At 71.2% G+C, this 56,146-nt stretch carries 54 protein-coding genes and 5 pseudogenes (2 of these 59 only partly in view); 24 read left to right on the top strand and 35 right to left on the bottom strand.

The features are described 5' to 3' along the window. A protein-coding gene (locus IE273_RS11835) for a beta-L-arabinofuranosidase domain-containing protein (protein ID WP_189815094.1) crosses the window boundary here: on the bottom strand, window positions 1–392 show its beginning. 1,918 nt of this gene lie to the left of the window's left edge; the window shows 392 of its 2,310 coding nt (coding positions 1–392); it begins with the start codon at window positions 390–392; its stop codon lies off the left edge, out of view. Between the two features lie 404 nt (window positions 393–796). On the opposite strand from IE273_RS11835, the gene IE273_RS11830 reads away from it, so the two are divergent. Then, complete coding sequence (locus IE273_RS11830; protein WP_189815093.1) at window positions 797–991, top strand: hypothetical protein; 195 nt, start codon at window positions 797–799, stop codon at window positions 989–991. A gap of 161 nt (window positions 992–1,152) precedes the next feature. Further along, on the top strand, window positions 1,153–2,682 hold the full coding sequence (locus tag IE273_RS11825; RefSeq protein ID WP_229887175.1) for a serine/threonine-protein kinase: 1,530 nt from the start codon (window positions 1,153–1,155) through the stop codon (window positions 2,680–2,682). On the opposite strand, the gene IE273_RS11820 is transcribed toward IE273_RS11825, so the two are convergent. Together IE273_RS11820 and IE273_RS11815 are read right to left on the bottom strand one after the other, a co-directional pair. Further along, entirely contained in the window at window positions 2,657–3,460 is an 804-nt protein-coding gene (locus IE273_RS11820) for an SMI1/KNR4 family protein (RefSeq protein WP_189815092.1), read from the bottom strand. The genes IE273_RS11825 and IE273_RS11820 overlap by 26 nt on opposite strands. 54 nt (window positions 3,461–3,514) lie before the next feature. Then, a complete protein-coding gene (locus IE273_RS11815) occupies window positions 3,515–3,964 on the bottom strand; it encodes an acyl-CoA-like ligand-binding transcription factor (protein WP_229887174.1) in 450 nt (149 codons plus the stop codon). Window positions 3,965–4,017: 53 nt separating this feature from the next. Between IE273_RS11815 and IE273_RS11810 the strand changes: the two genes are divergently transcribed. Next, on the top strand, window positions 4,018–4,818 hold the full coding sequence (locus IE273_RS11810) for a zinc-binding dehydrogenase (protein ID WP_229887173.1): 801 nt from the start codon (window positions 4,018–4,020) through the stop codon (window positions 4,816–4,818). Window positions 4,819–4,947: 129 nt separating this feature from the next. Here the strand turns inward: IE273_RS11810 and IE273_RS11805 are convergent, their stop codons facing one another. Beyond that, complete coding sequence (locus IE273_RS11805) at window positions 4,948–5,691, bottom strand: SDR family oxidoreductase (protein WP_189815091.1); 744 nt, start codon at window positions 5,689–5,691, stop codon at window positions 4,948–4,950. A 155-nt stretch (window positions 5,692–5,846) separates the two neighbouring features. On the opposite strand from IE273_RS11805, the gene IE273_RS11800 reads away from it, so the two are divergent. Beyond that, a complete protein-coding gene (locus IE273_RS11800) occupies window positions 5,847–6,773 on the top strand; it encodes a LysR family transcriptional regulator (RefSeq protein ID WP_189815090.1) in 927 nt (308 codons plus the stop codon). A gap of 120 nt (window positions 6,774–6,893) precedes the next feature. Here the strand turns inward: IE273_RS11800 and IE273_RS11795 are convergent, their stop codons facing one another. Further along, window positions 6,894–7,499 carry an NADPH-dependent FMN reductase gene (locus IE273_RS11795; RefSeq protein ID WP_189815089.1) on the bottom strand — a complete coding sequence of 202 codons (606 nt, stop codon included), beginning with the start codon at window positions 7,497–7,499 and terminating at the stop codon, window positions 6,894–6,896. Here IE273_RS11795 and IE273_RS11790 point away from each other — a divergent pair. Next, window positions 7,498–8,497: pseudogene (locus tag IE273_RS11790) on the top strand (helix-turn-helix domain-containing protein). The gene IE273_RS11795 and the pseudogene IE273_RS11790 sit on opposite strands and share 2 nt — an antisense overlap. Before the next feature lie 354 nt (window positions 8,498–8,851). Here the strand turns inward: IE273_RS11790 and IE273_RS11785 are convergent. Next, window positions 8,852–9,520, bottom strand: a complete 669-nt coding sequence (locus tag IE273_RS11785) for a DedA family protein (protein WP_189815088.1) — start codon at window positions 9,518–9,520, stop codon at window positions 8,852–8,854. Between the two features lie 298 nt (window positions 9,521–9,818). Here IE273_RS11785 and IE273_RS11780 point away from each other — a divergent pair, with 298 nt between their 5' ends. Further along, window positions 9,819–10,115, top strand: coding sequence for an MmyB family transcriptional regulator (locus IE273_RS11780; protein WP_373309327.1), 297 nt, complete (start codon window positions 9,819–9,821; stop codon window positions 10,113–10,115). A gap of 43 nt (window positions 10,116–10,158) precedes the next feature. Here the strand turns inward: IE273_RS11780 and IE273_RS11775 are convergent, their stop codons facing one another. Together IE273_RS11775 and IE273_RS11770 are read right to left on the bottom strand one after the other, a co-directional pair. Beyond that, window positions 10,159–10,824: a TetR/AcrR family transcriptional regulator gene (locus tag IE273_RS11775; RefSeq protein WP_189815087.1), complete on the bottom strand. Its 666-nt coding sequence runs from the start codon at window positions 10,822–10,824 to the stop codon at window positions 10,159–10,161. A gap of 16 nt (window positions 10,825–10,840) precedes the next feature. After that, on the bottom strand, window positions 10,841–11,596 hold the full coding sequence (locus IE273_RS11770; protein WP_189815086.1) for an SDR family oxidoreductase: 756 nt from the start codon (window positions 11,594–11,596) through the stop codon (window positions 10,841–10,843). Window positions 11,597–11,771: 175 nt separating this feature from the next. Between IE273_RS11770 and IE273_RS11765 the strand changes: the two genes are divergently transcribed. Beyond that, entirely contained in the window at window positions 11,772–12,704 is a 933-nt protein-coding gene (locus IE273_RS11765; RefSeq protein WP_229887214.1) for a quinone oxidoreductase family protein, read from the top strand. A gap of 22 nt (window positions 12,705–12,726) precedes the next feature. On the opposite strand, the gene IE273_RS44680 is transcribed toward IE273_RS11765, so the two are convergent. Both IE273_RS44680 and IE273_RS11760 read right to left on the bottom strand, forming a co-directional pair. Continuing rightward, entirely contained in the window at window positions 12,727–12,861 is a 135-nt protein-coding gene (locus IE273_RS44680; protein WP_268257501.1) for a hypothetical protein, read from the bottom strand. Window positions 12,862–12,925: 64 nt separating this feature from the next. Continuing rightward, entirely contained in the window at window positions 12,926–13,384 is a 459-nt protein-coding gene (locus IE273_RS11760; RefSeq protein ID WP_189815085.1) for an Lrp/AsnC family transcriptional regulator, read from the bottom strand. A 63-nt stretch (window positions 13,385–13,447) separates the two neighbouring features. On the opposite strand from IE273_RS11760, the gene IE273_RS11755 reads away from it, so the two are divergent. Both IE273_RS11755 and IE273_RS11750 read left to right on the top strand, forming a co-directional pair. Next, a complete protein-coding gene (locus tag IE273_RS11755) occupies window positions 13,448–14,173 on the top strand; it encodes an AzlC family ABC transporter permease (protein WP_189815084.1) in 726 nt (241 codons plus the stop codon). Next, the gene (locus tag IE273_RS11750) at window positions 14,166–14,495 is read left to right on the top strand and encodes a branched-chain amino acid transporter permease (RefSeq protein WP_189815083.1); all 330 of its coding nucleotides are present in this window, start codon (window positions 14,166–14,168) and stop codon (window positions 14,493–14,495) included. Before IE273_RS11755 ends, IE273_RS11750 begins: the two co-directional genes overlap by 8 nt. A 52-nt stretch (window positions 14,496–14,547) precedes the next feature. Here IE273_RS11750 and IE273_RS11745 read toward each other — a convergent pair whose 3' ends face one another. Beyond that, window positions 14,548–15,105 (bottom strand): aldo/keto reductase, encoded by a 558-nt coding sequence (locus tag IE273_RS11745; RefSeq protein ID WP_189815082.1) that lies wholly within the window; start codon window positions 15,103–15,105, stop codon window positions 14,548–14,550. Window positions 15,106–15,189: 84 nt separating this feature from the next. Then, on the bottom strand, window positions 15,190–16,086 hold the full coding sequence (locus IE273_RS11740) for a helix-turn-helix domain-containing protein (protein ID WP_189815081.1): 897 nt from the start codon (window positions 16,084–16,086) through the stop codon (window positions 15,190–15,192). 297 nt (window positions 16,087–16,383) lie between these two features. On the opposite strand from IE273_RS11740, the gene IE273_RS11735 reads away from it, so the two are divergent. Then, complete coding sequence (locus tag IE273_RS11735) at window positions 16,384–17,418, top strand: zinc-binding dehydrogenase (protein ID WP_189815080.1); 1,035 nt, start codon at window positions 16,384–16,386, stop codon at window positions 17,416–17,418. Between the two features lie 75 nt (window positions 17,419–17,493). Here IE273_RS11735 and IE273_RS11730 read toward each other — a convergent pair whose 3' ends face one another. Beyond that, a complete protein-coding gene (locus tag IE273_RS11730) occupies window positions 17,494–18,060 on the bottom strand; it encodes a TetR/AcrR family transcriptional regulator (RefSeq protein ID WP_189815079.1) in 567 nt (188 codons plus the stop codon). 110 nt (window positions 18,061–18,170) lie between these two features. On the opposite strand from IE273_RS11730, the gene IE273_RS11725 reads away from it, so the two are divergent. The 6 genes and pseudogenes from IE273_RS11725 (at window position 18,171) to IE273_RS11700 (ending at window position 23,900) form a co-directional block, all read left to right on the top strand. Further along, window positions 18,171–19,184 carry an NADP-dependent oxidoreductase gene (locus IE273_RS11725; RefSeq protein ID WP_189815078.1) on the top strand — a complete coding sequence of 338 codons (1,014 nt, stop codon included), beginning with the start codon at window positions 18,171–18,173 and terminating at the stop codon, window positions 19,182–19,184. A gap of 246 nt (window positions 19,185–19,430) precedes the next feature. After that, window positions 19,431–20,189, top strand: coding sequence for a GntR family transcriptional regulator (locus IE273_RS11720; protein ID WP_189815077.1), 759 nt, complete (start codon window positions 19,431–19,433; stop codon window positions 20,187–20,189). A gap of 50 nt (window positions 20,190–20,239) precedes the next feature. Then, a complete protein-coding gene (locus tag IE273_RS11715; protein WP_189815076.1) occupies window positions 20,240–21,508 on the top strand; it encodes an MFS transporter in 1,269 nt (422 codons plus the stop codon). Between the two features lie 70 nt (window positions 21,509–21,578). Continuing rightward, window positions 21,579–22,390: pseudogene (locus IE273_RS11710) on the top strand (alpha/beta fold hydrolase). Then, window positions 22,390–23,538 (top strand): annotated as a pseudogene (locus IE273_RS11705) (PP2C family protein-serine/threonine phosphatase); the annotation flags it as partial. The pseudogenes IE273_RS11710 and IE273_RS11705, both read left to right, overlap by 1 nt. 33 nt (window positions 23,539–23,571) lie before the next feature. Then, a pseudogene (locus IE273_RS11700) lies at window positions 23,572–23,900 on the top strand (STAS domain-containing protein). Between the two features lie 14 nt (window positions 23,901–23,914). Here IE273_RS11700 and IE273_RS11695 read toward each other — a convergent pair. The 3 genes from IE273_RS11695 to IE273_RS11685 are packed head-to-tail and all read right to left on the bottom strand — an operon-like array spanning window position 23,915 to window position 26,492. Then, on the bottom strand, window positions 23,915–24,607 hold the full coding sequence (locus tag IE273_RS11695; protein WP_308437033.1) for a 3-oxoacid CoA-transferase subunit B: 693 nt from the start codon (window positions 24,605–24,607) through the stop codon (window positions 23,915–23,917). Next, complete coding sequence (locus IE273_RS11690; protein ID WP_189815075.1) at window positions 24,604–25,299, bottom strand: 3-oxoacid CoA-transferase subunit A; 696 nt, start codon at window positions 25,297–25,299, stop codon at window positions 24,604–24,606. The genes IE273_RS11695 and IE273_RS11690 overlap by 4 nt, the downstream gene beginning before the upstream one ends. Continuing rightward, on the bottom strand, window positions 25,296–26,492 hold the full coding sequence (locus tag IE273_RS11685) for a thiolase family protein (RefSeq protein ID WP_189815074.1): 1,197 nt from the start codon (window positions 26,490–26,492) through the stop codon (window positions 25,296–25,298). Before IE273_RS11685 ends, IE273_RS11690 begins: the two co-directional genes overlap by 4 nt. A 71-nt stretch (window positions 26,493–26,563) precedes the next feature. Here IE273_RS11685 and IE273_RS11680 point away from each other — a divergent pair, with 71 nt between their 5' ends. Both IE273_RS11680 and IE273_RS11675 read left to right on the top strand, forming a co-directional pair. Continuing rightward, entirely contained in the window at window positions 26,564–27,445 is an 882-nt protein-coding gene (locus IE273_RS11680) for a LysR substrate-binding domain-containing protein (protein ID WP_189815073.1), read from the top strand. 184 nt (window positions 27,446–27,629) lie between these two features. Continuing rightward, entirely contained in the window at window positions 27,630–28,796 is a 1,167-nt protein-coding gene (locus tag IE273_RS11675; protein ID WP_189815072.1) for an FAD binding domain-containing protein, read from the top strand. Window positions 28,797–28,884: 88 nt separating this feature from the next. On the opposite strand, the gene IE273_RS11670 is transcribed toward IE273_RS11675, so the two are convergent. The 14 genes from IE273_RS11670 to IE273_RS11605 form a co-directional block, all read right to left on the bottom strand. Further along, window positions 28,885–29,553, bottom strand: a complete 669-nt coding sequence (locus IE273_RS11670) for a VOC family protein (RefSeq protein ID WP_189815071.1) — start codon at window positions 29,551–29,553, stop codon at window positions 28,885–28,887. Window positions 29,554–29,596: 43 nt separating this feature from the next. Continuing rightward, window positions 29,597–30,955: an MFS transporter gene (locus IE273_RS11665; protein ID WP_189815070.1), complete on the bottom strand. Its 1,359-nt coding sequence runs from the start codon at window positions 30,953–30,955 to the stop codon at window positions 29,597–29,599. Between the two features lie 33 nt (window positions 30,956–30,988). After that, window positions 30,989–31,963: an amidohydrolase family protein gene (locus IE273_RS11660; RefSeq protein ID WP_189815069.1), complete on the bottom strand. Its 975-nt coding sequence runs from the start codon at window positions 31,961–31,963 to the stop codon at window positions 30,989–30,991. Further along, the gene (locus IE273_RS11655; protein ID WP_189815068.1) at window positions 31,960–32,427 is read right to left on the bottom strand and encodes a cupin domain-containing protein; all 468 of its coding nucleotides are present in this window, start codon (window positions 32,425–32,427) and stop codon (window positions 31,960–31,962) included. Before IE273_RS11655 ends, IE273_RS11660 begins: the two co-directional genes overlap by 4 nt. A 56-nt stretch (window positions 32,428–32,483) precedes the next feature. Further along, window positions 32,484–33,674, bottom strand: a complete 1,191-nt coding sequence (locus tag IE273_RS11650; protein ID WP_189815067.1) for an FAD binding domain-containing protein — start codon at window positions 33,672–33,674, stop codon at window positions 32,484–32,486. Next, window positions 33,671–35,074, bottom strand: a complete 1,404-nt coding sequence (locus IE273_RS11645) for an MFS transporter (protein ID WP_189815066.1) — start codon at window positions 35,072–35,074, stop codon at window positions 33,671–33,673. The genes IE273_RS11650 and IE273_RS11645 overlap by 4 nt, the downstream gene beginning before the upstream one ends. Window positions 35,075–35,152: 78 nt before the next feature. After that, window positions 35,153–36,628 (bottom strand): aldehyde dehydrogenase, encoded by a 1,476-nt coding sequence (locus tag IE273_RS11640; RefSeq protein WP_189815331.1) that lies wholly within the window; start codon window positions 36,626–36,628, stop codon window positions 35,153–35,155. A gap of 335 nt (window positions 36,629–36,963) precedes the next feature. Then, entirely contained in the window at window positions 36,964–38,862 is a 1,899-nt protein-coding gene (locus tag IE273_RS11635; RefSeq protein WP_189815065.1) for a helix-turn-helix domain-containing protein, read from the bottom strand. A 163-nt stretch (window positions 38,863–39,025) separates the two neighbouring features. Further along, window positions 39,026–39,949, bottom strand: coding sequence for a PfkB family carbohydrate kinase (locus IE273_RS11630; protein ID WP_189815064.1), 924 nt, complete (start codon window positions 39,947–39,949; stop codon window positions 39,026–39,028). Window positions 39,950–40,063: 114 nt separating this feature from the next. Further along, window positions 40,064–41,065 carry an SIS domain-containing protein gene (locus tag IE273_RS11625; RefSeq protein ID WP_189815063.1) on the bottom strand — a complete coding sequence of 334 codons (1,002 nt, stop codon included), beginning with the start codon at window positions 41,063–41,065 and terminating at the stop codon, window positions 40,064–40,066. A 75-nt stretch (window positions 41,066–41,140) separates the two neighbouring features. Next, window positions 41,141–41,986, bottom strand: coding sequence for an ABC transporter permease (locus IE273_RS11620; RefSeq protein WP_189815062.1), 846 nt, complete (start codon window positions 41,984–41,986; stop codon window positions 41,141–41,143). Further along, window positions 41,983–42,828, bottom strand: a complete 846-nt coding sequence (locus IE273_RS11615) for an ABC transporter permease (RefSeq protein ID WP_014670359.1) — start codon at window positions 42,826–42,828, stop codon at window positions 41,983–41,985. Before IE273_RS11615 ends, IE273_RS11620 begins: the two co-directional genes overlap by 4 nt. Before the next feature lie 26 nt (window positions 42,829–42,854). After that, entirely contained in the window at window positions 42,855–44,126 is a 1,272-nt protein-coding gene (locus tag IE273_RS11610) for a polyamine ABC transporter substrate-binding protein (RefSeq protein WP_189815061.1), read from the bottom strand. A gap of 16 nt (window positions 44,127–44,142) precedes the next feature. Next, window positions 44,143–45,342 (bottom strand): ABC transporter ATP-binding protein, encoded by a 1,200-nt coding sequence (locus IE273_RS11605; protein ID WP_229887170.1) that lies wholly within the window; start codon window positions 45,340–45,342, stop codon window positions 44,143–44,145. A 263-nt stretch (window positions 45,343–45,605) separates the two neighbouring features. Between IE273_RS11605 and IE273_RS11600 the strand changes: the two genes are divergently transcribed. Beyond that, window positions 45,606–46,679, top strand: a complete 1,074-nt coding sequence (locus IE273_RS11600) for a LacI family DNA-binding transcriptional regulator (RefSeq protein ID WP_189815060.1) — start codon at window positions 45,606–45,608, stop codon at window positions 46,677–46,679. Window positions 46,680–47,053: 374 nt separating this feature from the next. Here IE273_RS11600 and budA read toward each other — a convergent pair whose 3' ends face one another. Then, on the bottom strand, window positions 47,054–47,860 hold the full coding sequence (gene budA, locus IE273_RS11595; RefSeq protein WP_189815059.1) for an acetolactate decarboxylase: 807 nt from the start codon (window positions 47,858–47,860) through the stop codon (window positions 47,054–47,056). Window positions 47,861–47,891: 31 nt separating this feature from the next. Beyond that, the gene (alsS, locus tag IE273_RS11590; protein WP_189815058.1) at window positions 47,892–49,580 is read right to left on the bottom strand and encodes an acetolactate synthase AlsS; all 1,689 of its coding nucleotides are present in this window, start codon (window positions 49,578–49,580) and stop codon (window positions 47,892–47,894) included. A 917-nt stretch (window positions 49,581–50,497) separates the two neighbouring features. Here alsS and IE273_RS11585 point away from each other — a divergent pair. Then, window positions 50,498–51,535 carry a S53 family peptidase gene (locus tag IE273_RS11585; protein ID WP_229887169.1) on the top strand — a complete coding sequence of 346 codons (1,038 nt, stop codon included), beginning with the start codon at window positions 50,498–50,500 and terminating at the stop codon, window positions 51,533–51,535. A gap of 47 nt (window positions 51,536–51,582) precedes the next feature. After that, a pseudogene (locus IE273_RS43420) lies at window positions 51,583–51,780 on the top strand (IS5/IS1182 family transposase); the annotation flags it as partial. Window positions 51,781–51,884: 104 nt separating this feature from the next. Here the strand turns inward: IE273_RS43420 and IE273_RS11580 are convergent. Continuing rightward, window positions 51,885–52,286, bottom strand: coding sequence for a hypothetical protein (locus tag IE273_RS11580; RefSeq protein WP_189815056.1), 402 nt, complete (start codon window positions 52,284–52,286; stop codon window positions 51,885–51,887). A 128-nt stretch (window positions 52,287–52,414) separates the two neighbouring features. Then, window positions 52,415–52,774 carry an SH3 domain-containing protein gene (locus tag IE273_RS11575; protein ID WP_189815055.1) on the bottom strand — a complete coding sequence of 120 codons (360 nt, stop codon included), beginning with the start codon at window positions 52,772–52,774 and terminating at the stop codon, window positions 52,415–52,417. Window positions 52,775–53,590: 816 nt separating this feature from the next. Between IE273_RS11575 and IE273_RS11570 the strand changes: the two genes are divergently transcribed. Then, complete coding sequence (locus tag IE273_RS11570; protein WP_229887168.1) at window positions 53,591–54,580, top strand: XRE family transcriptional regulator; 990 nt, start codon at window positions 53,591–53,593, stop codon at window positions 54,578–54,580. A gap of 120 nt (window positions 54,581–54,700) precedes the next feature. Here IE273_RS11570 and IE273_RS11565 read toward each other — a convergent pair whose 3' ends face one another. Beyond that, window positions 54,701–55,225 (bottom strand): hypothetical protein, encoded by a 525-nt coding sequence (locus IE273_RS11565; RefSeq protein ID WP_229887167.1) that lies wholly within the window; start codon window positions 55,223–55,225, stop codon window positions 54,701–54,703. A gap of 270 nt (window positions 55,226–55,495) precedes the next feature. Here IE273_RS11565 and IE273_RS11560 point away from each other — a divergent pair, with 270 nt between their 5' ends. Then, window positions 55,496–55,822, top strand: coding sequence for a trypco2 family protein (locus IE273_RS11560; RefSeq protein ID WP_229887166.1), 327 nt, complete (start codon window positions 55,496–55,498; stop codon window positions 55,820–55,822). Next, a protein-coding gene (locus IE273_RS11555) for a S1 family peptidase (RefSeq protein ID WP_189815053.1) crosses the window boundary here: on the top strand, window positions 55,819–56,146 show its beginning. The gene runs 3,767 nt beyond the window's last position; the window shows 328 of its 4,095 coding nt (coding positions 1–328); the start codon lies at window positions 55,819–55,821; the stop codon falls past the right edge of the window. Before IE273_RS11560 ends, IE273_RS11555 begins: the two co-directional genes overlap by 4 nt.

Raw genomic sequence — 56,146 nt, 5'->3', positions numbered from 1 at the left:
GTGTCACCCGTCACCGCGTACAACTGCGCCCAGGCGGTGAGGAAGTGGCCCTGGACGTGGGTGCGGAACGGGAAGGTGGGGGCGTCCCAGCCGCCCGTCGCGCTCGCGCCGCCCGTGGACAGGCGGTGGTTGGCGCGGAAGTTGTACAGCAGCCGGTCGACGTCGACGAACCGGAGGTAGGCGGCGGCGCGGTCCTGGTTGTCCAGCCACCGGCTCGCGGTCAGCCTGACCTGGCCGAAGTCGAAGGGCAGCGCCTGGATCCCGATATCGGTGCGGACCGGCGGGAGCGTCGCCGCCCTCGACGTGGTGCTGCCGAGCAGGGGGCCGGCGGTGGTGCCGGCGAGCGCGGTGCCGGCGAGCTGGATGAGCCGCCTTCTGCTGAACTCGGGCATTCTCGAACGTCTCCTTGCGTGGGGGAGTCGAGCGCATGGGGCCGTGGCTGACGCCGCCGGGCCGAGGTTCACGTCGGGGGCCTGCTGCGAAGGGCCACGGGTTCGGTGAGCGACTGCATATGTTCGTGATTTCGAACGTTGTTCGCTGGATCGTCGAGACCATAGTGCGGCGATTGACGGGCCGTCAACGGCGCCGACATCTTCCATCCCGGTCTGCTCGCCGCCGGCGTCGCCCGCGCGGAACACGGCCCGCCGGTCGCGGTGATCGTAGGGAGATCCACCGAAGCCCGCGCGGGACTCCTTGGCACGGAGTGACGCGCATGGCGAGACTGGCAGCCAGCCCGGACAGCGCCTCCTGTAGGGGCGCCGACAGCCGAATCTCACCCAGCCATAAGGGAGTTCACATGCGTCCGTGCAAGCGCGCACCGGCCTTCACCTTCGTGGCCACCGTGGCCTTCTCTGCCCTCGGCCCGCAGGCCATGGCCGCACCCATGCCCTGGGAGACCGGCAAGACCCCCACGGCCGTCCACCACGGCGTCTCCCCGGCCCGCGAGAGTGCCACGGTCACCGTGCGGTGCGCGCCTCCCTGTTACCAGTAGGGGCCGCGCCCGGAGCGTCTGTGCCGGAGCCGAAGGGCGGGTGCTCGCGAGGCCCTGCCGTACGTGAGCAGGGGTATTCCGGCCTCTCATGGGTACGCGTGTGCGGCGCCCCCTCGCAGGCGCACCTGTGGGCAGCACCTGGAGAAGCAGTGGGAGATGGCATGAGGCTCCGCCAGTCGGCATTGACGCCGTTCCAGTGTTCCGCACCAGTGCTGGGCGGGCGCTACCGCCTGGACGGCGCCATCGGCTCGGGCGGCGCCGGCGACGTCCACCGTGGCTTCGACCTGCGTCTGAAACGACCGGTGGCCGTCAAGGTCTTCCGCGACGGCAACGGTGGCGACAGGGAGGACGGCTTCCACAACGAGGCGGTGATCCTTGCCCGGCTGCGGCACCCCGGCCTGGTCACCGTCTACGACGCCGGCCGGCATGACGGACGTGCCTACCTGGTGATGGAACTCATCGAAGGCCCGACGCTGAAGGCGCGCATCACCGCGGGCCGCCTGACGCCCGGGGAGACCGCCGCTCTCGGAGCCGACCTCGCGCGGGCCTTGGCTCACGCGCACGACGCGGGGATCGTCCACCGTGACGTGAAACCGTCGAACATCATCCTGGACGCGTCCGGCCGCCCCCACCTGACCGACTTCGGGATCTCCCGGCTGCTCGACGCCACCACCCGCACCAGCACCGGCACACTCGTCGGCACGGCCGCCTACCTGTCTCCCGAGCAGGTGCTCGGCCAGTCCGTCGGCCCGCCCGCCGATGTCTACGCCCTCGGGCTGGTGCTCCTCGAATGCGTCACGAGCCGACTCGAATACGACGGTGCCCCCTTGGAAGCCGCGATCGCGCGGCTCCACCGGCGTCCCGAACTGCCCGACTCCCTCCCGGAGGAGTTCGCGGCCCTGCTGGGGGACATGACCGCCCTGGAAGCACAGGCCCGCCCATCGGCCGACGACTGCGTCCGGACGCTGGCCGCCCTGGCCGAGTCGAACGGTCCCAGGGCCGTCCCGCCCCCGGCTGACGTCACGAGCCTGGTCCCCGAGCAGGTGCCGGTGTGGGCCGACCTCACGCACCCGCATGCGTCGCACGCCGCCGGGACGGCCGTACCGAAGGCCGCGCCCACGCGCGGACGCCATCTGGTCGTCGGTACGGCCGCGGCGCTGGCGGCTGCCGTGGCCGCCACTGTCGGCGTGTCCGACGGGTCCGCGCACCACGAAGTGCCCCGGGCGGTGAGCAGCCCCTCCGCGAAAGCCGACGCACCAGGCGCGTCCGGCTCCAGCCACGAGGCGGCCTCCAGCCATGAGGCGGCCCCCGGTCAAGAGGCGGCCCCCGGTCAAGAGGCGGGATCCGTCCCTGCCAGGTCCTCTGCCCGGGAGGTCCCCGCAGCGCGGCTTCATGACCCCACCCCCGGCCAGGCTTCCGGCTCCGCCCCGGCTGTCCCGAGCCGGGAGCCGGCCACCGGCACGGGCGCCCATGGCACCACGGCCCCACCTTCACACACCACCGCACAGGGCACGCCAGGCAGTGGGGCCGCGTCACCGTCCGGTACGGCATCGCACGGCAAGAGCGGAGCGGACCCCTCCGGCGAGCGATCCGACAAGCCCCGGAACGCTGAGAAGGGCCACGGGAAGAAGGACCGGGAGGTGCCCTCCGGCGCCGCGGGTTCGGTCAGTCCCTCTGCTGGTAGTTCATGAACCAGTGAGTGTCGAAGTAGCGGGCCATCGTGAAGGGGTGGTCCGGGTCGACGAGGATGCGGCAGACGAACTCCGCGGTCTGACAGTCGAAGGGGACGTCCTTGTTGTCGAAGGACCGGACCACGACGGGCCAACGGTCGGGGTCGTCGCCGTCGGCCCTCCAGCAGTACAGGTCCTCGTGCTCCGTGCCCGCCCAGACGAGCAGCCCGTCCTCCCTGAGATTCGTCCACGGCTCCTGGTTCAGGTCCAGGTAGCCGTCGAAGGCGCCTACGCCGAACGTCTCGACCATGCGCTTGTAGTCGCTCGGCAGCGCGGTGCCCAGACGCGACTCCACCTCCGTCCAGTCCACGTCCGGCCGCTGGGCGGGCTGCGTCCAGCCGGTGATCCGTAGGAGCCGTTCCATCCAGTCGACGTCCTCGTCCACGTCGGGAGCGACCGTCGCGGGCTCTGGCACCTCCCTGTGCGCGACCACGAGGACCGGCCGCTCCACCCCTTCGGCGTCCCGCGCCGTACCCGTGCCGACCCACTGGTCCCCGTACGCCCACGCCCGCATCTTGACGGCCCGGTCCTCGAAGGGCACGAGGAGAGCCGCGCCCTTGGCATCGTCGACCGTCGGATCGGTGAAACCGTCGAGGACGAGGGTGCGCGGGGCGCCGTACCTGCCGGCGAGCAGGTCGGTCAGGGCCTGCGGCTCCAGGTCGCCGGGCAGGTACATGTAGGCGTCCCCCGCGCCGAGCTGGGCCAGCAGGTCGTTGACGGTCGCTTGCGTGAGTTCCATGGCGGACAGTGAAACGCACCGCACTGACAATGGACGCGCCGGCGTTCTGTCCGCTCAGCTCTCCTGTGCCGCCAGTGCCGCGACCGAGGGGATCACCGCGAAGGCTTCGCGCGTGTGCCGGATGAGCGCCGCACGGTCCTGCCGTACGGCGTCCGACGAGGTCCATGTCTCCAGTGCGCGGTGCCAGGCGGCCAGCATGAGGCCGAGCAGAAGGCGCAGCTCGGTGTGGCCGGGGGACTGCCCGGGCAACCGGTCCGCCACGATCCGGACGACGCTCGCGGAGACCTCTGAGCAGTGGCGCAGGCTGTGTGCGGTCAGCGCGGGGGTGCGGTCGGTCAGGCTGCGGCTGGCCAGGAAGCGCCGTTCCCATCCGTCCGCCATCCGCTCCAGTGCCGCGAACAGCGCGTCTTCGTAGGCGCCGAGCAGGTGCCCGCCGGTCAGGGGCCGACTCTCGATATCCGTGAGGTAGGCGGCCCACAGTTCCTTCTCCGAAGCCAGGGCCACGTCCTCCTTCGAGGTGAAACCCCTTCTCCCTCAACGCCGGTGAGGTCCACCACGTGGTCCCCGAGGGCGAAGCCGGCACGGTGCCCGGCTGGGACGCCGCGGGCGTCGTGCTCCGCGCAGCCGCCGACGGCTCCGGTCCCACGGCCGGTACCCCCGACGTCACCGTGGGGGCGGACGGCGCCTGGGCCGAACTGCGCGCCGTGGACACCGATCTGATCGGCACCGTGCCCGAGGGAACCGACCTCGGCCCGATCAGCACCCTGCCGGTCGCCGCCGGCACGGCCCTGCGCGCCCTGCACCGCATCGGCCCGATCCTGGGACGGCGCGTCCTCGTGACCGGCGCGGGCGGGGGCGTGGGCCGCTTCACCCTCCAGCTCGCGGCCCGAGGCGGCGCCCATGTCACCGCGCTGACCAGCGATCCGGTGAAGGCGGACGCACTACGCGCACTCGGCGCTCAGGAGATCGTCACCGACCTGGCCGCGCTCCGGCACCTCGCACCGGTGCACGGCGTGGTCGAACTGGTCGGCGGCGCCCACATGGTCGCCGCACACGGCGTCCTGGCCGACCACGGCGTGCTGGTGGCCGCAGGCCACATATCCGGCGACGGCGAGCAGTTCCCCTACGGAGCCCTCTTCGGCAACGGTCGTCGCCACGACCGCCAGATCGTCACCTACTACCTGCTGGACGACGCCGTAGGACTGGGCGCCGACCTCACCTGGCTCGCCGCGCTCACCGCCCGCGGCGAACTGGACCCGCAAGTCGCCCTCCGCACCGACTGGACGCAGGCGGCCTGGGCGGCGGCCGAACTCGCGGGCCGCCGCGTGCCGGGCAACGCCGTCCTCGACGTCCACTGAGCGGACAGGCCGACGTCCGCCGCCGGTCCTGTTGCGCGACGTCCCGCTCAGCAGCGCCGTATCGGCCAGACCCCCGGTAGCCGTCGGGTCCGGGCACAAGCGCCGCTTGCCCCCGGACCCGACGTGGAGTCAGAGTTGGGAGCCGCCGCCGTCCACGGCGAGTTCGGCGCCGGTGGTGTAGGTGGCGTCGAAGGCGAGGAACGCCACGGCCCTGGCGACTTCGGCGGGGTTGCCGAGGCGCAGCATGGGGATGTCGGCGGCCGTCTGCGCCTTGGTCGCTTCTGCCGCCTCCTTGGGCATGGACTTCTCCAGGATCCCGGTGTCGATCGGGCCGGGGCTGACCGCGTTGACGCGGATCTTGCGCGGGAGCAGCTCGCGGGCCAGGCTGCGCGTCATCGAGCGCACAGCCGCTTTGCCGGCCGCGTAGGCGCTGAGCAGCGGAAGCCCCAGCACGTTGGCCACGGACGTGGTGAACACGACACCGCTGCCCTCCGCCAGCAGCGGAGCGAGCTTCTGCACCGTGAAGTAGGGTCCCTTGGCGTTGATGGCCAGCAGGTGGTCGAAGAGCTCCTCGCCGGTCGCCTCGAACGGCGCGAAACCGCTGACGCCCGCGTTGGCGAACAGCGCGTCGACCGTGCCGAACCCGGTCTTCACCCGGTCGGCCAGCGCCTCGATGTCGGGCAGCGAGGCGGCGTCGCTGCGGACCGCGATCGCGTTGCCGCCGAGCTGGTCGCGGGCGGCGTCCAGGGCGTCCCGGTCGCGCCCGGTGATCAGCACCCGCGCCCCTTCGTCCACGAACAACTGCGCGGTGGCCAGGCCCAAACCGCTGCTGCCACCGGTGATCACCACGTGCCTGCCCTCGTACTTGCCCATGCCGGACACACTCACTTCCTCAAACACCCACGGGATTCCGTCCGGCGGGTCGGTCCCGGCCGGACACCGTCGAGTCAACAACCGGTGCGAACCGCGCGTCCAAGACCCGTCCCGCAACCCGTCATGCGCGAACCGCATGACGGTAGGCTGCCGTTGTGCCCGAGGAAGCCCCGCCCCCCGCGACGCCCCGTCCCGGCCCCGACCTGGACCTGAGGCTGGTGCGGTACTTCACGGTCGTCGCCGGGCACCTGAACTTCGCCCGGGCCGCCGCGGAGCTGCACGTCGCCCAGCCCTCCCTGAGCCGCCAGATCCAACGGCTGGAGGACGCCCTCGGCGTACGGCTGCTGGAGCGCACCCCGCAGGGCAGCCGTCTCACCGCGGCCGGCGCGGCCTTCCTCCCGCAGGCACAGGCGCTGCTGCACACGGCTCACCAGGCGGTGCTCACCGCACGCGCCGCCGCTCCGCCGCGCACGGTCACCATCGGATACGTCGAGGACCTCGTCGTCACCCCCGCGGTACGCGACCTGCGCCGCCGTCACCCCGACGCCCACGTCCGCACCCGTCACCTGGACTGGGACGAGGCACGCGCCCTGCCCGAGGGCCGGGTCGACGCGCTCGTCATCCGCACCCCGCTCCCCGTCCCGGACGACGGCCTGGACGTGACCGTCCTGTACGACGAACCGTGGGTCCTCCTCGTACCCGCCTCCCACCGCCTGTCGGGGAAGGAGTCGGTCGCTCCCGGCGACTTCACCGACGAACCCCTGGTGGCCTGCGCCGGAATGGCCGCCGCGTGGACGGGCTTCTGGCGGCTCGACCCCCGCCCGGACGGCAGCCCGGCCCCCCTCGGTCCGCTGTCGGCCGACACCTTCGAGGACAAGCTCGAAGCCATCGCCGACGGCCGGGCCATCGCCCTCGTCCCGGCCGACGACCGGCGCTGGGCACTCCGTACCGACCTCGCCGCCATCCCCGTCGAGGGGGTCGAACCCTGCCAGGTCGTGGTCGCCACGCGCCTCACCGACCCCAATCCCCTGGTCACCCACTTCCGCGAATCCGCGAGGAATCACCTCACCCGCAAGACCTGACGTGTCCGGTCCGCAAGGGCATGGCGGAAGCCCGCGCCCTGATCACGCCCACCCTGGCAGCACACCCGGAACCGGTCGGCCCGGGCCGGGGACAAGGCCCTCGGCCGAGGCCCGGGAGGGTTACCGGTTGACGATCAGCGGGCGGTCGCGGCGGGCGTCGTGGAGGGCCGAGCCCCACCAGAGGAGCTGGTCGAGCATGGCTGTGGCGGCGTCCTCGGGGCCCTGCGGGTCACGGAGCGTGCCGTCGGGGGAGAAGAGGAGGTAGTAGCTGGGGAAGGCGATGTAGTCGCGCACGGTGTGGGCGTGCAACTCGTTGAACACCTGCCGGAGTTGCTCGATCGCCAGCAGACCGCCGCTGAGGCCGCTGTAGCCGACGAAGCCGATCGGCTTGGCCTTCCACTGGGTGTAGTGCCAGTCGATGGCGGCCTTGAGGGACGCCGGGAAACTGCGGTTGTAGTCGGGCGTCACGATGACGACCGCGTCGGCGGCGTCGAGCCTCCGGGTCAGTCCGGCCATGCCCTCGGGGCGCGGTAGGTCGGGCTGGAGGGCCGGCGGGGTGGACGGCAGTGCGAGCGGGAGGTCGACCTCCGCCAGATCGATCAGGTCGATCGTGAACTCGCCGTGGCGCTTGGCCTGTTCGACGAACCAGTCGGCCACCACCGGGCCGAAGCGGCCCTCCCGGACACTGCCGACGATCACTACGAGATTCAGTCGTGCGCTGGACATGGCTGTGCTCCTCCTACGGGGGCCGGCGCCGCCCCGGGTCGGGCGCTCGCTCCACGCTGTCGGACGGGCCGCGGACGAGGGAGGCCGGGCGGAGGGTGGTAGTGCCAGGGCCACGATCCGCCGGTGCGGCCGGTGCTACGTTCCCGGGATGAGCGACAACGAGCTCGGCCTCTTCCTGCGGCTGCGCCGGGAAGCCGTCACACCGGCCGAGGTGGGACTGCCCGCCGGACCGCGCCGCCGCACGCCGGGACTGCGCCGCGCGGAACTGGCGACGCTCGCCGGGGTGAGCGTCGAGTACGTCACCAGGCTGGAGCAGGGGCGCGACCGCAGGCCCTCGGTGCAGGTGCTGGCGGCCCTGGCCGACGCGCTGCTGCTCACCCCGGGTGAACGGGTCCATCTGCACCGGATCGCCAAGGGCGCCGACCCCGGCTTCAGCTGCCGGGGCGGGGCGGGACCGAACAGGGCGGTCAGGCCCACGGTGCGGGCGCTGCTGGAACGGCTGGAACCGGCGCCCGCCGTGCTGGTGAACCGGCTGAGCGAGATCCTGGCCTGCACGCAGGGGTACCGGCGGCTGGCCGAACCGCTCGGTCTGCTGGACGGTGCCCGGCCCAGCCTCGCCCGCTTCGTCTTCACCGACCCGCGGGCGCGCTCGGTCTACCCGGACTGGGGCACGGTCGCCGACCAGCAGGTCGCGGCCCTTGAAACAGGGGCCGGGACAGACCGACGTCCATGTCGGCGCGCTGATGGACGAGTTGACGGTGTCCTCCGGCGAACCCTTCGCCGGCCGGCTGCGGACGCTGCCGGGGCTGCCGCGGGCGAACGGGGTGGTGCGCCTGGTCCGCCCGCAGGTGGGGGAGGTGCGGCTGGCCTACGAAACGCTCGGGCTGCCCGCCGACGACGACCAGCAACTCGTCGTCCACCTGCCGGCCGACGACGCGAGCGCCGCCGCACTCGACCGCCTCACCGGCCGCCGCCCCGGCGCCCTGCGAGCGGTCTGAGCGGTACGGTCGGTCGTCGGCTCGTGCGCCGACGGGTCACTGTCCGCTGCTTGTCGACCGGCCCGGAGCGGCGAGGCCGGGACCGAGTCCGGCTGTGGGCCATCGGTCCGGGCCGGCGGGTCCCCACCGCCGGCCGGGGCGGGGCAGGGGTCGCCGGCGTGTGCCCTTCCGGGTGGGAGCGCTTCCGTACGGCCGAAGAGTCGTGGACGGGAAACGGGACACCGCTCCTCTCCCGCCACCGGCCCCTCGTGACAGCAAGGGCAAAGGCAAGGGGCAGCGGCGGCTATGGCCGCGCGGTTGCCGGGGAGGGACCAGTCACCCGGCCGCCGACGGAGGGCCCGTCGAAGGCCAGGATCACCTGGTTCCTCCCTTGGTGTCGGCACGCCGGCGGGTGCGCAGCACCTCGGCGAGGAGGGGGACCAAGGAGACGATGACGATCAACGCGACGAGCGGCAGCAGGTAGTGGTCGACGTTCGGTATCGAGGACCCCAGTGCGTACCCCGCGAGGGTGAGGCCGACGCTCCACACCAGACCGCCGGTCACCTGCCACAGCGTGAAGGTCCGCACCGGCACGTCCAGGGCGCCGGCCATCGGGTTCAACACCGTCCGCACCACCGGGACGAACCGGGCCAGGAGGATCGCCTTGGCGTGCCCGTACCGCTCCAGCAGTTCCTCGGCGCGCCGCACGCCCTCGCGGAGACGTCGGGAACGGCTGCGGGCGATCAGCGCACCGCCCGCCTTGCGGCCGATCAGGTATCCGCACTGCGCCCCGGCCAGCGCGCCGACGGCCGCCGCGACCAGCAACGGCGCCAGGGACAGTTTCACGCTCTGGTCCGCCGAACCCGTGCACAGCAGACCCGCTGTGAACAGCAGGGAGTCACCCGGAAGGAAGAAACCGATCAGCAGTCCCGTCTCGGCGAACAGCACCACGCCGACGCCCAGCACGCCGAAGGCGGCCAGGAGCGAATGGGCGTCGAGCACATTGACGGCCAGTTGCGCGGCCAGGTGCGGCGGACTGGTCATGGGGGCCTTCCTCGCGGATCGGGTGACATCGAGCGTCCGGAACGAGCGACTACAGTGGAGTAGACCGTCTACCGAACTGTAGACGAATGGCGCCCGGGGTGCGTTCCGAGCCGTGGGCTCGGTGCCGACCCTGCCGACACCGAGGGCATCGGTCCGCTCAGCCACTCCGGTGGCCCGTCACTCCCGCTTGGGCGGGCCGAACTCGGTTCCGCGGGGCAGTACGACATCGGCGCCCAGGTCCCTCACCACCCGCTCGTCCCGCGGTGCCGCGTCGGCGACGACCCGGTACCCGTCCGCCTTGGCCGGCTGGACGGTGTACCCGCCGACCGCACCGGCCTCCCTCCGTGACGAGCGGTTCCGCCAGTGGTGGGCCGCTCACGACGTCGCGGTCCGGGACACCGGGGCCCAGCATCTGCGCCACCCGGTCGGCGGCGACCTGCCCCTCGACCGGAACGCCGTCACCTGGGCCGCCGACCCCGACCTTCAGATCATCGTCCGGACCGCCGAGCCCGGCACCCCCTGCCACGACAGCCTGCGCCCGCTGGCGTCCTGGGCGGCGGACCCCGGCCACGGCATCAGCGGCAGCTCCGTCTGATCAGCCGGCCGGGCACCGCCAGGGCCGGGGACCGTGCCCGGGATCAGCGTTCAGGCGCGTTCCACAGCTCCCGGAGTTCCGCCCACCGCGTTGCCGGGCCGTGCAGGGCCGTGGGCCGGCCGGTGTCCGGGGTGCGCAGCCCGGTGAGGACGAGGTCGAGGTAGCGCAGGTGCAGCGCGGTGGCGCGCTCGCTGGTGACGGGGATCCGAGGAGTGAGGTGTTCGAGCAGCAACGGGATGTCGGCGGAGGTGAAGTCGGTGCGCAGCACGCCCTCCCTGTGCGCGCCGTCCACCAGGTCGTCCAGCGCCGCGCGCAGCCGATCCGCGGCGGCCCGCACCTCGTCGGTGGCCGGCAGCCGGCCACCGACGAGGGGGAGGAGCGGACCGCCCGCCCCCTGGTCGGCCAACGCGTCACGGAAGAAGCGGACGAGGGCGGTCCAGGGGTCGGGCTCCTCGACGAGTGCGGTCCGCGCCTGCCTGACGAGTTGTTCCATCCCCGCGATCCGCATGTGCTGGGCCAGCAGTTCCTTGCTGGGGTAGCGGCGGTAGAGACTGCCCATGCCGATGCCGGCCCGGCGGGCGATCTCGGAGACGGGAGCGTCCCAGCCGCGCTCGGCGAAGACCTCGCGCGCGGCCTGGAAGAGGCGGGCGTCATTGCGGTCCGCCTCCCGCCGGCGGCCTCGCGGTTTGCCTGTGTACGTGTCACCCATGACGCGGCATTCTCCCTCAGGGGCGCCCCACGCCGTGCCCGCCGTCGACGGTGACGACCGAGCCGGTGATGAAACCGGCCTCCGCGCCGACGAGCATCGCGATCGCCCGGGCCACGTCCTCCGGTTCCGCGACCCGCCCGAGCGGGGTGTGCGCGACCAGGCGCTGCTGGAACTCGACCGGCTGTCCGGCGCTGGCCTCGGTGCGCACGAACCCGGGCGCCACGACGTTGACGTTGATGCCGAGCGGGCCGGCCTCGTAGGCGACGAAGCGGGCGAAGGTGTTCAGGGCCGCCTTGGCGGTGCCGTGCGCGGCCATGCCGACGGTGGGCGGGCCCTCGGCCACGGCGCTGGAGACGTACACGATCCGGCCCCCGCCCCGGGCGCCCATCACGGCCAGCGCCTGCTGGGTGAGGGTGTAGACGGACGCGAGTTCGTTCGTCACCTTCGCGTGGAAGTCGTCCCAGGACAGGCTGGGGAGCGGGGTCGGGGTGAAGCGGGCACCGGCGTTGCAGACGAGGACGTCCAGGCGCCCGTCGACCGCGGAGCGCTCCAGCAGTTCGGCCGCCTGACGGGGGTCGTACACATCGGCCCGCAGGGCGAAGGCTTCGCCGCCGTCGGCCTCGATCCGCTTGACCACCCGGTCGGCGGCCTCGCGGTTCGAGAAGTAGTTGACGGCCACGCGGTACCCACGGGCCGCCAGCTCACGCGAGGTGGCCGCGCCGATGCCCCGGCTGCCGCCCGTGACCAGCGCGGTCGGCTTGCTCGTCGTCATGTGTCCTCCGGTCGACGGATCCGATGTGTTCTGCATCGACCCTATCGGAGCGGAGCGCTCCGCTCAAAGTGGCGCGATCCCAACTCACCGCGGGCTTCGGCACATGAGAAACCGCGAGGATGGCGGAATGATCGCCGTCGGCGACGTGTTGCCCACGGGCATGAGCGAAGCATTAGTGGCGAGCGCCTACGGCGGTCCCGAGGTGCTGTCGGTGATCGACGTGACCGTCCCGGAGCCCGGGCCCGGTCAGGTACGCATCGCGGTCCGTGCCATCGGTGTCAATCCCTTCGACTACAAGGTGTACGGGGGTGTCTTCGGAGCCGATCCGGCGAAGCTGCCGCTGCGGCTGGGTACCGAGGCGGCCGGTGTGGTCACCGCCGTGGGTGCCGATGCGACCGGCCCCGCGGGTCCCGTCCAGGTGGGCGACGAGGTGATCGTCTACCGTGCGCCCGGCGCGTACGCCGCGGAACTCGTCGTCCCGGCCACGTCCGTGGTGCCGAAGCCGGCCGGCCTGTCCTGGGAGCAGGCCGGCGGGCTGATGTCCGCCGGCGCGACCGCCGTGCACGTCCTCGAAGCGGTCGGACTCGGCAAGGGTGAGACGGTGCTGGTCCACGGGGCCGCCGGAGGGGTCGGCCTCGTAGTCGTCCAGCTGGCCGTGGCGCGCGGCGCCACCGTTGTCGCGACGGCGAGCCCCGCCAAGCACGAATTGCTGAGGGAACTGGGCGCGGTCCCGGTCGCGTACGGGCCCGGCCTGGCGGACCGCGTACGTGCGGCGGCGCCGGAGGGGATCCACGCGGCGGCCGACCTCGTGGGCACCGACGAGGCGGTGGACGTCTCCCTGGAACTCGTGAGCGACCGTTCCCGTATCGCCACCATCGCGGCGTTCGAGCGCGGGGCCCAGGCCGGGATCAAACTCCTCGGCAGCGGGCCCGGCGGCGACCTCGGCACCGAGATCAGGCAGGCCGCCCGCCTCCAGCTGACGGAAGCCGCGGCAGCGGGACGACTGCGCATCCTGATCGCGTCCAGCTACCCGCTGCGTGAGGCAGCCGCCGCCCATCGCGAGAGCATGGCCGGTCACACCACCGGGAAGATCGTCCTGGTGCCGTAACACCTCTCCGTGCGGGACCGTCTCAGGCGCTCGCCCGCGCGATGACCGTTTCCAGCAGGAACCGGATCAGCGCGTGGGCGGGCGGCCGAGACGAGCGGGGCACGTCCACGCCTTCGAACACGGCCACGGCCGGTTCCGTGACCGTCTCCCTCTCCACCGGGCGCGGGTACGGCGGCTCGGGTGGCCCGCTGCCAGCTCCCCGAACACGGGCGCGCGCTGTTCTAGTCGCTGGTCTTGATGTCCTTCATGGTCAGATGGGATTCGATACGCCGGACACCCGGCAGGCCGCTGAGTCTGCCCGTGAGGAAGGCTTCGTAGGCGGCGTGGTCGGCGACGGCGACGCGGATGAAGTAGTCGGGGCGCCCGTACAGGCGACGGAACTCGATGACCTCCTCATAGGAGGCAACGGTGCCCTCGAACTCCTCGAAGCTCTTGCGGTCCTGGGCGTAGATCTCGACGTCGACCAGGACTTCCAGGCCGCGGCCCAGCGCCTCGGGGTTGATGACCGCCCGGTACCCGGCGATGACGCCGGCCTCTTCCAGCCGTTTGACCCGGCGCAGGCAGGGCGGCGGGGTCAGACCGACCCGCTTGGCCAGCTCCACGTTGGTCAGCCTCCCGTCCTGGCGCAGATGAAACAGAATGTCGCGGTCGACGGCATCGAGGTGCAGATCATTGCTCACGCGGCCAATGTATCGCCATAATCGGCAACCATATAAGGTCGAGACTTTTCTAAAATTGCACGCATGCGAATACGTTCTACCGTTGTCGACCGCGAGTCCGCGACGCCGCCCAACGCGCGTGCGGCGTTCAAGGACTCCCTCGGTGTGGGCCTGGCGTTCGTCCCGCTAGGGCTCGCCTTCGGCGCGCTGGTGACGCAGTCGGACCTGCCGTGGTGGTGGGCCGGACTGTCCGCGGCACTCGTCTTCGCCGGATCGTTCGAATTTCTGCTCATCGGACTGGTCATCGCCGCTGCCCCGCTGGCGGCCATCGCGCTGTCCGCGTTCCTGGTGAACGTCCGGCACGTCTTCTACGCGCTGTCCTTCCCCCTGCACCGCGTGAACGGCCGGCTCGGCAAGGTCTACAGCACCTACGCCCTGTGCGACGAGGCGTACGCCCTGACCACCGACGAGCAGGCCCGTTCCTGGCCCAGTCCGCGCATCCTGTGGCTCCAGTTCTCCCTGCACCTGTACTGGGTCGGCGGCTCCACCGCAGGCGCCCTCCTCGGCTCCCTCATCCCGGACAGCGTCACCGGCCTGGACTTCGCCCTGACCGCCCTGTTCGCCGTCCTCGCCCTCGACGCCGTACGGAACCTGCGCGGCGACCTGCCCACCCCGGCACTGGCCCTGCTCAGCGCCCTGGCCGCGCGGCTCCTCTGCCCGGACCAGTTGCTCCTGGCGGCCTTCGCCCTCTTCACCGCCGGCCTCCTGACCCGCCGCCTCACCACCCGCAGGGAACCGAGCCATGCCTGACAGCCAGTACGTCATCGCCGCCGTCCTCGTCGCAGCCGCCGTCACCTGGGCATTGCGCGCCCTGCCCTTCGCCGCCCTCATGGCCCTGCGCGACAGCACGACCGTCCAGTACCTCAGCACCCGGATGCCCGCCGGCGTCATGCTGATCCTGGTCGTCTACTGCCTGCGCGACCTCCCCCTCACCCACACACGCTCCTTGGCCACGGCGGCCGCCCTGGCCGTCACCGTCGGTCTGCACCTGTGGCGCCGCAACGCGCTGCTGAGCATCCTCGGCGGCACCGCCGTCCACGTAGCCCTGGCCAGCACCGTCCTCGCCCGCTGAGCGGCCCGACCGGAAACCTGCCGCGCCTCCGGTGGCGTACCTCCGGCTCGCCTCAGCGGCGCCGCTGGTCGGCGCGGAGCTCGAAGTCGCCGTAGCTGTTGTCGGCGGGGTTGACGGTCACCCCGGGAGCCACGATCTCGTCGATGCGGTCGAGTACGTCGGCCGAGAGCCTGACGTCGGCAGCGGGCAGGAACGCTTCGAGCTGTTCCATGGTGCGCGGTCCGATGATCGCCGAGGTGACTCCGGGATGGTTGACCACGAAGGCGACGGCCAGCTCGATCAAGGTGAGACCGGCCCTCTCGGCGAGGAGCGCGAGCTGCTCGACGGCGTCGAGCTTGCGCTGGTTGGCCGGGCTGTTCATGTCGAAGCGGGCCCGCGGGCGCGCCGCGGAGGCCGTCCTCGCCTTGAGCGCCTCGCCGACGATCTCCTCCGAGACCCCGCCGGAGTACACGTCCGCGGTGTCGATGACGTTGATGCCGGCGTCGAGGGCACGGTGGATGATCCGTACCGAGTCGGCTTCGTCCGCGTTGCCCCAGGGGCCGAACATCATCGCGCCCAGGCAGAGCGGGCTGACCTGGACGCCGGTGCGTCCGAGCGGCCGGTAGCGCATGAAGGTTCTCCTTGTCGGTTCTCAGCCGTGGTCGGTTCTCAGCCGTGGTCGGTTCTCAGTCGTGGTCGGTGCCGCGGTCGGTTCTCAGCCGTGGCGTGAGGGGACGACAGTGCCGGTGCCGGCCCAGCTGGCGAGAAGGTCGAGGGCCTCCCGCTCTGGTGAGTCCGGTTCGGGGGAGTAGAAGTTGAGGCGGAGGCCGGGATCGGCCGGCAGATCCAGCGCCTCGTAGGGCAGCGCGAGATCGCCGACGAGCGGGTGGTGAAGGCGCTTCACGCCGGAGCGGTGGATCTTCACGTCGTGTCGGGCCCACCGGCGTGCGAACTCCTCGCTCCTGGTCGTGAGCTCTCCGATCAGGTCGGTGAGCGCCTTGTCATGGGGTGCTCGCCCCGACTCGGAGCGCAGGAAGGCGACGGAGTCGTCGGCGCCCTTGTCCCAGTCGGCCCAGAAGTCCTGGCCGACCGGGTCCAGGAACAGGAAGCGGGCGGTGTTGACGGGCCCCCGCTGGGCGAACAGCGGGGAGTCGAAGACCGGCGCGTACAACGCCCGGCCCAGCGTGTTGGCGGCCAGGATGTCGAACCGCGCGTTGCGTACGTACGCCGGCACGTCGGGCATCGAGTCGAGCATCCGCAGGATCGTGGGCCGCACACGGGACGCGCTCACCGTGGGACGCCGGCCCGTCGGAGTCGACGTACGGGCCAGGTCATAGAGGTGAGTGCGCTCGGCCTCGTCCAGTTGCAGTGCGTGAGCGAGGGCGTCGAGCACCGAGTCCGAGGCGCCACTGAGATTCCCGCGCTCGAACCGGACGTAGTAGTCCACGCTCATGCCCGCGAGCAGCGCCACCTCCTCGCGCCGCAGGCCCGGGACGCGCCGGTTTCCGCCGTAGACCGGCAGCCCGGCCTGCTCCGGGGTGATCCGTGCCCGCCTGGTGCTCAGGAACTCGCGGACCTCCGCGGCCAGGTCCTTCTTGTCGACGTCAGCCATGATCAGGTCTCAAGGCTGCATCAGGCAGTGGGACCGGCTCGGGTACGGCGTCTCCGAGGAGTCGCTGGGCTGCTGTCGGGCGGGAATCCGGGGGCACGGGTGACTCCTCTCGATCGGCGTGCATCGTGTGCCGGCTCCTTCACCGTAGAAGGATCGGGAAGGGCCTGCGAGGTACTGCCATTACCTGGAAGAGCGGTGACTCCCACATGGGTGCCGGCACGCGGTTCTCTGGAAGAGGCCCGGGGGACGGCAGTCCGCACCCGGGCCGGAGAACCGCTTCCCACCCGAAGGAACACTGTGCGCGCAGCACTCATGTACGCAGCCGGAGACGTCCGTGTCGAGCACGTCGCCGACCCGGCCCTGAAGGAGCCCACCGACGCACTGGTCCGTATCACCACGGCCTGCGTCTGCGGCAGCGACCTGCACCCTTACCACTCCATGTCTGCCTCCGACGGCCCGGTCCGCATGGGCCACGAGTTCATCGGCGTCGTCGAAGAGACCGGCAGCGACGTCGCCTCGGTGCGGAAGGGCGACCTGGTCGTCGCCCCGTTCGCGTACTCGGACGGCTCCTGCGAGTTCTGCCGGGCCGGACTCCAGACCTCCTGCGCGCACGGCGGTTTCTGGGCGACGAACGGCATCGACGGCGGCCAGGGGGAGGCGGCCCGTGTGCCGCTGGCCGACGGCACCCTCGTCAAGCTCCCGGTCGGCGCCGACGACGCGCTCATCCCGTCCCTGCTCACCCTCTCCGACGTACTGGGCACCGGCCACCACGCCGCCGTACGCGGCGGAGTGAGGCAGGGCAGCACCGTCACCGTGATCGGGGACGGTGCCGTCGGCCTGCTCGCCGTGCTCGCCGCCAAGCGGCTCGGAGCCGAGCAGATCGTCCTCATGGGCCGGCACACCTCCCGGACCGACCTCGGCCGCGCGTTCGGCGCCACCGACGTGGTCGCCGAACGCGGAGCGGAGGGCATCGAGCAGGTGCGCGAGCTCACCGGCGGCGGCAGCCCCGTCGTCATCGAAGCGGTCGGCCACCGGCCCGGCTACGAGCAGGCGTACGGAGTGGTCCGCCCCGGCGGCACCATCAGCCGCGTGGGCGTGCCCCAGTACGAGGAGGCACCGATCGGTTTCGGCAGCCTCTTCGGCCACAACATCACCCTCACCGGAGGCCCCGCCCCGGCCCGCGCCTACATCGACGAGCTCCTCCCCGACATACTTGAGGGCCGCATCGAACCCGGCCGGGTCTTCGACCGCACCGTCGGCCTCGACGGCATACCCGAGGGCTACCGAGCCATGGACGCGCGCGAGGCACTCAAGGTGCTGGTGCGGCCGTGAGGTGCCGGCCCCTCGGACGCGGGGGCCGGCGGCTCGGCGAAGTGTTTCCGTGACGCGGACCCCCCACCGGGGCGTTCACTCGGTGCCGGTCCTCCCCGGATCCGTCACGATCGCGTTCGCGACAACCTCGAAGAGGTGGTCCGCCCGCGGTGCGAGCGAGGGCTGATCGCCGAGCCACGCGAGCGCCGCTACCAGCGCGAACAGATCGGCGCCATCGATGTCGGTGCGCGCCGCGCCCGCGGCCTGGGCGCGGGTGAGGAGCCGCGCTCCGGCCGCGCGCAGGGTGACACACGACGTATGGAGTGCGGATTCGGTGTCCTCGATGGCGGCTGCCATCAGCACGGTCACGCCGCGGTACTCGGTCGTCCAGGCGACGCAGTCGCGCAACCACGAAACCAGGGCGTCCTCGGGCGAGTCGGAGGCCTCCAGTTCGCCTGCCTTCGCCGTCAGCTCGTCGAAACTCGTGCGCAGCAGGGCATCGAGCAGCGCCTCGCGCGTCGGGAAGTGCCGCAGCAGCGTCGCGAGCCCGACATCGGCCCTGCGTGCGATGTCGCGCAATGACACGTCGACGCCGTGCTCGGCGATGGCGGTGCCCGCTGTGGCGAGCAGGTGGTCGCGGTTCTTCCTGGCGTCGGCCCGCATCTGTCCCTCTTGACTATCCGGATCAGTGATCCATATATTCGGATCAGTGGTCCGTTTATATGGACCGCTGATCCGGATAGCGTATCCCGCAACTGGGGCAGGAGAAACCGATGCCGACACACACGATGAGGGCCGTCCGGCTCCACGAGCACGGCGGCCCTGAAGTACTGCGTTACGACGAGGTGCCGATCCCCGGACCGGGGCCGGGCGAGGTGCTCGTTCGCGTCCACGCGGTCGGCGTCAATCCTCCCGACTGGTACCTGCGCGGCGGGCTGACCAGGATGCCCGGGGAGTCGGAATCGACGGTCAGCCTGCCGGTGATTCCGGGGACGGACGTGTCGGGCGTCGTCGAGGCCGTCGCCGCGGACGTGGACGGCTTCGGCGTAGGTGACGAAGTCTTCGGTCTCCTGCGCTTTCCCAGCTTCCACGGCAGCGCGTACGCCGAGTACGTGGCCGCCCCCGCGTCGGACCTCGCGCGCAAGCCGGCCGGCATCGACCACGTGCACGCCGCCGGGGCGCCCATGGCCGGGCTGACGGCGTGGCAGTTCCTGATCGACCCGGGACACGATCACCCCTCGCCCTTCCAGGACGCACGGCACCGCCCGACGGCACTCGACGCCGACACGACGGTGCTCGTCAACGGCGCCGCGGGAGGTGTGGGGCACTTCGCGCTCCAACTGGCGAAGTGGAAGGGCGCACGGGTCATCGCCGTGGCGTCGGGCGCGCATGAACCGTTCCTGCGCGACCTCGGCGCCGACCGGTTCATCGACTACACCAAGAGCCGCGCCGAGGAACTCGTGCATGACGTCGACCTCGTCGTCGACACCGTCGGCGGCCCCGACAGCAAGCGCTTCTTGCGCACGCTCAAGCGCGGCGGCGCCCAGTTCCCCGTGCTCCCCGGGGACTTCGACGAAGAGGAGACCGCGAAGCTGGGCGTCACGGTCTCCAGCGCCCAGGTCCGCTCGAACGGTGCGCAGCTCGCCGAACTGGGGCGCCTGCTCGACGCGGGCACGGTCCGCGTCGCGATCGACAGCACGTTCGCCCTGGCGGATGCCCGGGCAGCGCACGAACGCGCCGCCCGCGGGCACATCCAGGGCAAGATCGTGCTCACGGTGGCCCAGTGATCGTCCGCTTCCGGGGCGGCCCGCCCCCCACCCCGGAGCCGTGGGCCGGGGTGGCGGAGCCGTCGGCCGCCGCGACCTGGGGCGGGCCATCGCCGAATACGGGAACCGTCAACGCCGGCACGGAACCCAGGTGGTTGGAGGTGTGCTGTGGGTGCAGCTACTCCAGCAGATTCTTCGCGGTGCAGTAGCGTTCCAGGGCCCCTGCAACCGGATGCCGCGCGCTGAGCGTGGAGGGAAGGATTCGCGATGCCCCGCAAGGCGCCGTACCTCGAACTGGTCGATGTGCTGCGCGCCCGGGTTCTGGCGGGGGAGTGGAAGACCGGGGAGCGGCTGCCTCCCCGCGTGCGGCTCGCCGAGGAGTACGCGGTGGGCCGCAACGTCGTGCAGAGGGCCATGGACCGTCTGATCACGGATGGGCTCCTTGAGGGGCGTGCGGGTTCGGGCACGTATGTCCGGGAGCCGCGTGAGCGCCTGCGTCTGGTCCGCTCCTGGCACCGCGGGCGTTCGGGCGGTTCTCCCGGGCGCGTCGGTACGCGGGAGCGGGGCGCGGCGGATGCCTGGGAAGCGCACAGCCAGGTGCGTGTTCCCGCCCCCGACGGCATCGCCCGGCGGCTCGCCGTCACTTCCGGAGAACTCTGCGTCCGCACGCACTACGAGTTCCTCGCCGACCGCCGGCCCATCCAACTCTCCGCGTCCTGGGAGCCGATGGCCATCACGGAGGGAACGCCGGTGATGCTTCCCGAGCGGGGGCCGCTCGCGGGGAAGGGGGTGGTAGCGCGTATGCGTGCCATCGGCATCACCGTCGACACGGTGGTCGAGCTGCCGCGCCCGGCCCGTGCCACCCCTGTGCAGGCGCGGCTCCTGGGGATCGGGGTGGGCGACCTGGTACTGCGGATCGAGCGGACCATCTTCGACACGGACGGCCGGCCGGTGGAGACAGCCGACATCGTCATCCCGGACGCGCACCGAGAAGTGGTCTACGAGTTCGGGGTCGATCGCCCGTGACCGCCGGACCCGCGCAGGTGACACTTCCCCCCCCGACCGCTGGAGACTCGATGTCCGCATCCGCCCGGCTCGGACTCCTCGGTGACCGGGACTTCGGCCGTCTGTTCGCCGCCACCGCGCTGGGTCAGTTCGGTGACCGGGTCGTCTTCCTGACGCTGCCGCTGGTGGCCGTAGCGGCACTGGACGCGGACGAGTTCCACGTCGGGCTGCTGGCAGCGATGACGACGGCGGGCTCGTTCCTGGTCGGGCTGCCGGCCGGGGCGTGGGTCGACCGGCTGCGCAAGCGAACGGTGATGGTCGCTGCCGACTTCGCCCGCGCGCTGGTACTCGCGACCGTCCCCGTCGCATGGTGGGCGGACCTGCTCACCATCTGGTGGCTCTGCGTGATCGCCCTGATCCACGGGACGCTGACCGTCTTCTTCGACGTCGCCTACGTCAGCTACCTCCCGCACCTGGTGGGACGCGACAAGGTCGTGGAAGGCAACGCGAGACTGTCGGCTGTCCGCTCCGTGACGAGCATCAGCGGCCCGGCCGCGGCAGGCCCCTTGATCGCCCTGGTCGGAGCCCCCGCCACTCTCGTGGCCGGCGCGGCGGGAATGGCCCTGTCCGGCCTTCTCGCGACCACCATCCACGCACATGAACACACGCCACGGCCAGGCAGGCACCCCGGTCTGCGACGCGAGATCAAGGAAGGGCTGAAGTTCGTCCTCCGGCATCCCGTACTGCGCGCCATCACCCTCGGGGACGCGGTCTTCAACGTCTCCCTGGCCGTGTACCAGGCCATGTTGCTCGTCTTCCTGAAGCGCGAGATCGGCCTCCAGCCCTCCGGTATCGGCCTGCTGCTCTCGGGGATGGGCCTCGGCGCTCTGCTGGGCGCCCTGCTGGCCGACACCGCCTCGAAACGGGTCGGTCAGGGTACGGTCATCTGGCTGGCGCCCCTGGTCACTTGTCCGCTGACCGCCCTGATGCCGCTGGCCCGGCCGGGGTGGAGCGTGTACGTGGCTGCGGTGGGACTCGCGGCTCTCTCGCTGGGCGGAGTCGTCCGAGTGGTGGCACAGACGAGTTTCCAGCAGGCCCTCACGCCGGACAGGCTGCTGGGCCGGACGAACGCGACGATCCGCTTCATCTCCTGGGGAGGAATGCCTCTCGGCGGACTGCTGGGCGGAGCCCTGGGCTCCGTACTCGGAGCGGCAGCCACCCTGTGGATCGGCGCGGTCGGAATGAGTGTCAGCGTCCTTCCCACCCTGCTCTCACCGCTCCGGACGAGGAGCGCGGCCCCCGCGAGGGGTGAGGTGACCCGGCAGCAGTCGGTTACGTAGTACGGGGAACGCGAACACGTATGTCCGGCGGCCCGGGGCCGTGCGGGAGAGGTGGCCCGTGCCTGGGAGACTGACCGGTACGGATATCGCTCGCAGGAACAACGTCGCCGTCACCGGCAACCCGCAGGGGCCCGCAGTGGTGCTGGCTCACGGGTTCGGCTGTGATCAGAACATGTGGCGACTGACGCTGCCTGCCCTGGTCGAGGACTACCGGGTGGTGCTCTTCGACTACGTCGGTTCGGGCCGCTCGGACCTGTCCGCGTTCTCGGAGGATCGTTACGGCTCTCTTCACGGCTATGCCCGGGACGTGGTGGACGTGTATGTGAGGCACTCGACCTGCGAGACGCGGTGTTCGTGGGGCATTCGGTCAGCGCCATGATCGGGGTGCTGGCCGCGGACGCGGCTCCGGGGCGCATCGGGGCGCTGGCGATGGTCGCTCCGTCTCCGCGGTACATCGACGACGGTTACCGGGGCGGGTTCAGCGCGCAGGACATCGACGAACTGCCGGCGTCACTGGAGTCGAACTACCTGGGCTGGTCGATGGTGATGGCGCCGGTGATCATGGGGAACCCGGAACGCCCCGAACTCGGCGAAGAACTCAGGAACAGCTTCTGCGCCACCGACCCGGACATGGCGCGCGTCTTCGCCCGGACCACGTTCCTGTCGGACTCAAGGCAGGACCTCACGAGCGTGAAGGTGCCGACCCTGGTGCTCGAATGCGGCGAGGACGTCATCGCCCCCCGGGAGGTCGGCGCCTTCGTCCACCGGGCGATCCCGGGATCGACGCTGGTGACCCTGGACGCGACCGGGCACTGCCCGCACCTGTCGGCGCCCGAAGCCACCAACGAGGCGATCCGGAGCTTCCTGGCCGGCCTGCGGTGATGTGCCGCACCGGGCAGCAGCCCGACCCCTACGACCGCCACGACGCCGACGACGGGAAGGCGGCGGACGCGGCGTTCGCCGCACTGCTGGAGGACAGTGCCGAGGAGTTGTACGAGAAGGCGCCGTGCGGGTATCTGTCCACGCTGATGGACGGCACCATCGCGAAGGCCGACGCCACCCTGCTGGACTGGCTGGGTCTGGAGCGGGAGGCGGTGGTGGGCCGGATGCGCGTCACCGACCTGCTGACCGTGGGCGGCAAGCTGTACCACGGGACGCATTTCGCACCGCTGCTGCGGATGCAGGGCGAGATCAGCGGAATCGCCCTGGAGGTCAGGCGGGCCGACGGTGACCGGATACCGGTGCTGGTCTCCTCCGTGGTCAAACGCGGCGGCAACGGCGAGCCGCTGCTGATCCGCACCACTGTCTTCGACGCCAGGGACCGCCGGTCCTACGAAGAGGAACTGCTGCGCGGCCGGAAATCGGCCGAAGCGGCACGCCGACAGGCGGAGGCCGACCGTGCCCGGTTGCAGGACGCCCTCGCCGTCCTCCAGCAGTCCCTGCTGCCCGACACCCTGCCCTCGATACCCGGCGTGGAGACGGCCACCCACTACCACGCCGCCTCTCCCGACCGGCTCGGAGGCGACTTCTACGACGTTTTCCCCCTCGACGGCGAACGCTTCGCCTTCTTCCTCGGTGACGTGTGCGGCAAGGGACCCCAGGCCGCCGCGGTCACCTCGCTCACCCGCTACACCCTGCGCGCCGCCGCCCTGCACGAACCCGACCCCGTCTCCGCTCTGACCACCCTCAACAAGGTGTTCCACGAGCGCTACGCCGGCAGCGGCGACCCGCGCTACTGCACCGCCGTCTTCGGCACCTCGACCCCGACCCGGCGACCGGGCAGCTCACCGTCCGTCTCGCCTCGGGCGGCCACCCGCCGGTCATAGTGCAGCGGGCCGACGGCACGGCCGACTTCCTGCCGACCCCTGGCGGCGTGCTCGTCGGCGTATCTGCCCATCGCGCGCTTCACGACCGCCGCGACGGTCCTCACCCCCGGCGACACCCTGCTGCTCTACACCGACGGCCTCACCGAAGCCCGCACCGGCGCGGACCGCACCAGCCTGTACGGGGACGAGGCGCTGCTCGCCTTCACCGCCGGCCACGGCGGCAAGCCGCCCCATGCCGTGATCGAGGCCCTGACCGGTCTGCTGGACAGCTTCGCTGTTCTGGAGATCTTCGGCGAGCTCGACCACACCACCGCGAGCGAGCTGCGTGAACGGATCGCCGCGCTCACCCTCCGGCCGGGCCAGCGCCTCGTCCTGGGCCTGGGCGGCATGCCAGCGGCATCACCGCCCTGATCGCCGCACGCAGCCACGCCGACGCCGCCCAGGCGCACATCGCGCTGGCGGCCGTACCGGCCAACACCCTGCGGATCCTGCGGATCGTCGGCCTCGACCAGATCTTCCCGCTCCATCCGGACAGCGACACCGCCATCCGCTGGATGAGCGGCTGACACGCCCAAGGAGGTCAGTGCAGTTCGACGTCGAGGCGTGAGCGCAGCTCGTCGAGGGTGATGCCGTAGGTCTCCCGCACGTGGACGCCCTGCGGTAGCAGGTCGAAGGTGGCGACCTCCGTGTAGACCCGGCTGACGCAGCCGATGCCGGTGAGCGGGTAGGTGCACTGCCGGACCAGTTTGGGGGCGCCGGACTTCGTGAAGAGCGTCATCATCACGTAGACGTCCTTGGCGCCGATGGCGAGGTCCATCGCGCCGCCGACGGCGGGGATGTCGCCGGGCTCACCGGTGTGCCAGTTGGCCAGGTCACCGCGCTCGGAGACCTGGTAGGCGCCGAGTACGCAGACGTCGAGGTGGCCGCCGCGCATCATGGCGAAGGAGTCGGCGTGGTGGAAGTACGCCGCTCCCGGGAGCTCGGTGACCGGGACCTTGCCGGCGTTGGTGAGGTCGGGGTCGATCCGGGCGCCCTCGGCCTTCGGGCCCATGCCGAGCATGCCGTTCTCGGTGTGCAGGACGACACCGAGTTCCTCGGGCAGGTGGTCGGCGATCCTGGTGGGCCGGCCGATGCCGAGGTTGACGAACGCGCCGGCCGGGATGTCCCGGGCGATCACGGCGGCCACCTCGGCCATGCTGAGCGGATGGTCGACGGCGCTCGGCGCCCGGGACGCGGACGCCGAGCGTGCCGCGGCGGTGGTGTCGGTGGTCATCGTGCCCCCTGGACGGTGTAATGGCGGGTCTCGACCGGGACGACGCGGTCGACGTATATGGACGGCGTGACGACCGCCTCCGGGTCGAGCCCGCCGAGCGGGACGACCTCGTCGACCTGGACGACCGTGGTGGTGGCGGCGGTCGCCATCACCGGGCCGAAGTTGCGGGCGGTCTTGCGGTAGACGAGGTTGCCCATCGGGTCGGACCGGTACGCGGAGATGAGGGCGTAGTCGCCCTTGATCGGGTACTCCAGCAGGTAGTCGCGTCCGTCGATGGTGCGCACCTCCTTGCCCTCGGCGAGCGGGGTGCCGACCGCGGTCGGACAGTAGAACGCGCCGATCCCGGCGCCGGCGGCCCGCATCCGCTCGGCGAGGTTGCCCTGGGGAACCACCTCCAGCTCGATCTTCCCCTCGCGGTACAGCGCGTCGAAGACGTAGGAGTCGACCTGCCGCGGGAAGGAGCACACCACCTTGCGGACGCGGCCGGCCGCGAGCAGCGCCGCCAGTCCGACATCGCCGTTCCCGGCGTTGTTGGAGACGATCGTGAGGTCCTTCGCGCCCTGCCGGATGAGGGCGTCGATGAGGTCGAACGGCATCCCGGCCAGGCCGAAGCCGCCGACCAGGACGGTGGAACCGTCCTCGATCCCGGCTACGGCCTCGTCGGTCGACTCCAGCACGGCGGCGCGGCTCACTTCGACACCTCCAGGTTCTCCAGGACGACGGCCAGCCCCTGGCCGACGCCGATGCAGATCGCGGCCACGCCGTACCGCTCGCGGCGCTCCTTCAGGACCGCGGCCAGGGTCCCGAGGATCCGGCCGCCGGAGGCGCCCAGCGGGTGCCCGATCGCGATGGCCCCGCCGCGCTGGTTGACGATCCCGGGATCGCGCAGGCCGTCCTTGAGCCAGGCGTCGACACAGGCCAGTGACTGGACCGCGAACGCCTCGTTGAGCTCGACCGCACCGACCTGGTCCCAGGTGATCCCGGCACGGGCGAGCGCCCGGTTGGCGGCCTCGACCGGGGCGTAGCCGAATTCCCGCGGGTCCAGCGCCGTCGCGCCCCTGCCGATGATCCGGGCGAGCGGTTCGTGGCCGATGGTCGTCGCCGCCGCCTCGCTGCCGAGGAGCACCGCGGAGCCGCCGTCGGAGAGCGGGGAGGCGTTGCCCGCGGTGATGGTGCCGTCAGGCCGGAACGACGGCTTCAGCGCGGCGAGCTTCTCGGGGTCCGAGTCCGGGCGGATGCCCTCGTCGCGGACCAGGTCGCCGACCGGGGTGACCAGCGCGTCGTAGAAGCCGTCCTCCCACGCCTGGTGCGCGAGGCGGTGGGAGCGGACGGCGAACTCGTCCTGGCGCTCGCGGGAGATGCCGAAGCGTTCCTGGAGCTGCTCGTTGCACTCTCCCAGCGAGACGGTCCACTCCTTCGGCATCCGCGGGTTGACCAGCCGCCAGCCCAGAGTCGTGGACACCGCGGTGAGGTCGCCCGCCGGGAAGGCCCGCGACGGCTTGGGCAGCACCCACGGCGCCCGCGTCATCGACTCGACACCGCCCACGAGAACGACCTCGGCGTCGCCCGTCTCGATCGTGCGGGAGCCGGCCATCGCCGCGTCCAGGCTCGACCCGCACAGCCGGTTGACCGTCGTACCGGGCACGCTGGTCGGCAGACCGGCCAGCAGCGCGGCCATCCGGCCGACGTTGCGGTTCTCCTCGCCGGCGCCGTTGGCGTTGCCCCACACGACCTCGTCGATCGCGGCGGGATCCAGTGCCGGTGCCTGCCTGAGCACGCCGCCGATCGCCGTGGCGGCCAGATCGTCGGGCCGGATGCCGGCCAGCGCGCCGTTGAACTTGCCGAACGGTGTCCGCGTGGCGGCGTAGAGGAATGCGCTCTTCATGGCTCGAAGGCTAGACGGCGGCGTCGATATCGTGAAGTATCGATATCGCCCTCGATTGATATCCTCAACATATGGATCTGCGTCAGCTCCGCTACTTCCTCGCCGTCGCGGAAGAACGCCACTTCGGACGTGCGGCCGAACGGCTCCACATGGCACAGCCACCGCTCTCGCAGGCGATCCGGCAGCTGGAGGGCGAGCTCGGCATCTCCCTGTTCCACCGCACCACACGCCGGGTCGACCTCACCGAGGCCGGCCGCGCCTACCTCGACCGGGTGCGGGCGATCCTCGCCGAGGTCGACCAGGCCGCCGACCACGCCCGCCGGGTCGCCGCCGGTTCGGTCGGCCACCTCACCCTGGGCTGCGTCGGCTCGGCGACGTACAGCCTGCTGCCGACACTCTCGCGTCACCTCGCCACCGAACTGCCGGGCATCGACTTCTCCTTCCGCGGGGAGATGCTCGCCCCCGATCAGGTGGAGGCGCTGCGCAGCGGCGCCATCGACGTGGCCCTGCTGCGCCCGCCCGCGGCCGACCCGTCCCTCGCCGTCCACACCCTGCGCCGGGACCGCCTCGTGGTGGCGCTCCCGGCCGAGCACCCACTCGCGGCGAAGACCCGGGTGCGCGCCGCCGACCTCGCCGGCCTCGACATGATCACGCACTCGGCGGACCGCCGCTCGGTGATGCACGACGTCGTGCTCGGTGTCCTGCGAGAAGCCGGCATCGAGCCGCGGGTCCGGCACGAGGTCGGGGAGACCTCGACGCTCATCACCCTCGTCGCCGGCGGCCTCGGGGTCGCGGTCGCACCCGAGCCGGTGACCGCGCTCGCGCTCGACGGTGTCGTCTACCGGCCCCTGGTGCGCCCGGCGGCGTCGATCGAACTGGCCGTCGCCCACCGCGCCGACCGCGCCGAACCCCACCTGGCGCGCGCGGTCGACGTCATTCGCCGGCTCTTCTGAACCGGAGGGTCCACGGCGGGACAGGCCCCGTCCCGCTCTCCCCGCGCCCCACCAGGAGACAGGAACTGACGCCCGATCCATTGCCGCCGTGGGCGGCCCTCTTGGCGGAAAGCGCATCCCGCGCGGAAGGGCCGGCGACGGGGGAGCATGTCACCGGATGGGTGATACGGCAGGAAGGTGTCCCATGCAGCACGCCAAGGCGGCCAGGGTCGTCATCGTCGGAGGGTCGGTCGGGGGTCTCGCGGCAGCTCATGAGCTGCGCGCCATCGGTGCCGAGACAGCCGTGTACGAACGTTCCGCGGGCCGGATGCAGGCCCGCGGCGCCGGGGTCGTCATGCAGCCCGAGGTGGAGGCCCTGCTCGTCCGTCTCGGCCTGTCGGCACGGGAGGTCAGCGTCGAACTGCGCGAGCGCCAGCAACTGCACCTGCACGGCAGGGCCACCCGGTACGCGGCTCCCCAGCTGATGACCGCGTGGGACACCCTCTACCGCGTGCTGCGCGAGCCCGTCGCAGGACTCTGCTACCGCCTGGACAGCGCCCTGACCCGGGTCCGGGTGGAGGGCTCCGAAGTGACGGCCGAGTTCGCGGACGGGTACACCACGCGGGGCCACTTCCTGGTGGGTGCCGACGGGATCGGCTCGGCCACGCGCCGGCTGCTCGACCCCGCCACGCGTCCCTCGTACGCGGGCTATGTGGCCTGGCGGGGCCTGGAGCCGGAATCAGCCCTGCCCGGCGAGCTGCTGGAGGTGTTGACGGACCGGTTCACGTTCTTCGGCTCGGACGGCCTGCAAATGCTGTGCTACCTGGTGCCGGGCCCCGACGGCGAGCTGGAGGAGGGCTCCAGACGGGTCAACTGGGTGTGGTACATGAACGTGCCCGAGCATGATCTGCCCCGGCTGCTCGCGAGCCGGTCCGGGAAGCCGTACACCACGTTCCTGCCGCCCGGGGAGATCCTCCCGGAGACCGCGGCGGAACTCGCCGCCACGGCGGACGCGTCGCTCCCGGCGCGGTTCGCGCAGCTCGTCCGGCTCTCGGACGTCTTCATGCAGCCCGTCTTCGACCTGGCGCCCCACCGCATGGTCGCCGACCACGCCGCCCTGATCGGTGACGCCGTCGGTACGGTGCGCCCCCACACGGCCTCCGGAACCTCGAAGGCCTTCGCCGACGCGGCCGGGCTCGCGGCGGCCCTGCGTGGTTGGACGCCGGGCCAGGACCTGCCGGCCGGCCGGCTCGCGGACTGGGAACGGCAGCGGCTCCTGGACCTGGTCGCGCTTTCGCGTGCCGGGATCGACCTGGCCGACAGGTCGTCGCTCGGGACGGCCGGCAGCCGTCGCTTCTTCGCCTCCGAGTGACTCTTGCGCACGGGCCGTTCCGGGCGAAGGGTGTCGGCGCGCAGGGGGGTGCGGCCCCGAACTCCGTCCGGCCGCACCCCCGTCGAGCTCATTCCGGCTGGGTGACCGCCGTGCGCCGGACGACCACTTCACCCTCGTCCGTGGCGACGGCCACGGCGTACACACCAGGGCGTTCGCCGTTGTACTTCAGGGGCAGGTCCAACGCCCCGTCGCCGAGCCATGCGCGCATGTCCTTCTCGGTACCGCCCACTTCCATCCAGGTGATCCCCCGCGGGGAGGTCTGCTCCCCGGAGCGCGGCTGGGCGGCCGGGTGCCGGGTGAGGTCCTCGACCAGGAAGACGTTGGGGAGTCCTCGTTGCCAGCAGGGGATCGTCTCGGGAACGCGTACGGCGTTGCGCTGCACACCGTCCGTCCGCCTGCGCAGGGGCTTGTCGATGATGTCGGTGCCGAAGTGCCCTGCCAGCCGGGTCAGTTCGTCGTGCGAGTCGACCCGCAGGCACCAGCCGATGAAGACGTCGCCCCCTTCGATCTGGTCGTAGAACCAGCGGGCGCTCGGGTTGGTCCGCGGGGAGTAGGCGTCGATGACGCTCTCGACCTCGATGTACTGGTCCGGTCCCAGCGGCACGATGCGGTTGGCGATGCCGAGGTGGGGGAACCAGCCGCCTTCGTACTGTCCGAACCCGGTCTCCTCGCAGAGCCGTTCGGTGCCCTCGTAGATGTTGCGGCACCCGAGGGAGATGTGGTCGATGCTGAGCACAGTGTTCCGTCTCTTGTCAGTGAGTTCTTGTCAGCGGTTCTTGTCAGGGGGTTCTTGTCAGTGGGTTCTTCGTCAGCGGGCGAGAGTGCGCCGGGTTCGCCCGGATCCGGTTGCCGGCCACGGTGACCACCGCGCACGCGACGAGCGACACGGCGATGAAGTACAGCCCGCTGTCGAAGTTCCCGGTGCTGTCCCGCAGCCATCCCACGATGTACGGCGCCAGGAAACTGCCGACGTTGCCGAGCGTCGTGGTCATGGCGATACCGACCGACAGGGCCACCGGTCCTCTGAGGTGCGCCACCGGGATCTGCCAGACCAGGAAGAGGGCGGCGTAGATGCCGGAGGTGAGCAGGACCGTACCGAGCAGGGTCAGCCACAGGTTGGGGGCGTTGACGGCCAGGACGGTGCCGGCCGCGGCCAGCAGCGCTCCCCAGACCACGTGCTTCACCCGCTCGTCGCGCCGGTCGGAACTGGAGACCCAGGCCAGGGCGACCAAGGCCGCCGGGACGTAGACGAGGCCGGACAGGAGACCTGTCTGCACCAGGCTGAGTCTCGTATGGGTGTGCTCCGCGAAGCCGGCGACGATCAGCGGGAGGAAGGCGGTGATGGCGGCGAATCCGACCCACAGCAGGCCGACGGCCATCGAGAGGGTGACCAGGCGGAGGTCGCGCAGCCGCTCAAGGATGTCCCGCACGCCTGTCGTCGGCTTCTCGTCGGTCCGCTCCTCGGTCTGCTGCGCCGCTGTGACCCGCAGCAGGGCCGCCTTCTCCTCGGCCGACAGCCAGTCGGCCGTCGCGGGGGAATCGGTGAGGAACCGCAGCAGGAACAGTCCGATGACGATCGTCGGCGCCCCTTCGAGCAGGAACATCCACCGCCATCCGGCCAGGCCGCCCATGCCGTCGGCGTACTGGATGATGTACGCCGACAGCGGCGTGCCGAGGATCGCGTAGAACGGCAGGCAGACGATGGCGGTGATCCGGCCGCGCATCCTCGGCGGGAACCAGATCGTCAGGTACATGAACATGCCGGGCAGGAGTCCCGCCTCGACGGCGCCCAGTGCGATCCGGACGACGACCAGGCTCCGCTCGCCCTGCACCAGGCTCGTCAGCATGGCGACCACGCCCCAGGCGATGGTCAGCAGTCCGAGCCAGCGCTGCGGGCCGAGCTTGTTGAGCGCCAGGTTTCCGGGAATCTGCAAGGCGATGTAGCCCGCCGAGAAGATTCCGGTGGCGAAGCCGAAGGCCGCGGTGCTGATGCCGAGGTCCGCGTTCATGGTCAGCGCGGCCGTCCCGAGGTTGACCCGGTCCAGATAGCCCGCGGTGTACAGGAGGAGAACCAGCGGGGCGAGACGTCTGGCGGCCTTTCTCAGGGCACGGCGCTCGACCTGTGAGGTGTCGGTCACGGGGGAGTCCTTCGAAGAGTGGTCGAGGCGTTGTCACAGGCCGAGGAAGGCACGTGCGTTGGAGGTGAGCACCGCCGCGGACGGCCCGTGGTCGGTGGCGAAGCGGACGGGGTCGCTCTGGGCCATGTCGAACGGGTAGTCGCTGCCGCAGACGATGCCGTCCTTGGACGCGTGCGTGGTCAGCAGGCGCAGCAGACCGGGATCGTGGGTGACGGTGTCGAAGAACAGCTCTCCGAAGCCCTCGTCCGGCGGCCGGGACGAGTGCCGGCGCACATCGCCCCGGGCGTGCCAGCCATGGGTCCACCTGCCGAGCAGCCCCGGTGCGCATCCTCCGCCGTGCACGAAACAGATCCGCAGCCGGGGCAGTTGCTCCTTGACACCCCCGAGGAGCAGGGCGGCGACGGCGGTGGCGGTCTCCACGGGGTTGCCGATGAGGTTGGACAGGTAGTGCTCCGACCACTCCGGCCGGGACAGCTGCATCGGGTGGACGAGTACGGCCAGACCCAGCGCGTCGGCATCGGTCAGGACGTCCCTCAGGAAGCCCTGGTCCAGGGACCGGCCGTAGTGCAGGGGCGGTATGGCGATCCCTGCCATGCCCTCGGTCACGGCCAGCCGCTCCATCTGGGCGCGGGCCTCGGCGGGCTCGTCGAGGCTGACCATCCCGAGGCCCACGAGCCTGCCGCCCGCGTCGGCGACCACCGCGGAGAGCGCCTCGTTGAACGCGGTGACGTACGAGCCCGCACCGGGCACGCCTCCGACCGGGAACGCGAAGGGCGGCGCCGACACGACCCGCACCCCCACACCCGCCGTGCGCATGTCGCCGAGGATCGCGGCGACGTCGCTCATGGCCCGGGTCGGGATCGACAGCGGAATGTCACCGAGGTACAGGGAGCCGTCACGGTCCCGCATGGGCCCGTACGGGGCGCCCGGGGGAAGGCTGAACAGTTCGGCGGGCAGCCAGTGGGCGTGGACGTCGATCACGCCGTCGGCCAGGGGTGCGCTGATCACGGCTGCCGCTCCCGCCGGCCGTCCGGGCCGCCGTGGATGTCCAGCGGCGGATTGGCGCTGTCCAGGTGTTCCACGGTGGTGAACACCAGGTCGGTGTCGCCGATGTTCTCGATGTCGTGCAGGAGGTATTCCCCCGGGCCGAAGGTGAAGTGCCGGGTCTCCCCGGCGGAGTAGGAGACCTCGCGGACCGTGCCGTCGTGGGTGTGCTGGCGGCTGCGTCCCGCGTTCACCGCGGTCCAGAAGTAGTCGAGGACGTGCCGGTGGGCGTGCCAGCGCTCACCCGGGGCGAGCCGGATCTCCCACACCCGGACCCGTCGTGTCTCGCTGAGCAGCCGGGAACCGACCCGGCCGTCGTGGGAGTGCTCCTCGAACTCCTCCCGCAGAGCCGGTGACCAGCCCTCGAATCCGCCGGCCACGAGCACGCCCGCGAGGGGCAGGTCGGTGAGAAATCCGTTGTCCGTCATCGTTCCTCCGTCTTCGTCGTAGAGTTCCGCGGATACGCCCAGGGCGTCCGGCGGTGTCATCGCCCGGGGCCGTAGAGCCCGAAGCGCAGGCTCGGGTCGCCGGGGGTCCAGGTGTTGGAGAACTGGGAGCGGCTCCCCATGGCGACGACCCGTTCGAGCAGCCGGGCACTGATGTCGAGCTGGGCGGGCTCCCACTTGCGCAGGGCGGCGCCGATGTCTCCCGCGGCGGCCTCCAGCGCGGCGCTCAGCGCCCAGGCGTCGGCCGCGGCCTTGGCCGTGCCGGCCGCCGCGTGCGGCCGAGCCGCGCAGGCCGCGTCCCCGATCAGGGCCACCCGGCCCTCGGCCATCCGGGACGCCCGTACGTCCGAGACGACCTGGACGTACGGGGTCGCCGTCGACGTCACCACCTCCGCCGCCGCGGGCGAGAGCATCCGCGTCGCGGACTGCCGCATCTCGTCGACATACCGGTCCTGGACCTGCGACGGATGGACCGAGACGGTACCCGGGATGCCCCGCTTGTCGATGAGCATCTCGGACAGCTCGGGTCCCTCGGGCACGTTGCGGTACCAGACGTAGTTGATGAGCCGGTCCCGCGGGCCGGTTCCCCCCTCGCCGGGGATCGGGTAGAGCGTGATGTGCGAGTGCGGGACCACCGTGTAGGTGATGGCGTTCCGCAGCAGCTCGCGGGTGTCGTCGGACAGGTCCTTCTCCGGGACCGTGCCACGCCATCCGACGTAGCCGGAGTACGTCAGGGCCGCGGCGGGGTCGAAGCGCTGACGGGCCGTGGAGGTGATCCCGTCGGCGAAGACCACCAGGTCCGCGGTCACCTCGCGTCCGCTCACGAAACGGACGGTGGCGTGCTGTTCGTCCTGGTCGAATCCGCAGGCGTACTCGCCCAGGTGGTAGTGGTCCGTCCCGAAGTCGGCGAGCAGGGCGCGGTAGAACGTGCCCCACGACGTGTAACTCCATGTCGTCCGCTCGCGGTAGACGACGTCGTTCCCGGTGCCGAGGTACTGCACCCACTCGGTGGACGTGCTCAGGTCCTGCGGGTGCTGCTCGCTGCGTTCGGTGAACCAGCGCAGGGTGTCCGGCTGGAGCACGATGCCGCTGCCACGGCCGTCGAGGGCGGTAGGGGTGCGCTCGAAGACGTCGACCGAGAAGCCGAGGTCGCGCAGGAGGAGGGCGGTGGTGAGCCCCCCGATCGATCCGCCGACGACCGCTGCGGTGGCGCCGTCGTACGCGTTCATGAATGCATCTCCTTGGCAGTGATGGTTTCGGCCGGCGCCGGTGCCCGCTCCGGACCGGTGGGAAGGGGATCGCTCGGGAGGTCCAGCCCCCGCGTCTCGGGCGCGAAGGCCAGCCCGACCGCCGCCGTCAGGCCGACCGCGGCCACGCACGTGGTCGCCAGCCCGAGGTCGCCGCCGAACCAGGAGACGGCGATGACGCCGGCCACCAACGGGCCCGCCGCGGTGATCAGACGGCCGACGCTGTTCGACAGCGCCATGCCGGTCGCCCGCACACTGGGAGGGAAGAGCTCGGGACCGTAGACGAACGTGCCGGACAGCGCCCCGAACAGGCCGAACCCGACGACCGGCAGGGCGAGCAGGAACTCGGCGTAGCCGTGCTGGAAGGGGAAGAGGTAGGCGACGCCCGCGGTGGAGGCGGCGAAGCTGACGGCGAACGCCTTGCGCCGGCCGACCGCGTCGGCGAGGAACCCCCACGAGGCGTATCCGAGGACGCCGCCCGCGTTGAACAGCATGGAGGCGACCGCGACATGGCTGTCGGCCGTGTGCTGCGGCAGCCCGCCGGCGTCGGCGGCGTGGCGGATGATCTGGGGGTACCAGGTCGACACGCTCCAGAAGGCGACCAGCGAGCCGGTGGCGAGTGTCGTCGCGACGAGTGTCCGGCTCAGGAAGGGCGGCGCGAGCAGCCTGCGCAGCACGAACCGGTCCTCCGGGGCGGTGTGGCCCCGCGCCTTCCGGTTCCGGCGGTCCGCGATGGCGGCCCTGATCTCCGGGGGCTCGGGAACGTACCGGCGGATGAACCAGACCAGCAGGGCGGGGGCCACGGCGATGCCCAGCATCACGCGCCAGCCCTGGCCCCCGAGGAAGTCGTACGCGAGGGCGGCGACGAAGAAGCCGGCGGCGTAGCCGGACATCATCACGCCGCAGGCACGCGCCCGGTACCGGTTGCGCCACACCTCGGCCACCAGCGCGGCCCCCACCGGTGCCTCGACACCGGAGCCGAGTCCGGCGACGAACCGCAGTACGCCCAACTGCCACCAGGTGTCGGTGAACGCGGCCAGCGCGGTGAACACGGCGTAGGCGACCACGCCGGCGGACAGCACCCTGACCCGCCCGAAGTAGTCGGCCAGAAGGCCGAACAGGATCCCGCCGACGGCCCAGCCGGCGAGGAAGAGGGCCACGGTCAGACCCCCGTACAAGCCGATGCCGCTCGCGTCCGCCCGGATGCCGCTGTGGGGGAGCAATTCGGTCATGGCGGGGCCGAGGACCAGGGCGTAGAGGCTTCCGGAGAACCCGTCCAGGGCCCAGCCCATCGTGGTTCCCGCCAGAACGAGCCATTGCGTGCGGGTGATCTCCCTCGGCCATCGCGCACCGAAGTGGCGGCCGTTCGCTGTGTTCGACATGCGCGACTCCTTCGTCGGATGTGTCAGGACACGCGGTGGGCGTCGCAGTCAGGGCGACGAACTCACCTGTCGGCGGGATCAGTTGAGGCGGGCGGGCGCGGAGTTCCCGTACCAGTCGACGTCGTCGGCGGCGGTGCGCACCACGACCGTCTTGACCCAGGTGAAGTCGTCGAAGGACTCCTGGCCGGCGTCCCGGCCGGCACCGGATTCCTTGACGCCGCCCCACGGGAGGGACGGCTCCAGGCGGTGGTGGTCGTTCACCCACACCATTCCGGCGACGACGCGGTCCGCGACCCGGTGCCCCCGCGCGATGTCCCGGGTCCACACACCCGCCCCGAGACCGAACCGGTTGTCGTTGGCCATGGCGACCGCGTCGTCCTCGTCGTCGAAGGGCACGACGACCGCGACGGGACCGAAGATCTCCTCCCGTGCGACCGTCATCGACATGGTCGCGTCGGCCAGGACGGTGGGCTGCACGTAGTAGCCGTCGCCGAGTTCCGCCGGCAGATCGGGAACGCCTCCTCCCGCGGCGACACGGGCGCCCTCCTGGACGCCGGTCCCGATCAGCCGCAGGACCTTCTCGCGCTGGACCTCGCTGATCAACGGACCCAGTTGCGTTTCCGTCCGCGCGGGGTCGCCGATGCGGATGGCTGACGCACGGGAGGCGAGCGCCTCGACGAAGGCGTCGTAGGCACCCCGCTGGACGAGGAAGCGTGAACCGGCGACACAGGACTGGCCGGCCGCGACGAACGCGGCGAACGCCGCTCCTTCGGCGGCCACGCGCGGATCGATGTCGTCGAAGACGACGATCGGGGTCTTGCCGCCGAGCTCGGCGGTGACACGGGCGAACCGGGACGCGGTGGCGACCGCGGCGGCGCGCCCCGCCTCGGTTCCCCCGGTCAACGTGATCTTGGCGATGTCCGGGTGCCCGGTCAGCCGTTCCCCCACTTCCCGTCCGCCGGTCACCACATGCACCACTCCGTCGGGGAGTCCGGCAGCGCGCAGCACGTCGACCAGCGCGAGCGTGGTCAGCGGAGTCAGCTCCGAGGGTTTGACCACCACGGTGTTGCCGGTGGCCAGGGCCGCGGACAGACTGCGTGCGAGGATCAGCAACGGGTGGTTGAACGGCGTGATGATCCCGCACACGCCGAGCGGTGAACGCCGCTGGTACGTCAGGTAGGGGCCGTCTCCGGGCAGGACCGCGTCCCGCTGGGCGGCCAGCAGGCCCGCGTTGTACCGGAACCACTCCGGGACACGGGAGAGCTGTGCCTTGGTCTCGGTGATGGGCCGGCCGTTGTTCTGCGTCTCCAGCCGGAACAGCACCTTGCTGTTCGCCTCGATCGCGTCGGCGCAGCGGAGCAGGTGCCGGGCGCGCTCACTGCGCGGCAGACGTGGCCACGGACCGGACTCGAAGGCCGCCTTCGCCGCCTTGACCGCCTCGTCCACTTCGGACGGCGTGTGGTCCCGTACCGAGCGGATCACTTCTCCCGTGGCGGGGTTCACGATGGCCCGGTCGCGGTGCGTGGTGGCCTCGCTCGCTGCGGGGACGGGGATCTGGGTAACCAGGGCGGTTCGCCTCCTTCAGGCGTCACACTTCGGACGAAGCGGAGATGGGGTTCGCGGTGCGGGCACGGCCGGCGTCCGCGGGTCGGCCGGGGCACGGGGGTGTCGAACCGGAATCGCGGTTCCGGCGGCCGGACTGCGATCGAGTATTGGCCCGGGCAACATCTGTTTCGATGTGTGGGCACACATCGTCGGAGCGGTTCGCTGTGGATCGGCACAGTCCGCGGCGGGCCGGTCCCGGGGCATGCTCGGTCGGACCGTCGCCGGACCGAGAGGGGCGCTGGGGGCTGATCAGACGAGGTGCGAACGGCTCCCTGGTACGGCCGTCACCCCAGGCCGTTGACCTCGATCGCCGCGAGTGCGGCGGTGATCTGCAAGAGCGCGTCGGGTTCCGTGAGGCTCACCTCAAGCAGCTCCTCGACCCGCTTCAGCCGCAGACCGACGGTGTTGGGGTGCACGAAGAGGACCTCGGCCGTGCGGGCCGTGCTGAGGCCGTGGGCGAGATAGGTGCGCAGCGTGTCCAGCAGCCGGGTGTGGCGGCGCCGGTCGTAGTCGAGAACGGGCGCCAGGACGCGGTCGGCGAACCGTAGCAGCTCCGAGGGGTCCTCAAGTTGCAGGAGCAGCCCCTGCACCCCCAGGTCGCCGAGTTCCACCGTACGGTCGCGGCGGCCACGCAACTGCGTGATGGTCAGGACGCCCCGTGTCGTACGGAACGCGGCCGGGTAGTCCGCGAGGTCGGCGCACGGCCGCGACACCGCGACCGTCACGGTGATCGGCAGGGCGCGTGCGACGGACCGGCGGATGGTGTCGGCCGCCGACACCGCACCCGGTGCGACGTGTGCTGTCACGGGCGTCGGTTCTCCCGCGGGAAGGTCCTCCCCGTCGGGGTCCGAGGGCCACAGCACGACGACGTCGTCACCGTGACGGGCCACCAAGGGGCGGGGGGTCTGCCGGGTCGCCATGGCGTGGACGGCCGACAGCACCCGGCGCGGGGTGTCGGTTCCCCGGGCCGAGCCGGGTGTCACCGACTCGTCGTCCACCCGGACGACGAGCACGGAGTGCGCCCGGTGCAGGTCGTGGCCGAGGCGGGCGGCCCGTGCCACGACCGTCGCCATGGCGGCCGGCTGCTGGGTGAGGAGATCGGTCAACAGCTCTCCGCGCAGCCGCCATTCGACGTCCACGGCGGTGCGTTCGCGCAGTATCTCCAGGGCGGCCACGACCGACGCGTGCTCGATCGCCCGTCGTCCGAGGGGGCCGAGGCCGGCCAGGTCCCCCGGGATCCACACCCGGGCGACGACTTCCCTGGCCAGGGCGACCGCGGACGTCGCCCACGGCATCCCGCCGCCGTCCGTCCCCACCTCGACGACCCCAGTGGTCGGCAGGTCCGCGAGCGACTGGCGCGGCACCGAGAAGCCGTCCGGACCGTCGAACGGGTCGCCCGGCACCGCTGTGGAGGGCTGCGCCGCCGTCAGCCTGCTCCCGTCGGCGTCCTCGAACAGAACCGGACGATCGAGCAGGGCGGCAAGCGCCCCGGCGACCCCCCGGATGCCCTCGCCGCGCAGGGCGACCTCGGTCAGCTGGCGGTGGATGTCCTCGCTGCGCCGCAGCAGGGCATGCTGCTCGCGCAGCGAGTCGTTCAGTTCCCGCAGTTCGCCGATCGTCTGCTGTTCCCGGTCCCGCAGGCGGGCCGTCTCGATGGCGATGGCGGCCTGGTTCGCCAGAGTCGTGAGGAGTTCCTGCTCGTCGTCGGAGAACTCGTGCGCGCCGGCGCGGTAACACGTCAGCGTGCCCAGACAGGAGCCGGAGGTCATGAGAGGTACGGCGATGATGGAACGGTAGCCCTGCTGCTCGGCGACCCCGCCCCACGCGTAGTGGGTCTCGGCCGTGACATCACCGATGGCGACGGCCCTGCCCGTGCGGAACGCCCGGCTCGAAGGCGCCTCTCCGCACTCCCCGGCCCCGATCCGTACCGGGTGCTTGATGTTCACGCCTCTGATGTAGGCGGCCGACAGCCCGTAGGCCCCCTCGATGGCGAGGACCCGGTGCGCCGGGTCCGGCAGCAGCACGGAACAGAAGTCGTAGCCCAGCAGCCGGCAGGCCGTCCTGGCCACGAGGTCCAGCAGTGAGCGCACGCTTCCGGTGCCGTTCACCGCCTCGGCGAGGTCCGCGATGGCACCGAGCCACGTCCTGAGATCGTCGTGGCGGTCGGCGGCGGCGCTCGTCATGGGGTGACTGTGCCATTCCACCGGGTCCCGCTCAAGACCTGGGGTCCGTCACAGAGGCTCCGATCCCACGCTCCCGCGCGCCCTCACGGCCCGGATCCGTCCGTCACCGCGGCCCAGGAGCCTGGCGGCAGCGCGCGGGCGATGCGCCCTGCCGCGCGGCGGGTCACGGCTGGGACTCCGCGGCGTTCGCGCCGGCCTGGTCGAGCGGCACCGGGACCGGTGTCCTCGGGGCAGGCCGGCCGTGGCCGAAGGCGGCCTCCACGAAGCACTGGTCATGGGCCGACCGCGCGCCGTGCCGCAGCGCGCGTTCCAAAGAGGTGCGGGACGGCGGATTGCGGCGGGACCAGCCGTCGTGGAGCAGGCACACCGCGAAACCGGCGAGGAACGCGTCACCGCAGCCCATGGTGTCGGTCATGGTCCGTGCGTCCGCGGCGCGCGCCGGTGCCGTCGCCAGGGTCCGGCCGTCGTACACGATGGCCCCCGCCAGGCCGCGGGTCGCCAGGACCATGCGGGCTCCCCGCGCCACCACGGCTTCCAGCAGCCGCCGCGTGGCCGCCTCGTCCAGGTCGGAGCAGGACAGCAGGGCCAGGTCGAGGTGGGGGCAGACCCGGTCGAGGTAGGCGGGGGAGCGGAACTCGTCGTCGTCGGAGAGGTCGAAGCTGACCAGGGGACCGGCCGCGGCCAGCTTGGGCAGTTCGCTCTCGGTGCGCGAGTACACGCTGGAGTGCACGAGCGAGAACGACGCCGCGTACGCCAGCAGGGCGTCGTCCAGGACGAGTGGGTCGCGCACGGTGACACCGCCGCCGTTGTAGCCGAGGAACACCCGGTCGCCGCCCTGCACATGGAGAGTGGAGACGCCGGACTCGCCGTGGCGCACCACGCTGCGCTCCACCGCGACGCCCTGGGCCGCCACGGCCGTACGGAGGAAGGCACCGAGGTCGTCGTCGCCGAACACCCCCAGATAGGCGGTGTCGAGACCGAGACGGCGGGCGTACACGGCCACGTTGACGCAGTTGCCGCCCGGGTAGTCGATGCCGCGGTCCACGAAGCGGTCCACGACGTTGTCGCCGAAACCGAGGATGTTCATCAAAGTCTCCAGGAGGGCGGGCGCCGCGCGGGTGCGCGGCGCCCGCTCGGGGCGTGCCGGTGCACGGGCACGGGCACGCCGGGGCGGATGGAGGTGGGGTGGGGCGGACCGCGGTCAGTAGTCCATGACGCGGTAGTAGCGGCGCAGGTCCAGGGAGTGGTCGCGCACCCGCTCCAGGTGCTTGCTGACCCGGTCCATCACGGTGTCCAGCACCAGCGGCGCCAGCAGCCCCCGGAACTCGGGGCTGATGCCGGCAAGGGGGTAGTCACGGGTGTCGAAGACGGTGACGTCCTTGGAGACGCGCCGGGCGAACGCCTCGGCCCGGTCGGTGAGCGCGCGGGTCTCGTCCTCGCCCTGGAAGACGATCACGCTGGTGTCCTCCTCCAGCAGCTCCAGCGAGCCGTGGAAGAACTCGGCGCTGTGCACCCGGGTGGTGCGCAGCCACTGCATCTCTTCGAGGATGCACATGGAGTACAGGTAGGTGAACCCCCACAGGTTGCCGCCGCCGATGAGGAAGTGGTAGTCGGTGTCCTTGTGGGCCTCGGCGAAGTCGGACGCCACCGGCTCGGCCTGTCGGGCGACCTCCACCAGGATGCGGGGCAGGCCGGCGAGTTCGTCGGCGAGACGGTCGTAGCCGGTGAACTCGCCCCTCCGGGAGAGCAGCCGGCCCATGAACAGCAGCATCTGGACGTCGAACGGCCAGGCCTTGGGCGCCGACACCAGCGCGGTGTCCACCCGCTGGGCGACGGGGGAGTCGGGGTGGCCGGTGAAGCCGATCGTGTACGCGCCCCGCTCCTTGCAGTACTCGATGGCCTTGAGGCTGTCCTCGGTGGTGCCGGAGACGGAGGTGAACACGGCCGCGGTCCGCTCGCCCAGCCGGGCGTCACCGGAGACGACCAGCTCCGCCGCGATGGCCGCCCGCACCGGCAGCACCGAGGTGCGCCGGGCCAGGTGCTCATAGGGCCACATCTGCGCGTAGGTGCCGCCGGCGCCCACCAGGAGGACGTTGTCGTACCCCTCGTCCACGAGACGGTCGACGACCTCCTCGATCCGGGGGCGCAGTGCCACGAGGCTTTCCGTCTGCGCGACGAACTCGGCTTCGTTGAAAGAGAGCACGGTGATGGTTTCCTTCGAGGGGTTGTTTCCGACCGGCCGCGACCGGGCCGGTGTTCTGGCGGCGCGGGAGAGGTGTCAGGCCGCGCGGCGCCGGGCGAACAGCACGTTCGCACCGGCGATGACGAGGCCGCCGACGAAGATCAGCGTTCCCATGACGTTGACCTGCGGGGGCACGCCGGTACGGCTGGCGCTGTACACCCACAGCGGGAAGGTGACCGTCCGGCCGGCGTTGAAGCTGGTGATGACGTAGTCGTCGATGGACAGGGCGAAGCACAGCAGGGCTCCGGAGGCCACACCGGGCAGCAGTGCGGGCAGGGTGACCAGCCGGAACGCCGTCCACGGCCCGGCTCCGAGGTCCCGGGCGGCCTCCTCCAGCGTCGGATCGTGACCCGCCATGCGGGCCCGTACGGTGATGGCGACGTACGGGATGCAGAAGGCCACGTGCGCGATGACGATGGTCCAGTAGCCGCGCGGCACGCCGAGGACGATGAACAGCGACAGCAGGGCGGCGCCCAGGGCGATCTCGGGGGCCGCGATGGCGGCGAACAGCAGCAGGTCCACGGAGCCGCGCCCGCGGAAGCGGTGGCGGCCCAGGGCCAGGCCGATCGGCGTGCCCAGCAGGGTGGCGGCCACCGTGACGACCAGCGCGACGGTGAGGCTGTTGACCAGCGCCGAGGTCAGGTTGGGGAGGGCGAACAGGTGCCGGTACCAGGTGAGGGTGAAGCCCTGCCAGGTGAAGTTCACCTTGCTGTGGGTGTCGTTGAAGCCGAACAGGACCATGACGGCGATCGGCAGCAGCAGCCAGGCCAGCACCAGCCAGGTGTACAGGGTGAGCGTGGGACGGCGGCGCGGGCGTCGGCCGGTGCGCGGCCGGGGCGCCGCGACGGCGCCCTCGACGCGGGTGACGGTGCCGGTGGTCATCGCGCGGCCACCTCCAGCACGTCGTCGGTGCCCAGGGCGCGCGCGTAGGCGAACACGGCCAGCAGCAGGGCGCCCATGAGGACGAAGGACAGGGCGGCGGCGGCCGGGTAGTCGAGGTTGGTGAAGTACTCGGTCTGGATGATGTTCCCGATCATGGTGGTCGAGGGGCCGCCGAGGATGCCGGCGTTGACGTAGTCGGCGGAGGCGGGCACGAAGGTCAGCAGGACGCCCGCGAAGACTCCGGGCAGGGAGAGCGGCAGCACCACGCGCCAGAAGGTCTGCGCCCGGGACGCGTACAGGTCGGTGGAGGCCTCGATGACCTTGGCGTCCACCCGCTCCAGGGCCACGTACACGGGCAGCACCATGAACGGCAGGAAGTTGTAGGTCAGCCCGCCGATCACCGCGTACGGGGTGGCCAGGACGTGGAAGCCGGCGGGCAGCAGCCCCAGGTGCTTGAGCGGGCCGAGCAGGACGCCGTTGTCGGCGAGCACCACGTTCCAGGACTGGGTGCGGATGACGAAGGAGACGAAGAACGGCAGCAGGAGCAGGAAGAGGAAGACCGACTTGTGCCGGCCGGCCCGGAAGGCGATCCAGTAGGCCACCGGGTAGCCCACCAGCGCGCAGCCGACGGTGGCCGCGGCGCCGTAGAGGAGGGAGCGGACCAGTTGCACGTGGTAGGTCTCCACCACGTGGGCGTAGGTGGCGAAGTGGAAGGTCTGGCGGAAGCCGTCGATGAAGTCGCCGGTCTGCAGGGACAGCGACACCATGACGATCACCGGCGTCACGAAGAAGGCGGCCAGCCACAGCCAGCCCGGCAGCACCATCAGATACGGGGCCAGCACCGCGCCGGGGCGCCGCCGGCGGTGCGTCAGGACTGGTAGATCGGTTCGAACAGCGCGTTCCACTGCTTCTCCTCCGTTTCGTCGAGCACCCGCAGGTGGCGCAGCTTGGCTTCGTCGGCCTTGGTCGGGAAGACCAGGGGGCTGGTGCTCAGTGAGCGGAGCAGGGACCGGTGCTTGCCGTCGGCGGCGTCCGCGTCGCGCGCGATCACCGGCTGGGCGTCCGGGACGGGGCAGACGAACTGCACCGTCTCGCTGATCTTCGCGGCGACCTCGGGCCGGTAGGCGTAGTCCATGTACGTCAGGGCGTCGACGGGATGGGCGGCCGTCGAGGGGATGCACAGGTTGTCGGTCCACAGCAGTCCGCCCTCTTCGGGAATGACGAACTCCAGCCGGGAGCCGCTCCGGTTGGCCTGGAAGACATCGCCGGAGTACACCAACGAGGCGTAGATGTCACCACGTTGGAGCGAGGACTGGTAGGTGCTGGTGCTGTAGGAGCGGACCAGGCCCGCGTCGCGCTGCTCGCGCAGCCACGCGGCGGCCTTGCGCCAGTCGGCGTGCGTGGAGGTCTCCGGGTCGACGCCGACGGCCAGCAGGGCGATGTTGCCCAGTTGCACCGCGTCGTTCCACATGCCGACCTTGCCGCGCAGCTTCGGGTCGAGCAGGTCCTGCCAACTGGTGATCTTCCGGCCGACCTTGTCCGGGTCGTAGCCGATGCCGGTCATGCCGGACTGCCAGGGCACGGTGTAGACGTTGCCGCGGTCGAAGGAGGAGTTCTTGAACGCGGCACCGCCGTACCGGGCGAAGTGGGGCAGTCGGCTGTGGTCGAGCGGGGCGAGGTAGCCGAGTTCGATGTACTTGGGCAGGTAACTGTCGCCGCCCAGCACCATCAGGTCGTAGCCGATGCCCTGTCCCGAGGCGAACTCCGGCTGGATCTTGCCGAACCAGGAGGCGCTGTCGTCGATCACCTCGTCGTAGGAGACCTTGATGCCGGTCTCGCGGGTGAACGCCTCCAGGGTGGGGTGCCGGCTCTGGTCGCCGGGGTCGGTGTCGATGTACTGGGTGTAGTTGGCGAAGCTGAGCCGGCCCTTCTTCTTCCGTCCGGTCCAGAAGTCGCCGACGGCGGCGGCGATCTCGGCGGCCGTGCCGGGCACGGGCTTGCGGGCGCCGGGCACGCTGCACGCGGCGAGCGGGGCCAGGGCGGCGGCGCCGAGGGCGGCACGCAGCAGACCGCGCCGGGAACAGCGGCGCTCGGCCAGTCCGCGCAGCCAGGGCGCGGGAGGTGTGGGCTGAAGGGGCATCTTGGTCGACCTGTCGTCAGCTCGGGGTGAGGGAACCGGAGTCGGGGACCGCGCGGTCGGCGGTGGCGGACGTGGCCGGTGCGGCGGGCGTGGTGCCGAGCGGGTAGGAGTGGGCGGTGGCCCAGGACAGCCAGACCGTGTCGCCGCGGGCCGGTACGACGGAGGCGGTGCCGTCGTTGGGCTGGAAGACGGTCATCTCCGCGCCGGTGCTCGTGGCCACGGTGTAACTGGTGGAGGTGCCCAGGTAGACCACCTCGCTGACGGTGCCCCGGAGGCGGCTCGCGTCCCCGGCCGGGCCGGTGCTCAGGGTGATCTTCTCGGGCCGTACGGTGAGCTGGACGTCCGATCCGGCGGTGGGCGCGGCGGCGGACGGCGGGACGGTGACGCGCTGTCCGTCGCCGAGGTCGATCACCCCGCCCTCCGGTCCGGCGGTGGTCAGACGGCCGCTGATCAGGTTCGAGGTGCCGATGAAGCCGGCGACGAACGCGGTGGCGGGGCGCTCGTACACCTCCTGCGGGCAGGCGACCTGCTCGATCAGGCCGCCGTTCATCACCGCGATCCGGTCCGACATGGTCAGCGCCTCGGCCTGGTCGTGCGTGACGTAGATGAAGGTGATGCCCACCTCGCGCTGGATGCGCTTGAGCTCCAGTTGCATGGACTGCCGCAGCTTCAGGTCGAGTGCGCCCAGCGGTTCGTCGAGGAGCAGGGCGCGCGGGCGGTTGACCAGGGCACGAGCCAGGGCCACGCGTTGCTGCTGGCCACCGGAGAGCTGCCGGGGGCGGTGGTCCGCCTTCTCGGCGAGTTCGACGGTGCGCAGGATGCGGTCGACCCGGTCGTGGATCTCGTCCTTGGGGACACGCCGGCGGCGCAGTCCGAACGCCACGTTGTCGGCGACGCTCAGGTGCGGGAAGAGCGCGTAGGACTGGAACACCATGTTGATGTCCCGCTTGTTGGCCGGGACGCCGACCATGTTCCGGCCGTGCAGCAGGATCTGCCCGCCGCTGGGCTCCTCGAAGCCGGCGATCATCCGCAAGGTGGTGGTCTTGCCGCAGCCGGACGGCCCCAGCAGGGAGAAGAACTCCCCTTCGGCGATGGTGAGGTTCACCCCTCGCACCGCCGCTCCGCCGCGGACGCCGCCGAAGTCCTTGACCACGTCGACGAGGGTGATGGCCGGATCTGCGCCGACTGGTGGCGGCGAAAGGGTGTCGGTTGCCATCGCGGAGACCTCCGGAGTTCGGATAGGGGAGAGCGGGCGGCCGTCGGGCAGGGCGCGTGGACGGCCGTCCGGGGGAGGGCAGGAGGATGCGTTCTGACGGGCAGGATTGATAACGTTACCAACGCGCTCGTACCTTACCCACGCCCCGAGGCCCCGCGTCAATGGTTGAATGGCGGTGAATCCCACCGTCCCGTTCCCCGGCGTTCGCCGGCCCGACACGAAGAGATCCGCACATGTCCCCTGAATCGCGGCCGAGGCGTCGCGTGACCATCCCGGACGTCGCCCGGCACGCCGGTGTGGGACAGGCGACGGCCGCACGCGTCCTCGGCGGGTACGGATCGGCGAGCGCGGCCACCCGGGAACGGGTGCTCGCCGCCGCCGCCGAGCTGGGCTACAGCACCAACGCCGTGGCCCGCAGCATGATCAGCGGCCGGACCGACACCCTCGGAGTGGTCGTCGCCGACGTGGAGAACGCCTACTTCGCCCGGGCGGTGCGCGGCATCGCCGACGTCGCGGCCAAGGCGGGGTTGCAGGCCATCCTCGCCAACAGCGACGAGGACAGCGAGAAGGAGAAGGCCGCGGTCCAGCTGTTCATCGAGCGGCGCGTGGACGGGCTCGTGGTGGCGCCGGCCGCCACCGACGACGAGCACCTCGCCCGGGCCGTCTCCGCCGGCATCCCGGTGGTGCTGCTGGACCGTGTGCTGACCGGGGCCGCCCTGGACACAGTGGTCGTCGACAACCGGGGGGCGGTGAAGGCGGCGGTGACCCGGTTCACCGAGGCGGGACACACCCGGATCGCGGTGATCACCTCGGCCATGCCGGGCGACGACGGCACCCGTCTGGCGCCGGGCGCGGACATCTGGACGACCACGGAACGTGTCGCCGGCTACCGCCAGGCCCTGCGAGCGGCCGGCATCCCGCGCTCCGCGGAGCTGATCCGGCACACCGGGTACGAGCGGGCCTGGGCGCGGTCGGCGGTACTGGAGCTGATGACCTCGCGCGACCGCCCCACCGCCCTGTTCACCACCGACAACGTGGCGACGCTCGGCACCCTCGACGCCCTGCTCGACCTCGACGCCCGCATCCCCGACGACGTCTCGGTGATCGGCTTCGACGACGCGGAGTGGACCACGCTCATCCGCCCGCGGCTGAGCGTGGTCAGCCAGCCCGTGCAGGAACTGGGCGGCCTGGCCGCGGACATCCTGATCCGCCGCATCAGCGGAGCCGCCGCCCGTCCCCGCCGGCACACCCTGAACACGACGTACATCGCCCGTGAGTCGACCGGCCCGGTACCCGCTCGGACACGACGGCTGCGGGCGCCGGCGGAGTGTCCCTGATCAAGGACTGGGCCACGCGTACGGAGTCGAGCCCGCTGGAGGCCGGCGCCGCCACCTCGCCTGTCCGGGCCCGCACATCGGCGGGACGACGACGCCTCCGACGCGTGGGTGGTGTCGGGCCGCGGGCACACCTGCGCCTCACCGTCGGTCGTTGCCACCGCCCCGCTGGGCGGGCCCTTCTCGCCGCACGCGACGCGGCGAGAACCCAGCGCCACCTCGCGCGCGACGCCGAGGGCAGGCATCCTCACCGCGGGGAGACCGGTCCTGCGAGCCTCGCCGTGGACAGCCCTCTGGGCCGGAAGCTTCCTTCGACGCCGCCGTGGCGACCCCGTACCGGCCCGTCCGAGACGTGGCCGGCGTCTGTTCCCCGTACCTCATCCCCCATGGTCGGATCCGCCTTCCGCTCGCCGCACCTGGTCTCCGAAAGAGGCGGGAGGCCGCGAGGCCAGGAACTCCGGGGAGGTGGGAAGGCTGAGGTGGAACTCGTGCGCGGTGGCCACGGCCACGGTGCCGGCGGTGATCTCGAAGTCGAAGCAGTGCCCTCCCTTCCGCTTCGCCTGGTCGATGAAGTGGAGGTGGTAACCCGGCACCGACACTCCGCCTTCGTATTCCGGTGTCACGAATCCCACGAGGGTGCCGTCGATGTCCTGGAAGGCGGCGACGGCCTGGCCCTCGGTCGCTTCGACCAGCGGCGGGTAGGGGCGATGCTGTTCGGCCACCGTTCTGGTGCGGACGCTGCTGAAGTGGCCGTCGACGCGCACGGCGCGGATCAGGTTGCCGCTGGGTGCGAGTTCGCCGACGACCGTCTCCACGTCGTGTCTCGTCATGGGTGCGGTCAGGTGCCGCGTCGCGTCGGGACGGAAGAAGGTCACCGCGGCGAACGGGGTGCGATCGGTGTCGGCGGCCGGGGTCACGGTCCCGTCGGCACGCAGCCGGTGACAGACGCCGTCCAGCACGACCATCTCCCCGTCGAGTCCGTTGAACGTGCCCACCCCGAAGTCTCCGTGCTCCAGCAGTGCCGCGACGGTGACGTCGCCGTCGTACACGCCGTCGAGAAGCGCGGCCATGGTGGACGTCTGGTAGACGGTCGACGGTGGTTCCGCCGGTCCGGCAGGTGTGTGACGTGTCAGGGACGTCAGCAGACGCAGCAGCCGGTCCCGGGCGGTCTCGGTGTCGGCCATGAGGGGTCCTCCTCCAGCTCGCTGTCGGCTTCTACTCGAAGGCGTCCGAGATGAGGTGGGTGCCCAGCTCGGTGTTGCGGGAGTAGTCGACGGGGACGTCGATGATCGTGGGTCCGGGTTCCAGCAGGGCCTGACGGAGCTCGGTGGCGAACTCGTCGTAGCCGCGGACGCGTACACCTCGCGCGTTGAACGCCTTGGCGAAACTCACCACGTCGTAGTCGCCCAGCTCGACACCGGACGTGCGACCGTATTTCAGTTTCTCCTGGAAGCCCACCATGTCGTAGGTGTTGTCCCGGAAGATCACGTGAACGAAGGACAGCCCCAGGCGCGTGGCGGTCTCCAGTTCCTGGGCCGAGAAGAGGAAGCCGCCGTCTCCGGAGACGGAGACGATCTGGGTGTGGGGGCGGACGAGTGCCGCGGCCATCGCCCAGGGCAGAGCCACGCCCAGAGTCTGCTGGCCGTTGGAGAACAGGAGCCTGCGGGGCTCGTAGGCGCGGAAGTGACGTGCCATGTGGATGTACACGGATCCGATGTCACAGGCGACGGTCGCGTCGTCGTCGAGGTGGTCGCGCAGAGTCAGCACCAGCGCGGCCGGATCGAGGCCGTCCTCGCTCGCGGGGGCCCGCCGGGCCTCCTCGTCGATGGCGGCCAGCCGGTCGCGCTCGGCGGACACGGCTGCCCTGGCGTCGGTGTCGAGCCTGAGCGGGCCCGTCTCGTCGGCCAGGGCGGTCAGCGTACGGGCCACATCACCGCGCAGTTCCAGGGCGGGCTGGTAGTGGTTGTCGATCTGCGCCGGCACGGAGTCGACGTGGATGACGGTGCGTGCCACGTTCGTGTTCCACAGCTGCGGGTCGTACTCCACGGGGTCGAACCCGACGGCGAGCACCACGTCCGCCTCGGCGACGACGACGTCTCCGGGCTGGTTGCGGAACAACCCGACGCGTCCGAGGTAGTGGTCCTCCAGGTCGCGGGAGATGACGCCCGCTGCCTGGAACGTCTCGACCACCGGGAGGTCACTGCCGGTGATGAACGCGCGCAGGGCGGCGCATGCCGCGGGGCCGCTGCCCCGGCTTCCCACCAGCACGGCGGGACGTGCCGCGTCGCGCAGCAGGCGCGCGGCCTCCGCGACCTTCTCTGCGGGCGCCGCTCCGGTGTCCGGGACGGGCAGCAGCTTCCGGATGCTCGCTGCCGTCCCTTCGGCGGCCACGTCAGCGGGCAGGACGACGGCGGCGGCCCCGCGCGGCTCGGTCAGTGCGGACCGGAAGGCGTTGTTGATCGCCTCCGGTACGTTGTCCGGATGCGCGACCTCGCCGGTGAACTTGGTGACCGCCGTGAGCAGGGCCGCGGCGTCCATCGACTGGTGCGTCCGCTTGAGGCGGTCCGGCCGGCCCACGGCGCCGCAGATGGCGACCACGGGATCCTGTTCCGTGTTGGCGGTCAGCAGCCCCGTGGCCACGTTGCTGGTGCCGGGACCCGAGGTGGTGAGGGTGACGCCGGGGACCCCGGTGAGACGTCCGACGGCACCGGCCATGAAGGCGGCGTTCTGTTCGTGGCGGCACACGATCAGTTCGGGTCCGCCGTCGACCAGGGCGTCGTAGACGGCGTCGATCTTGGCACCCGGTACGCCGAACACATAACGCACGCCATTGGCTTGCAGGCACTCGACCACGCGTTGCGCGGCCCGTGCCGAAGTCGTCGTGGGGTCGCCGGTGTGAACCATGTGTGCTCTCCTCGATGACCTCAGAAGGATGAAGCCGGCACGAGGCCGGCTTTCGCATACCGAGATTGTGTGAGGCCGGGATGTGCGCACACCACCGCGCTCCGTAGCGATCGGTCGGCGAAAACTTCGTCAGTCTGTAGGAGCGGGTCATCTGGCCGACGCCCACCACGGGGTACGGCCCCGCCGACAGACGTGCCGCCGATCAAGGTGACCGGCCACAGGGCCATGAACTGGTCCCAAGAGGCAGGGCCGGCCGAGCGGAAGTGCGTCCGGACGCCGCCGTCGGAGTCGTCGCGGGGGAGCGGAGGAGCGGAAGCGGCTGGTCGGCCAGGACGGCCCTCAACGGGGTCGCGGGGAGGTTACCGGCCGGGGCGGCCTGGCGAGATGTGCCCGAGCGGCACGGCTGGAGTGCCGGCGACGGGCCGGCTGTGAATGCCGTTCGGGCGGGGGCTTTCGCAGGTGTGACGGTCTTCCTCTGCCGTACGAGTGGTTTCCGTACGCCATCCGGTCGTGGATCAGGGGCTCCTCGGGCGGCTCACGTAGCGGGAGCGCCGACAGTGGGCGCCGCGACAGACGCCGCAGGGTTGCGCTGACCGGCGAGGAACGCCGGGTGGGACGGGTCAAGAGCGTGAACCCAAGGTCAGGCGGCGACAGTCCGCCGGAGAACGGTGCCGTCCGTCCGGCCCCGGAGGAGTGTCATGTTCCGCGCGCGTCCGATCCGGTCGCTGCTGGCCGGGGCCTTCGTACTGGTGGGCTTGGCGGCAGCTTCGGCCACCGCCCAGGCTCAGAGCTCGCCCCCCGGCCACCGCACAACGGTCGTCCAGGCCCACGGTTCGGCTGCCGGCCGGCCCGAACCGCTGCCGCCTGTGCGAGTTTGCCGGCCGACATCCCATTGGAATCGGGCGGCCTGTCTGGCCATGCTCAATCCCGACTTCAAACCCGTCGCGTCCCTTCCACCGGGCGCCACGCCGGCAGGCCTCGGCCCGTCGGACATCCGCAGTGCCTACAAGCTGTCCGGCACCAACGGCGCGGGCCGGACCGTGGCCATCACTCTCGCCCACCACAACCCCAACCTGGAGAGCGACCTGGCCGTCTACCGACGCCAGTTCCACCTCCCGCCGTGTACCAAGACCAACCGCTGCCTCCGCGTGATCAACCAGAACGGCGGTACCACGCCACCGTCCGGCACCGCTCCCGAATGGGCATTCGAGTCGTCCATCGACGTGGACGCCATCAGCGCCACCTGCTCGAACTGCCACATCCTGGTCGTCGAAGCGGACGACGCCGGCCCTGCCAACATGTTCACCGCGGTCGACCAGGCCGTCGCTCAGGGCGCGACGTTCATCTCCAACAGCTGGGTCCTGCCCGAGGCGTCGTTCGAGGGCGCGTTCGACTTCCACTTCAACCATCCCGGTGTGGCCTTCACCTTCGCCTCGGGCGACAACGCGGGCGTGACGCAGTACCCAGCCGCGTCCCCCTACGTCACCGCCGTGGGCGGCACCACGCTGACCCGTGCGCAGAATTCTCGCGGCTGGGCAGAAAGCGCGTGGAACGGCACCGGATGCGGCTGTTCCCTCTTCGAACCCAAGCCGGCCTTCCAGCACGACACCATCTGCGCCAACCGCACCATCGCCGACGCCTCCGCCGTCGCCGACAACTTCGCGGTGTACGACACGATCCCCTTCAACGGCTCCACCGGCTGGTTCGTCGCCAACGGCACCAGCATCTCCGCCCCCCTGATGGCCGGGATGTACGCCCTGGCCGGCAACCCGGCCCCCGGCACCTTCCCCAACTCCTACCCCTACGCGCACCCGCGGAACTTCTTCGACATCACCACCGGCGCCGCCGACGGCTTCGCCGCGGTTCCCGGATACGACGCCCCCACCGGCATCGGCACCCCCAACGGCGTCGCCGGACTGAGCGACCCCTCGGACGGGGGGTACGGCGCCGCCTGATCGGGACATCGAGCCGGGAAGAACGGTGAGCGATGTCGATGGTTCGCACGCGAGGCAGCAGCCCCCGTCTCGCTCGCCTCGGCATCGAGAACTCCACGGACCTGGGCCGACACCCCTGGATCGTCGAACGCCCCGTCGCCTGGCTCACCGGCTGCCGACGCCCGCACCGTCGCCACCAGCGCAAGCCCGACCACTTCCCGGCCTTCACCGCGCCGGCGGCTACCCTCATCCGCTACCGCGGACTCCCCCATGAAACGGCCTGTCAGGAGCCGTGGGTGCGGAGGGGCTCCTCCGCACCCGGTTCCTCCTGCCCGTGCATGCCGCGGCACGCGCGTGCTTGACGCACGTCTCAGAACGCCGTCGACGACTCACACGCCGAATCGGAAATGGGATACGTCTTCCCGTTGGTGTAGTAGTTTCCGCGCACCAGCGTGCACCACTTCTGGTTCCCGGAGCGGTTCGGCGCGGCTGCGGTGTCGGAGATGTGCGGCGCTGCGATCACGCCGGTCTCCGTGTCCCCCTCGAAGGCGCCGTCCGCCGTGATCGTCACCGTTATCTCCACGTCAGCCCACGGCGTGCAATAGGCATGGCCTGTCGCATAGACCGTGCCGTTCTTGTAGAACGGTGTGGCGGCCTGGGCGTAGCAGGAGGTCGCTGCCGCGTTCGAGGTGCCTGCGTGCGCGACACCCGTGGCGACTGAACCCGTGAGGGCCGCAGCGCACAGCAGTCCTGTGGCCACCTTGGTTTTCATGGATTCTCCTGTCTCGGTCGGAAAGAGGCTGCGTGCCAGGTGCCATGGGTGACCGGGCCGCGCTCAGCGCGCTCCTGCGTCGTCCCGGCCGGGACGACGCAGGAGCGCTGGTTCGGGAGAGCGTGAGGTCAACAGGACTTGTTCAGCGGGCTGTTGGGGCCGCCGTAGCTCTGCTCGATGTAGCCGGGCACCCCGGTCGTGGTGTCGGTGATACGCCACCAAACGGTCTCCAGCGGCCCCTTGGTGAAGCAGTACACGGTGACCTTGTGACCGATGTACCCGAGCCCGTTCACGTCCGCGTCGAGGCTCGGCGCGTTGCGGATCCTCACGCCGTCCACGTAGAAACGGCCGGACACCGCGCTCAACTTGGCGGAGACGGCCGGCACACCGCTCGACGCGTCCGCCCCGACGTCCGCCGCCGCGGTGCCGGTGAGGGCGAGGCCCAGGACAAGCGACGCTCCGAGCACGCCGATGGCCTTCTTGCGCATGTGATGTCCTTTCAGAGTCCGGTGCGGGTGACTTTCGTGCCGAAGACGGCAGATGCGTTCCTCGCTGCCTACGCGCCTGCTCACGCGGGTACGTCGACGCATTCCGCGACTAGCAGCTGGTTATGTAGCCCGGGGGGACCGACACTTTGTCGACCCTGATGTACGAGCTGTAAATCCACCCGAATGTGGTGTAGTACCAGAGATTTCCCGCAGTGTTCGTGTACTTGCAGTAGATCTCCACTCCGCTGTTGAGGGACCGATGGTCGGTGACCCTGCACTCGGCCGCGGGGCCGGTGTGAACGGCTGCGCGGTCCTTGATGATGGTGCCCTCCGCGTGGACCACGTCGGGTCCTTCCCAGCCGCAGTTCGCCTGTACGGCACGCGGTCGCGACGCCTCCGGAGCCGACTGTGCGGCCTGCGCGGGCGCGACGGAAATCCCCAGGGCCAGAACGGCACCTGCGGCACCTACGACTGAGTACGTCCAACTCGATTTCATGCTCCGCCTTTCTCGGGCCTGCCGCTGTCCGGGGATCGCCGTGCCGGCCCCGCCCGGGCAAGCGACCATGACTCCCCCCTGGGCCGGGCCTCCCGCCGTCCTCTGTACGGGGCCGGCCGGCGACAACAGCCCGAAGCGTCTCAATGGCGGTAGGCAGGATCAACCTGGTAGGGCGTTCGCGAATCTTCGGAACGTTGCTCACCAGCGTTCCGAACATGGCCGAACACCGCACCTGATTGACGAGTTCGGCCGAACCGCGTGCCCGTGCCGGCCGCTACCTTGGAGCGATGCCACAGGGTCGAGAGAGGAACAGGGCCGAGGTGCCGTCAGACGCACCGCGACCGGAGCAGGCCGGCACTCCGGAGGAGTTCACAGCAGCGTTGCGCGCGTTGCGGATCTGGAGCGGGTTGACCTACCGCCAACTGGAGGGGAAATCCTCGGCTTCCGGGGACGCCATGCCCGCCAGCACGATCGCCACCACCCTCGGCCGCAACACGCTGCCCCGCGAGCCGTTCGTCGCGGTGTTCACCCGCGCCTGCGGGCTCGATGAAGCCGACGTCGAGCGATGGCTGGACGCTCGCCGACGCCTCGCCTTGGGCCACGGGCGACCCGTCCCCCACAGCGGCGCTACCTCGTCCGACACGGACCTGGACGCGGCGACGGACCCCGCGGATGGTCCCGAGAATCCGTATCCGGGCCGCCGGCGTCACCTGTTGCACCTGCTCGCGGCGGCATTGATCGGCGCTGGAGCAGCGCTGGGTGGGCACGCGCTGCTGTCGGGCCTCGGTGGAAAGCACGAAACGGCGCGCGCGACACATCCGGTGCAGGGATTGTCCATCCTGGCCGTGGGCAGCTGGGCGCACATTCACCCCGCCCGCACACCACACCTCTGCCTCACCGAGGGAAGAGACCGGACGCACCGCTACTCCACGGCCGTCGCAGCACAATTCCCGTGCGGGAAAGCCGGCCAGCCGCGCACCTACATAGAACCTCTCGGTGACAACGTCGTGCAGATCCAATGGCATCACCCGAAGTACGGCATCGGGTGCCTCACCCTTCTACGCGACGGCCCGGGCCGCGATCTGATCGAACCCCGGGACGACTGCGCCGACGACGACCCCGCACAACAGTTCCGTGTCGAACAGATCGGCCCACCGGGCGCAGCCCATTTCCGTCTGCTCCCCGTCGCCACCCGGCAATGCCTTTCGCTCCGCGACCAAGACACCGAAGAGGGCACGGAAATCGTCCAGGGCCGCTGCTCCGGTGCGCGCGACCAGGAATTCCTCATCGCCCTCGTGCCGCCCTCATGAGCGCTGGTCGGCAGCCGGTGGTCCGGGCGTGACGGGGTGAGCGAACGCGAGCCGTGCCCCGGCGACTTACCGGATGAGCAGCAGGTTCATCGCGGAGGAGAGCGGAGGAACGCGCATCACCTACGCGACATCGGGCCGTGTCATCAGCGGCGACCGCACACGCAACGCCAGACTCGGACTGGTCAACGGCACGATGTTCCACGTCGCCGTCGCTGTCCCCGCGTCGGCGTCGACCGACAGCCGAACCCGGTGCGGTGTGGTGATGACGTAGAGCTCGGCGACGAACATGTCGCCCTGCAAGGCGCCGACCGCGACGACAGGGCGGCCGAGCGGCGAACTCTCCCGCCATTCGCCGTGGCCGACCTCGATGTCGAGGTGGGACCCGAGTCGACGGAGCCATCCATCGCCCACGGGATCGACGATCACCGTGGTTCCGTCGGGCAGGGCCGAACCCTCGGCGGAGGCGTCGAGTATCGCCCTGACGAAACGCTCCGGGGCCGCCGAACCCGGCACCGGTGCCCATGACAGCCGTCGCAGCCGATCGGCGGGGATCTCGTCGTCCGGGGTGCTTCCCGCGCCCTCCACGCCGGGCAGCAGGCACTCCCCTATCGCGTCGAGCACTGCCCAGCGGACCCCAGCGATCAACTGATCAGGTCAAACCCGAGCGGACCCCCGCGATCTTGACGCCGGCGATCGTGGTCGGCAGGCAGTGCGGGTGCGTGCTGTCTTTGTCCCGGACGACCTGAAGGAGCGCGTGGCTCCGTTGCTGCCGCCAGACATCCCTACCCGCGACCGCGAGCCTCGGAGATCCGCGAACCCCTGCCTGGCGGAACGGCCTTGGGGTTACCATCACCGTCGACGGCCGCCTGTGACCGCCCGGGAGCGTGTGGTCCGGCGAACCGCGGAGGAGGGTCAGTGAGTTCTTCGGAAGAGTTCCAGGAGATCGGCTTATCGGCTGCTCTGGGCGCGATTCGCCGCGAGTTGGCCGAGGCCATGGCGGAGGCGGAGCGAGAGGGCGGCCCGGTGCGCCTGGGCGTCAGTTCGCTGGAACTGGAGCTACAGACCACCCTCACCCGCAGCAGCGACCTCGACGGCGGGATCAAGGTCCACGTCATCTCGGCCGGGGGCAAGCGCTCGCACACCGACAGCGCGGTGCAGACCCTGCGGATCCAGCTGGACGCCCGCACCACGGCAGGCACCCCGGTAAAGACCAACGACCGGCTGCCCCAGCTGCCGCGATGACGGGCGGGCCGCCGGCCTCCCGGGCCGCCGTCGAGCCCTCCCGCGTCGCGCGCGTGGCCGTGTACGACCCCCGCCGGGAGAACTACGCCCTGGGCACCGGATACCGCATCTCCCACCGGCTGGTGCTGACCGCCGCCCACGTCGTCGAGGGCGACGGACACGTTCTGGTGGACCTCGACGGCGACGGCGAGTGGCCGCGTGCCGAGCGCGTGTGGCAGGACCGCGAGGTCGACGTCGCGTTGCTGCGGTTCGAGTCGGCACCGGCCACCACGGTGACGCCCGTGCACCTGGGCCGGGTGGACGGCACCGTGGCCGACCGGGTGA

This window comes from Streptomyces olivaceoviridis, from assembly GCF_014650115.1.
In the GTDB taxonomy this organism is placed as follows: Bacteria; Actinomycetota; Actinomycetes; order Streptomycetales; family Streptomycetaceae; genus Streptomyces; species Streptomyces olivaceoviridis.
The sequence above is the reverse complement of the archived record's forward strand: the minus strand, read 5'-3'. Positions and strand labels throughout refer to the sequence as shown.

Coding starts and splice junctions, on each gene's coding strand:
- IE273_RS11830 (WP_189815093.1), top strand. CDS start 797: ATGCGTCCGTGCAAGCGCGCACCGGCCTTCACCTTCGTGGCCACCGTG.
- IE273_RS11825 (WP_229887175.1), top strand. CDS start 1,153: ATGAGGCTCCGCCAGTCGGCATTGACGCCGTTCCAGTGTTCCGCACCA.
- IE273_RS11820 (WP_189815092.1), bottom strand. CDS start 3,460: ATGGAACTCACGCAAGCGACCGTCAACGACCTGCTGGCCCAGCTCGGC.
- IE273_RS11805 (WP_189815091.1), bottom strand. CDS start 5,691: ATGGGCAAGTACGAGGGCAGGCACGTGGTGATCACCGGTGGCAGCAGC.
- IE273_RS11795 (WP_189815089.1), bottom strand. CDS start 7,499: ATGTCCAGCGCACGACTGAATCTCGTAGTGATCGTCGGCAGTGTCCGG.
- IE273_RS11785 (WP_189815088.1), bottom strand. CDS start 9,520: ATGACCAGTCCGCCGCACCTGGCCGCGCAACTGGCCGTCAATGTGCTC.
- IE273_RS11775 (WP_189815087.1), bottom strand. CDS start 10,824: ATGGGTGACACGTACACAGGCAAACCGCGAGGCCGCCGGCGGGAGGCG.
- IE273_RS11770 (WP_189815086.1), bottom strand. CDS start 11,596: ATGACGACGAGCAAGCCGACCGCGCTGGTCACGGGCGGCAGCCGGGGC.
- IE273_RS11755 (WP_189815084.1), top strand. CDS start 13,448: ATGCGAATACGTTCTACCGTTGTCGACCGCGAGTCCGCGACGCCGCCC.
- IE273_RS11750 (WP_189815083.1), top strand. CDS start 14,166: ATGCCTGACAGCCAGTACGTCATCGCCGCCGTCCTCGTCGCAGCCGCC.
- IE273_RS11745 (WP_189815082.1), bottom strand. CDS start 15,105: ATGCGCTACCGGCCGCTCGGACGCACCGGCGTCCAGGTCAGCCCGCTC.
- IE273_RS11740 (WP_189815081.1), bottom strand. CDS start 16,086: ATGGCTGACGTCGACAAGAAGGACCTGGCCGCGGAGGTCCGCGAGTTC.
- IE273_RS11730 (WP_189815079.1), bottom strand. CDS start 18,060: ATGCGGGCCGACGCCAGGAAGAACCGCGACCACCTGCTCGCCACAGCG.
- IE273_RS11725 (WP_189815078.1), top strand. CDS start 18,171: ATGCCGACACACACGATGAGGGCCGTCCGGCTCCACGAGCACGGCGGC.
- IE273_RS11720 (WP_189815077.1), top strand. CDS start 19,431: ATGCCCCGCAAGGCGCCGTACCTCGAACTGGTCGATGTGCTGCGCGCC.
- IE273_RS11715 (WP_189815076.1), top strand. CDS start 20,240: ATGTCCGCATCCGCCCGGCTCGGACTCCTCGGTGACCGGGACTTCGGC.
- IE273_RS11695 (WP_308437033.1), bottom strand. CDS start 24,607: ATGACCACCGACACCACCGCCGCGGCACGCTCGGCGTCCGCGTCCCGG.
- IE273_RS11685 (WP_189815074.1), bottom strand. CDS start 26,492: ATGAAGAGCGCATTCCTCTACGCCGCCACGCGGACACCGTTCGGCAAG.
- IE273_RS11680 (WP_189815073.1), top strand. CDS start 26,564: ATGGATCTGCGTCAGCTCCGCTACTTCCTCGCCGTCGCGGAAGAACGC.
- IE273_RS11675 (WP_189815072.1), top strand. CDS start 27,630: ATGCAGCACGCCAAGGCGGCCAGGGTCGTCATCGTCGGAGGGTCGGTC.
- IE273_RS11655 (WP_189815068.1), bottom strand. CDS start 32,427: ATGACGGACAACGGATTTCTCACCGACCTGCCCCTCGCGGGCGTGCTC.
- IE273_RS11650 (WP_189815067.1), bottom strand. CDS start 33,674: ATGAACGCGTACGACGGCGCCACCGCAGCGGTCGTCGGCGGATCGATC.
- IE273_RS11645 (WP_189815066.1), bottom strand. CDS start 35,074: ATGTCGAACACAGCGAACGGCCGCCACTTCGGTGCGCGATGGCCGAGG.
- IE273_RS11635 (WP_189815065.1), bottom strand. CDS start 38,862: ATGACGAGCGCCGCCGCCGACCGCCACGACGATCTCAGGACGTGGCTC.
- IE273_RS11630 (WP_189815064.1), bottom strand. CDS start 39,949: ATGAACATCCTCGGTTTCGGCGACAACGTCGTGGACCGCTTCGTGGAC.
- IE273_RS11620 (WP_189815062.1), bottom strand. CDS start 41,986: ATGACCACCGGCACCGTCACCCGCGTCGAGGGCGCCGTCGCGGCGCCC.
- IE273_RS11610 (WP_189815061.1), bottom strand. CDS start 44,126: ATGCCCCTTCAGCCCACACCTCCCGCGCCCTGGCTGCGCGGACTGGCC.
- IE273_RS11605 (WP_229887170.1), bottom strand. CDS start 45,342: ATGGCAACCGACACCCTTTCGCCGCCACCAGTCGGCGCAGATCCGGCC.
- budA (WP_189815059.1), bottom strand. CDS start 47,860: ATGGCCGACACCGAGACCGCCCGGGACCGGCTGCTGCGTCTGCTGACG.
- alsS (WP_189815058.1), bottom strand. CDS start 49,580: ATGGTTCACACCGGCGACCCCACGACGACTTCGGCACGGGCCGCGCAA.
- IE273_RS11585 (WP_229887169.1), top strand. CDS start 50,498: ATGCTCAATCCCGACTTCAAACCCGTCGCGTCCCTTCCACCGGGCGCC.
- IE273_RS11580 (WP_189815056.1), bottom strand. CDS start 52,286: ATGAAAACCAAGGTGGCCACAGGACTGCTGTGCGCTGCGGCCCTCACG.
- IE273_RS11575 (WP_189815055.1), bottom strand. CDS start 52,774: ATGCGCAAGAAGGCCATCGGCGTGCTCGGAGCGTCGCTTGTCCTGGGC.